53 protein-coding genes and 1 pseudogene (2 of these 54 only partly in view) are annotated in these 57,671 nt (G+C 58.2%); 12 read left to right on the top strand and 42 right to left on the bottom strand.

All coding sequences use genetic code 11. The annotated features are described in order from the left end of the window. The 3 genes from BLL42_RS15755 to BLL42_RS15745 all read right to left on the bottom strand — a co-directional run. Nucleotides 1-936 carry the 5' portion of a putative 2-aminoethylphosphonate ABC transporter ATP-binding protein gene (locus BLL42_RS15755; protein ID WP_071552928.1) on the bottom strand. The gene continues 141 nt to the left of window position 1, outside the view, so 936 of the gene's 1,077 nt are visible here — the first part of the coding sequence; it begins with the start codon at nt 934-936; its stop codon lies off the left edge, out of view. 202 nt (nt 937-1,138) lie between these two features. Continuing rightward, nucleotides 1,139-2,002 carry a LysR family transcriptional regulator gene (locus tag BLL42_RS15750; protein WP_071552927.1) on the bottom strand — a complete coding sequence of 288 codons (864 nt, stop codon included), beginning with the start codon at nt 2,000-2,002 and terminating at the stop codon, nt 1,139-1,141. A gap of 16 nt (nt 2,003-2,018) precedes the next feature. After that, entirely contained in the window at nt 2,019-4,289 is a 2,271-nt protein-coding gene (locus tag BLL42_RS15745; RefSeq protein WP_071552926.1) for a heavy metal translocating P-type ATPase, read from the bottom strand. An 85-nt stretch (nt 4,290-4,374) separates the two neighbouring features. Between BLL42_RS15745 and cadR the strand changes: the two genes are divergently transcribed. After that, nucleotides 4,375-4,824 carry a Cd(II)/Pb(II)-responsive transcriptional regulator gene (cadR, locus tag BLL42_RS15740; RefSeq protein ID WP_071552925.1) on the top strand — a complete coding sequence of 150 codons (450 nt, stop codon included), beginning with the start codon at nt 4,375-4,377 and terminating at the stop codon, nt 4,822-4,824. Here cadR and BLL42_RS15735 read toward each other — a convergent pair. From BLL42_RS15735 to BLL42_RS15710, 6 genes are all read right to left on the bottom strand, one after another. Beyond that, on the bottom strand, nt 4,821-6,002 hold the full coding sequence (locus tag BLL42_RS15735) for an MFS transporter (protein ID WP_071552924.1): 1,182 nt from the start codon (nt 6,000-6,002) through the stop codon (nt 4,821-4,823). The two genes, cadR and BLL42_RS15735, sit on opposite strands and share 4 nt — an antisense overlap. A gap of 59 nt (nt 6,003-6,061) precedes the next feature. Continuing rightward, a complete protein-coding gene (locus BLL42_RS15730; protein ID WP_071552923.1) occupies nt 6,062-6,649 on the bottom strand; it encodes an undecaprenyl-diphosphatase in 588 nt (195 codons plus the stop codon). Between the two features lie 188 nt (nt 6,650-6,837). Then, on the bottom strand, nt 6,838-7,041 hold the full coding sequence (locus BLL42_RS15725) for a co-regulatory protein PtrA N-terminal domain-containing protein (RefSeq protein ID WP_019694124.1): 204 nt from the start codon (nt 7,039-7,041) through the stop codon (nt 6,838-6,840). Between the two features lie 231 nt (nt 7,042-7,272). Then, nucleotides 7,273-8,244, bottom strand: coding sequence for a thymidylate synthase (locus BLL42_RS15720; protein WP_071552922.1), 972 nt, complete (start codon nt 8,242-8,244; stop codon nt 7,273-7,275). 63 nt (nt 8,245-8,307) lie between these two features. Further along, complete coding sequence (lgt, locus tag BLL42_RS15715) at nt 8,308-9,123, bottom strand: prolipoprotein diacylglyceryl transferase (protein ID WP_071552921.1); 816 nt, start codon at nt 9,121-9,123, stop codon at nt 8,308-8,310. Nucleotides 9,124-9,221: 98 nt separating this feature from the next. Continuing rightward, the gene (locus BLL42_RS15710; protein ID WP_071552920.1) at nt 9,222-10,004 is read right to left on the bottom strand and encodes a sulfite exporter TauE/SafE family protein; all 783 of its coding nucleotides are present in this window, start codon (nt 10,002-10,004) and stop codon (nt 9,222-9,224) included. A gap of 124 nt (nt 10,005-10,128) precedes the next feature. Between BLL42_RS15710 and BLL42_RS15705 the strand changes: the two genes are divergently transcribed. After that, nucleotides 10,129-10,875 (top strand): NRDE family protein, encoded by a 747-nt coding sequence (locus tag BLL42_RS15705; RefSeq protein WP_071552919.1) that lies wholly within the window; start codon nt 10,129-10,131, stop codon nt 10,873-10,875. Nucleotides 10,876-10,948: 73 nt separating this feature from the next. Here BLL42_RS15705 and ptsP read toward each other — a convergent pair whose 3' ends face one another. Continuing rightward, nucleotides 10,949-13,228 carry a phosphoenolpyruvate--protein phosphotransferase gene (ptsP, locus tag BLL42_RS15700; protein ID WP_071552918.1) on the bottom strand — a complete coding sequence of 760 codons (2,280 nt, stop codon included), beginning with the start codon at nt 13,226-13,228 and terminating at the stop codon, nt 10,949-10,951. A gap of 22 nt (nt 13,229-13,250) precedes the next feature. After that, the gene (locus tag BLL42_RS15695; RefSeq protein WP_008064982.1) at nt 13,251-13,730 is read right to left on the bottom strand and encodes an RNA pyrophosphohydrolase; all 480 of its coding nucleotides are present in this window, start codon (nt 13,728-13,730) and stop codon (nt 13,251-13,253) included. Between the two features lie 143 nt (nt 13,731-13,873). Between BLL42_RS15695 and BLL42_RS15690 the strand changes: the two genes are divergently transcribed. Continuing rightward, nucleotides 13,874-14,530, top strand: a complete 657-nt coding sequence (locus tag BLL42_RS15690) for a histidinol-phosphatase (RefSeq protein WP_071552917.1) — start codon at nt 13,874-13,876, stop codon at nt 14,528-14,530. A 79-nt stretch (nt 14,531-14,609) separates the two neighbouring features. On the opposite strand, the gene BLL42_RS15685 is transcribed toward BLL42_RS15690, so the two are convergent. Further along, nucleotides 14,610-15,035 (bottom strand): DUF2269 family protein, encoded by a 426-nt coding sequence (locus BLL42_RS15685; RefSeq protein ID WP_071552916.1) that lies wholly within the window; start codon nt 15,033-15,035, stop codon nt 14,610-14,612. Between the two features lie 39 nt (nt 15,036-15,074). Continuing rightward, nucleotides 15,075-16,589, bottom strand: a complete 1,515-nt coding sequence (ilvA, locus tag BLL42_RS15680; protein ID WP_071552915.1) for a threonine ammonia-lyase, biosynthetic — start codon at nt 16,587-16,589, stop codon at nt 15,075-15,077. 227 nt (nt 16,590-16,816) lie between these two features. Between ilvA and rpiA the strand changes: the two genes are divergently transcribed. Further along, a complete protein-coding gene (gene rpiA, locus BLL42_RS15675) occupies nt 16,817-17,488 on the top strand; it encodes a ribose-5-phosphate isomerase RpiA (RefSeq protein ID WP_071552914.1) in 672 nt (223 codons plus the stop codon). A 54-nt stretch (nt 17,489-17,542) separates the two neighbouring features. Here rpiA and BLL42_RS15670 read toward each other — a convergent pair whose 3' ends face one another. Then, on the bottom strand, nt 17,543-18,208 hold the full coding sequence (locus BLL42_RS15670) for a fumarylacetoacetate hydrolase family protein (RefSeq protein ID WP_071552913.1): 666 nt from the start codon (nt 18,206-18,208) through the stop codon (nt 17,543-17,545). A gap of 37 nt (nt 18,209-18,245) precedes the next feature. Then, nucleotides 18,246-19,640, bottom strand: a complete 1,395-nt coding sequence (locus BLL42_RS15665) for a D-2-hydroxyglutarate dehydrogenase (RefSeq protein WP_071552912.1) — start codon at nt 19,638-19,640, stop codon at nt 18,246-18,248. Between the two features lie 203 nt (nt 19,641-19,843). Between BLL42_RS15665 and serA the strand changes: the two genes are divergently transcribed. Then, entirely contained in the window at nt 19,844-21,073 is a 1,230-nt protein-coding gene (gene serA, locus BLL42_RS15655) for a phosphoglycerate dehydrogenase (protein WP_071552911.1), read from the top strand. Nucleotides 21,074-21,133: 60 nt separating this feature from the next. On the opposite strand, the gene BLL42_RS15650 is transcribed toward serA, so the two are convergent. Then, nucleotides 21,134-21,571: a DUF4399 domain-containing protein gene (locus BLL42_RS15650; RefSeq protein ID WP_071552910.1), complete on the bottom strand. Its 438-nt coding sequence runs from the start codon at nt 21,569-21,571 to the stop codon at nt 21,134-21,136. A gap of 132 nt (nt 21,572-21,703) precedes the next feature. Between BLL42_RS15650 and BLL42_RS15645 the strand changes: the two genes are divergently transcribed. Further along, entirely contained in the window at nt 21,704-22,477 is a 774-nt protein-coding gene (locus tag BLL42_RS15645) for a transporter substrate-binding domain-containing protein (RefSeq protein WP_071552909.1), read from the top strand. A 92-nt stretch (nt 22,478-22,569) separates the two neighbouring features. On the opposite strand, the gene BLL42_RS15640 is transcribed toward BLL42_RS15645, so the two are convergent. Both BLL42_RS15640 and BLL42_RS15635 read right to left on the bottom strand, forming a co-directional pair. Next, nucleotides 22,570-23,064 carry a 2-thiouracil desulfurase family protein gene (locus BLL42_RS15640; protein ID WP_071552908.1) on the bottom strand — a complete coding sequence of 165 codons (495 nt, stop codon included), beginning with the start codon at nt 23,062-23,064 and terminating at the stop codon, nt 22,570-22,572. Nucleotides 23,065-23,066: 2 nt separating this feature from the next. Then, nucleotides 23,067-23,699 (bottom strand): 2OG-Fe(II) oxygenase, encoded by a 633-nt coding sequence (locus BLL42_RS15635; RefSeq protein ID WP_071552907.1) that lies wholly within the window; start codon nt 23,697-23,699, stop codon nt 23,067-23,069. Nucleotides 23,700-23,831: 132 nt separating this feature from the next. Here BLL42_RS15635 and BLL42_RS15630 point away from each other — a divergent pair, with 132 nt between their 5' ends. Then, a complete protein-coding gene (locus tag BLL42_RS15630) occupies nt 23,832-24,584 on the top strand; it encodes a DUF2059 domain-containing protein (RefSeq protein WP_071552906.1) in 753 nt (250 codons plus the stop codon). 72 nt (nt 24,585-24,656) lie between these two features. Here BLL42_RS15630 and bipL read toward each other — a convergent pair whose 3' ends face one another. Beyond that, nucleotides 24,657-25,610: a phospholipase BipL gene (gene bipL / locus BLL42_RS15625; RefSeq protein WP_071552905.1), complete on the bottom strand. Its 954-nt coding sequence runs from the start codon at nt 25,608-25,610 to the stop codon at nt 24,657-24,659. Between the two features lie 109 nt (nt 25,611-25,719). On the opposite strand from bipL, the gene BLL42_RS15620 reads away from it, so the two are divergent. Further along, on the top strand, nt 25,720-26,298 hold the full coding sequence (locus BLL42_RS15620) for a DUF6436 domain-containing protein (protein ID WP_071552904.1): 579 nt from the start codon (nt 25,720-25,722) through the stop codon (nt 26,296-26,298). Between the two features lie 161 nt (nt 26,299-26,459). On the opposite strand, the gene BLL42_RS15615 is transcribed toward BLL42_RS15620, so the two are convergent. The 5 genes from BLL42_RS15615 to BLL42_RS15595 form a co-directional block, all read right to left on the bottom strand. Then, the gene (locus BLL42_RS15615) at nt 26,460-27,662 is read right to left on the bottom strand and encodes an MFS transporter (protein ID WP_071552903.1); all 1,203 of its coding nucleotides are present in this window, start codon (nt 27,660-27,662) and stop codon (nt 26,460-26,462) included. After that, nucleotides 27,662-29,008, bottom strand: coding sequence for a preATP grasp domain-containing protein (locus tag BLL42_RS15610; protein WP_071552902.1), 1,347 nt, complete (start codon nt 29,006-29,008; stop codon nt 27,662-27,664). Before BLL42_RS15610 ends, BLL42_RS15615 begins: the two co-directional genes overlap by 1 nt. Nucleotides 29,009-29,241: 233 nt before the next feature. After that, the gene (locus BLL42_RS15605) at nt 29,242-29,652 is read right to left on the bottom strand and encodes a thioesterase family protein (RefSeq protein WP_071552901.1); all 411 of its coding nucleotides are present in this window, start codon (nt 29,650-29,652) and stop codon (nt 29,242-29,244) included. Continuing rightward, nucleotides 29,636-30,964 carry an aminotransferase family protein gene (locus BLL42_RS15600; protein WP_071552900.1) on the bottom strand — a complete coding sequence of 443 codons (1,329 nt, stop codon included), beginning with the start codon at nt 30,962-30,964 and terminating at the stop codon, nt 29,636-29,638. The genes BLL42_RS15605 and BLL42_RS15600 overlap by 17 nt, the downstream gene beginning before the upstream one ends. 324 nt (nt 30,965-31,288) lie before the next feature. Then, entirely contained in the window at nt 31,289-32,419 is a 1,131-nt protein-coding gene (locus BLL42_RS15595; protein ID WP_071552899.1) for an acyl-CoA dehydrogenase family protein, read from the bottom strand. Nucleotides 32,420-32,815: 396 nt separating this feature from the next. Between BLL42_RS15595 and BLL42_RS15590 the strand changes: the two genes are divergently transcribed. After that, the gene (locus BLL42_RS15590) at nt 32,816-35,227 is read left to right on the top strand and encodes a penicillin acylase family protein (protein WP_071552898.1); all 2,412 of its coding nucleotides are present in this window, start codon (nt 32,816-32,818) and stop codon (nt 35,225-35,227) included. 101 nt (nt 35,228-35,328) lie between these two features. Here the strand turns inward: BLL42_RS15590 and BLL42_RS15585 are convergent, their stop codons facing one another. The 8 genes and pseudogenes from BLL42_RS15585 to BLL42_RS15550 all read right to left on the bottom strand — a co-directional run. Further along, nucleotides 35,329-36,219 carry an ABC transporter permease subunit gene (locus BLL42_RS15585; protein WP_071552897.1) on the bottom strand — a complete coding sequence of 297 codons (891 nt, stop codon included), beginning with the start codon at nt 36,217-36,219 and terminating at the stop codon, nt 35,329-35,331. Beyond that, nucleotides 36,216-37,097 carry an ABC transporter permease subunit gene (locus BLL42_RS15580; protein WP_174553360.1) on the bottom strand — a complete coding sequence of 294 codons (882 nt, stop codon included), beginning with the start codon at nt 37,095-37,097 and terminating at the stop codon, nt 36,216-36,218. Before BLL42_RS15580 ends, BLL42_RS15585 begins: the two co-directional genes overlap by 4 nt. Before the next feature lie 35 nt (nt 37,098-37,132). Beyond that, nucleotides 37,133-38,275: an ABC transporter ATP-binding protein gene (locus BLL42_RS15575; RefSeq protein ID WP_071552895.1), complete on the bottom strand. Its 1,143-nt coding sequence runs from the start codon at nt 38,273-38,275 to the stop codon at nt 37,133-37,135. Between the two features lie 71 nt (nt 38,276-38,346). Beyond that, nucleotides 38,347-39,441, bottom strand: a complete 1,095-nt coding sequence (locus BLL42_RS15570) for a polyamine ABC transporter substrate-binding protein (RefSeq protein WP_071552894.1) — start codon at nt 39,439-39,441, stop codon at nt 38,347-38,349. A 187-nt stretch (nt 39,442-39,628) separates the two neighbouring features. Then, on the bottom strand, nt 39,629-40,723 hold the full coding sequence (locus BLL42_RS15565; RefSeq protein WP_071555771.1) for a polyamine ABC transporter substrate-binding protein: 1,095 nt from the start codon (nt 40,721-40,723) through the stop codon (nt 39,629-39,631). A 199-nt stretch (nt 40,724-40,922) separates the two neighbouring features. Further along, complete coding sequence (locus BLL42_RS15560; RefSeq protein WP_071552893.1) at nt 40,923-42,287, bottom strand: aspartate aminotransferase family protein; 1,365 nt, start codon at nt 42,285-42,287, stop codon at nt 40,923-40,925. Between the two features lie 53 nt (nt 42,288-42,340). After that, nucleotides 42,341-43,699, bottom strand: a complete 1,359-nt coding sequence (locus tag BLL42_RS15555) for a glutamine synthetase family protein (RefSeq protein WP_071552892.1) — start codon at nt 43,697-43,699, stop codon at nt 42,341-42,343. A 74-nt stretch (nt 43,700-43,773) separates the two neighbouring features. After that, nucleotides 43,774-44,088, bottom strand: a pseudogene (locus tag BLL42_RS15550) (gamma-glutamyl-gamma-aminobutyrate hydrolase family protein); the annotation flags it as partial. A gap of 278 nt (nt 44,089-44,366) precedes the next feature. Here BLL42_RS15550 and BLL42_RS15545 point away from each other — a divergent pair. Both BLL42_RS15545 and BLL42_RS15540 read left to right on the top strand, forming a co-directional pair. Further along, nucleotides 44,367-45,743, top strand: a complete 1,377-nt coding sequence (locus BLL42_RS15545; protein ID WP_071552890.1) for a glutamine synthetase family protein — start codon at nt 44,367-44,369, stop codon at nt 45,741-45,743. 223 nt (nt 45,744-45,966) lie between these two features. Then, the gene (locus tag BLL42_RS15540; RefSeq protein ID WP_071552889.1) at nt 45,967-46,635 is read left to right on the top strand and encodes a TetR/AcrR family transcriptional regulator; all 669 of its coding nucleotides are present in this window, start codon (nt 45,967-45,969) and stop codon (nt 46,633-46,635) included. Between the two features lie 56 nt (nt 46,636-46,691). Here the strand turns inward: BLL42_RS15540 and BLL42_RS15535 are convergent, their stop codons facing one another. The 10 genes from BLL42_RS15535 to argE all read right to left on the bottom strand — a co-directional run bounded on the left by BLL42_RS15535 (nt 46,692) and on the right by argE (nt 57,061). Then, nucleotides 46,692-46,907, bottom strand: coding sequence for a TOBE domain-containing protein (locus tag BLL42_RS15535; protein ID WP_003213899.1), 216 nt, complete (start codon nt 46,905-46,907; stop codon nt 46,692-46,694). A 33-nt stretch (nt 46,908-46,940) separates the two neighbouring features. Beyond that, a complete protein-coding gene (gene ssuB, locus BLL42_RS15530; protein ID WP_071552888.1) occupies nt 46,941-47,747 on the bottom strand; it encodes an aliphatic sulfonates ABC transporter ATP-binding protein in 807 nt (268 codons plus the stop codon). Then, entirely contained in the window at nt 47,744-48,532 is a 789-nt protein-coding gene (gene ssuC / locus BLL42_RS15525; protein WP_071552887.1) for an aliphatic sulfonate ABC transporter permease SsuC, read from the bottom strand. The genes ssuB and ssuC overlap by 4 nt, the downstream gene beginning before the upstream one ends. A gap of 8 nt (nt 48,533-48,540) precedes the next feature. Beyond that, entirely contained in the window at nt 48,541-49,689 is a 1,149-nt protein-coding gene (gene ssuD / locus BLL42_RS15520; protein WP_025112025.1) for an FMNH2-dependent alkanesulfonate monooxygenase, read from the bottom strand. 25 nt (nt 49,690-49,714) lie between these two features. Continuing rightward, entirely contained in the window at nt 49,715-50,683 is a 969-nt protein-coding gene (locus BLL42_RS15515) for a sulfonate ABC transporter substrate-binding protein (protein WP_071552886.1), read from the bottom strand. 78 nt (nt 50,684-50,761) lie between these two features. Beyond that, complete coding sequence (gene ssuE / locus BLL42_RS15510; protein ID WP_071552885.1) at nt 50,762-51,355, bottom strand: NADPH-dependent FMN reductase; 594 nt, start codon at nt 51,353-51,355, stop codon at nt 50,762-50,764. Between the two features lie 246 nt (nt 51,356-51,601). After that, nucleotides 51,602-52,240: a peroxiredoxin gene (locus BLL42_RS15505; RefSeq protein ID WP_071552884.1), complete on the bottom strand. Its 639-nt coding sequence runs from the start codon at nt 52,238-52,240 to the stop codon at nt 51,602-51,604. A 290-nt stretch (nt 52,241-52,530) separates the two neighbouring features. After that, nucleotides 52,531-53,919: an OprD family porin gene (locus BLL42_RS15500; protein ID WP_071552883.1), complete on the bottom strand. Its 1,389-nt coding sequence runs from the start codon at nt 53,917-53,919 to the stop codon at nt 52,531-52,533. Between the two features lie 555 nt (nt 53,920-54,474). Further along, entirely contained in the window at nt 54,475-55,773 is a 1,299-nt protein-coding gene (gene argA, locus BLL42_RS15495) for an amino-acid N-acetyltransferase (protein ID WP_071552882.1), read from the bottom strand. Between the two features lie 139 nt (nt 55,774-55,912). Continuing rightward, entirely contained in the window at nt 55,913-57,061 is a 1,149-nt protein-coding gene (gene argE, locus BLL42_RS15490; RefSeq protein ID WP_071552881.1) for an acetylornithine deacetylase, read from the bottom strand. A gap of 158 nt (nt 57,062-57,219) precedes the next feature. On the opposite strand from argE, the gene BLL42_RS15485 reads away from it, so the two are divergent. Then, on the top strand, nt 57,220-57,671 hold the 5' end (the start) of the coding sequence (locus BLL42_RS15485) for a CYTH domain-containing protein (protein ID WP_071552880.1). It continues 916 nt past the right edge of the window; 452 of the gene's 1,368 nt are visible here — the first part of the coding sequence; its start codon is at nt 57,220-57,222; its stop codon lies off the right edge, out of view.

Here is a 57,671-nt window from a genome sequence, read left to right as displayed (position 1 = left end):
ATTGCCGAGGAAGGTGATTTCGCGGACCTTGGCCGCAAACAGGTTTTCCTCATGCACCGGCGGGTTGATGCTGATCGCTTCCGGGCGGCAGAACAGTCGACCCGACGCGGCTTTGCCGCAGTTGTCGGCCAGGCGCACATTCATTCCGCCGACCTGCGCGTGGCTGTCACTGTTGCGCTGGAACGGCAGCCAGTTGCCCTGCCCGACGAACTCGGCGACAAACGGCGTGGCTGGACGGTTATAGATTTCCTGCGGCGTGGCGTACTGCTCGACCTTGCCGTTGTTCATCACGGCGATACGGTCGGCCATCAGCATGGCCTCGTCCTGGTTGTGGGTGACCATCAACGTGGTGATGCCGAGGTTGCGCTGCAATTGGCGCAGCTCGGTGCACAGATGCTCGCGAACCCGGGCGTCGAGGGCCGACATCGGCTCGTCCAGCAGCAGCAACGACGGTGCCGGCGCCAAGGCACGGGCCAACGCGACGCGCTGTTGCTGACCGCCGGACAATTGGCCGGGGTATTTCTTTTCGCTACCGATCAGACCCACCAGTTCGAGCATCTGCGCCACGCGCTTACGCACTTCCTCGCGGCCACCGCCGGCCAGGCCGTAGGCAATGTTGGCTTCGACGGTGAGGTTGGGGAACAGTGCGTAGGACTGGAACAGAATGCCGTAGTCCCGAGCCTGCGGTGCCAGCAGGGATACGTTCCGATCACCAAGGTACAACTCGCCACGATCCTGGCGTTCCAGACCCGCGATGCAGCGCAGCAACGTGGTTTTGCCGCAACCGGAAGGCCCGAGCAGGCACACCAGTTCACCCGCGGCGACCTCCAGCGAAACGTTATCCAGCGCAGTGAAGGCGCCAAAGCGTTTCTCGATACCGCGCACCTTCATCGGCGCACCGGGGAAGACCTGGGCAGTTGCGTTCGGGTGGTTCATGGACGGACCTCATCAAGCAGATGAAGGCCATCCTAGGTTTGTAATGCGTCGGTCATGTGGCAGTGAGGCAAAAACGGCCGATAGTGGTATTCGGGGATTTTGGTTGGGCCTTAAAAGATCGCAGCCTGCGGCAGCTCCTACGACGGACGCATTTCCCAAGGAGCTGCCGCAGGTTCGGGCCGCGTTCGGACGATCTTTTGATCTAGGCCGGGGCCATTTCCTGCGCCAAGCCGAGAAACGCTGCCGGCAGGCGGGCGCCTTTGCGCTCTTTGAGGCAGTACAGGTATTCGGGGATCTGCGGGGCGTTTTCGAGGGTCAGCACCCGCAGTTGCGGATCATGGGGCACTTCCTGGCGGGCGATGATGCTGATGCCGATGTTGCGCAGCACCGCTTCACGAATCGACTCACGGCTGCCGATCTCCAGCAACGGGCCAAAACTCACTCCGGCAGTCGCCAGCAACTCTTCAGTCAGGCGACGGGTGGTTGAGCCAGTTTCACGCATCAGCAAGGTATGCCCGACCAACGCACTCAGCGGCACATGATCATGCACCGCCAGCGGATGGTTGCGGTGCACCGCCAACACCAGCGGATCGCTGCCCAGCACGCGGCGGATCAACCGTGGGTCTTCGAGTAATTGCGAGGAAGCGGCGATGTCGACCCGGTATTCCTCAAGGGCTTCGAGCACCTGCTGGGAGTTGCCGATTTCCACCGAGACTTCCACCTGCGGCAGGCGCTCGCGGAAGGTTTTCACCAGGTCGAGGATGTAATACGGCGCAGTGGCGGCAATACGCAACGCGCCCTGGACCTGGCCGCTGTTACGCAGGAAAAACTCGATATCGGCTTCCTGTTGCAACAGCGCTTTGACCATCGGCAGCAACCGCGCACCGTCCTCGCTGACCGTCAGCCGACGACCGCCGCGATAGAACAGTTCAACCGAGTACTGGCTTTCCAGATGACGAATCTGGGTGGTCACCGTGGGTTGGCTCAGGCCGAGCTTTTTCGCCGCGAGGGTAATGCTCCCCAAACGCGCGACCCTGTAAAAAGCCTTCAGCTCGGCACTCAGCACTTAACCCTCGCATCGATTATTTGCGCAACAGGCGCAGACCGTTGAACACCACCAGCAGGGCCACGCCCATGTCGGCGAACACCGCCATCCACATGGTGGCGAGACCCACGAAGGTTACCCCAAGAAAGACCGCTTTGATGACCAACGCCAAGGCGATATTTTGCGTGAGGATATTCGATGTCTGCCGCGACAACCGAATAAACGCCGGTATTTTTCGCAGATCATCGTCCATCAGGGCGACATCGGCGGTTTCAATCGCTGTGTCGGTGCCAGCAGCGGCCATGGCAAAACCGATCTGTGCACGAGCCAGCGCCGGGGCATCGTTGATGCCGTCGCCGACCATCCCGACCCGATGCCCTTGAGCGTACAAGGTTTCGATGGCCTTGAGTTTGTCGGTCGGCAGCAGGTCGCCCCGGGCCTGATCGATACCCACCTGGGCGGCAATCGCCCGAGCGGTGTGCGGGTTGTCGCCGGTCAGCATCAAGGTCTTGATACCCAGTTCATGCAGCTGCCGGATAGCTTCGCGGCTGGATGCCTTGACCGTATCGGCCACGGCGAACAGCGCCATCGGGCCAGAGGTATCGAGCAACAGCACCACGGTCTTGCCCTGTTCTTCGAGGGCAAACAGTTTCTCTTCCAGCGCTGGCGAGCACAGGCCCAGTTCTTCCACCAAGCGGTGATTGCCCAAGTGGTAAACCTGACCATTGATCTCACCGCGCACGCCACGGCCGGTCAGCGCTTCGAAGTTATCCACAGCGAGCAGCGTCAGCTGTTTATCCACAGCCGCGTTGGCGATGGCCAGCGATACCGGGTGATCCGAACGCCCGGCGAGGCTGGCGGCCAGAACCTGCGCGGTGTGTTCGACCGTGGGGGCCAGGGACAGGTAATCGGTCTGCACCGGTTTGCCGTGGGTGATCGTGCCGGTCTTGTCCAACGCCAGGTAATCGAGCTTGTGACCGCCCTCCAGGTACACGCCGCCCTTGATCAGGATGCCTTTGCGCGCCGCCGCCGCGAGACCGCTGACGATGGTCACCGGGGTGGAAATCACCAGTGCGCAAGGGCACGCGACCACCAGCAGCACCAGTGCGCGGTAGATCCAGTCGAACCACGCCGCGCCCATGAACAGCGGCGGAATGAGCGCCACGGCCAAGGCAAAGATGAACACCACCGGCGTGTAGATTGTCGAGAAGCGATCGACGAACCGCTGGGTCGGCGCCCGCGCGCCTTGGGCAGCTTCCACGGCATGAATGATCCGCGCCAGGGTCGAGTTGTTGGCGGCGGCGGTCACTTTGAATTCCAGCGAACCGGCCTGGTTGATGGTCCCGGCGAAGACTTTGTCGCCGACGGCTTTCTCGACCGGCAGGCTTTCACCGGTGATTGGTGCCTGGTCGATGGTCGAGCTGCCGGACAGCACTTCGCCATCCAGACCAATACGCTCGCCGGGACGAACCCGCACTCGCGCACCGAGATCGATACTTTTCGCTTCACGTTCGATCCAGCTACCGTCTCCCTGCTGCACGGTGACCTTTTCCGGGGTCATCTGCATCAGCCCGCTGATTGCATTGCGCGCGCGGTCCAGGGATTTGGCTTCGATCAGCTCGGCCACGGTGAACAGGAACATCACCATCGCCGCTTCCGGCCATTGGCCGATCAACACCGCACCGGTCACCGCGATGCTCATCAGCGCGTTGATGTTCAGGTTGAGGTTCTTCAGGGCGATCCAGCCCTTTTTGTAGGTGCCCAAACCACCGCTGAGGATCGAAATCAGCGCAACGATGGCCACCACCCAGGTCGGCGCGGCGCTGGTGAAGTGAATCACCTCGGCAGCCAAAGCCCCGACGCCCGACACCGCCAACGGCCACCAGGGCTTTTTCACCGGAGCCGGACGACTGTCATCCGCCTCGGTGCCCTCCCCGATCGGCTCGGCCAGCATGCCGATGGACTTGATGGCGTCGATGATCGGCGCAGTGCTCGGTAGGTCGTGGGTCACGCCCAGCACGCGATTGATCAGGTTGAATTCCAGTTGCTGCACACCCGCCAGCTTGCCGAGCTTGTTCTGAATCAGCGTCTGCTCGGTCGGGCAGTCCATGGCGTCGATGCGAAAACGGCTCAGGCGTGCGCCATCGGTCGGTGTTTCACTGAGTTTGATCAATGAAGGCGCCGCCGTGCTGGAGCAGCAAGAACCGCCGTGACTGGCGTGATCGTGTTTCTGAACCGGCTGAAGCTTTGGCCCGTGGCTGTGATCGTGATCAGCGTGGGGTTTGAGGGTGTGCTGGGAATCGCTCATAAGGTCGCGTCCAAAAAGGTGCCTGTTGCCAAGTGAACACCCTGTAGCCACTATAGGGTCAAGCAGCCAATCGGAGAGGATTGAAATGAAGATCGGTGAATTGGCGAAACTGACCGACTGCCAGGTCGAAACCATCCGTTATTACGAGCGCGAAGGCTTGTTGCCGGAACCGGCCCGCAGTGAGGGCAATTACCGCTTGTACACCCAGGCCCACACCGAGCGCCTGACCTTCATCCGCAACTGCCGCACCCTCGACATGACCCTTGAAGAAATCCGCAGCCTGCTCAGCCTGCGTGACAGCCCACAGGATCAATGCGAAAACGTCAACGCGCTGATCGACGAGCACATCCACCACGTCAAGGCGCGGATCGACGGCTTGCTGGCGTTGCAGACACAGCTATTGGAACTGCGCCAAAGCTGCAGCGAACGGCCGGATATCGAACAGTGCGGAATTTTGCAGCAATTGGAAGTCAGCGGCGGCGTGGTGGCGAGCGAAACCGAGCATTCCCATGTCGGCCGAAGCCACGGGCATTAAGCCGTCCGGCGTAGCAGCAGCAGAAGCATGGCTAAAGCGGCCAGCACCGCGCCTGTGATGAACGTACTGTGCGCGCCTACGGTTTGCCACAGCCAGCCTGCAAGAACGCTGGCGAGCAACAGGAAGACGCCGCTGATCAGATTGAATATGCCGAACGCCGTGCCCTTCAGCTCGTTGGGGGCGGTGTCGGCGATCAGTGTGGCAAGGATGCCTTGGCTGAAACCCATGTGCAGCCCCCACAGGGCTACGCCCAGCATCATCGTCAGGGTCGAATGGCTTTGAGCGAGCACCAGATCCGCCAGCACCAACAGCCCCATACCGAGGCCAAGCAATTTCGTGCGGCTGATGCGATCGGACAACCAGCCGGCCGGGTAGGCGGACACCGCGTAGAACCCCGACATGACCACCATCACCAGCGGCACCCAGGTGGCTGACAAACCGGTCTGCTGCGCCCGCAACACCAGAAACGCTTCGCTGAAACGCGCCAGCGTAAACACCCCTCCGACGACAACCACCCACCAATACCCGGACGAGAAGTCGTGAAGGACTCGCCAATGAATGGGTGATCGGAAGGTGTGTTTGCCGGCAGCGTGCCCGGGCTCTTTTACGCCGGTGAAAATCAGCGCCACCGCGATGATCGCCGGGATGACGGCGAACCAGAGCACTGCCTGGATATCGGCGAACCAAAGCATCAGCGCGATGGCCAGCGCAGGGCCGACAAGGGCGCCAACGGTGTCCATCGATTGGCGCAAGCCGAAACACGCACCGCGAATTTCCACGGGCGAGATGTCCGCCACCAGAGCATCGCGCGGCGCGCCACGAATGCCTTTGCCGATACGATCGAGAAAGCGCGCGGTGAACACCACTTCCACCGAGTGAGCCAGCGGGAATAACGGCTTGGACAGCGCAGCCATACCGTACCCTAATAACAACAAGCCTTTGCGCCGACCGATAAAGTCGCTGATCGCACCCGAGAAGACTTTGACCAGCATCGCCGTCGCCTCGGCGATGCCTTCGATCACCCCGACCGTCAGCGCGCTCGCGCCCAGGGTCGTGACCAGAAATACCGGCAGAAGGCTGTGCACCAGCTCGGACGAAACATCCATGAACAGGCTGACAAAGCCCAAGGCCCAAATCGTCCGCGGAATACGCAGAGGGTGCGGTCTGGCCTGATTCACCTGTTCACCCTGTCGTGCTCCAAGGCCTTATCGGCGGCTATGAAACAGATACCAGAGCCCTAGACCCTACGGCTGGGTTTTGGAAAGACTCGCTGGTACACGCGTTCAAGAACGTCGAGCAGATGCTCGCCAAGTTGCCTGAAGCCCAACACTTCCCGCACCAGCCAGGCGCTTGCCAGCGAAACCAGCAACGACCCGGCAATATCGAATGGAAAGTGCACGCCCAGGTAGACACGCGCCCAGCCAACCAACGCACCCAGCAGCAGGACCAGCAGGCCCAACTTGCGCAGCGCTGCCAGCATCAATGCAAAGGCTAGCGTGAACATCACTGTAGCGTGGTCGCTGGGGAAGGATGACTCAGCGGCATGCGCCAGGAAGTTTTGCCCCAGCCCCAGCATGAAGGGACGCGGGTGGAACCAAAAGCTGCTGATCAGCAGATTGCAGCCCAGTGCGACGACAATACTCAGCGTCGCAGTGACCGCCACCGCCCGCTGCTGGCGTGTCCCGCGCAACCACAATCCGATCAGCAAAAGCGGTACGCAGAAGATCAGCCACTGCGCCAGAAACATTGCCAAAGACCGCATGGGCGCCGAGGCATCCGCGCTGGCGTTGATCGCCATAAACAGGCTGCGATTGAGTTCTTCCACAAATAGACGCCATTCAGATCATCAGAAAACCCCGCGCCGCGATAACGCGGTGAGCGGTACTTATCATAGTAGTTGCAATCGCCCGGACAGTCGGAGCACTCCGCCATCCGGGCTTCAGGCGTTTGACGCCTGTTGTGCCACACGTCCTGCTGCCATACGGCAAGTCAGCGACCGGGTAAAACTCGTCGTCAATTCGAGCGTTCGACAGTGTCGGACTGCGCTTTCTGACTGCTCGCTACAGCCTGCGCATGTTCAGACTGCTGATAGTGAACCATCGCCACATCGCGTGCGGCGTCCATTCGGGCCTGAACCTTGTCGCCGCCGCCTTCAGCCATCGCAGCCACAGAAGCGCACATCAGGGAAACGACCAAAAATGCTTTCAGGGATTTCATCGGGAACTCTCCAGTAGTTGGGCTCTGCCAGACCGTTTATTGGCTGACTGGAGCTCATCCTATAGGGCGCTATTTATCGGCCCTTTCCCCGGGAGATGAATTTTCTGACAGGTAGGTTTTCAGATTCGCCCCACTCGCGTAGGAGCTGCCGCAGGCTGCGATCTTTTGATTTGGCGGATGCCGTTTAAAAGATCGCAGCCTGCGGCAGCTCCTACGAGGGCAGCGGGGGATTTAGACTGCCATTGGCGCGGTCATGGGGGCGTGGTGTTCGTAACCTTCCAGCGAGAAGTCGCCAGGTTCGATCTGTTCCAGCCACTCCGGCTGATACACACCCGTCTTCGCAAATTCCGGCACGCGCTCGGAAATCATCAGTTTTGGCATCGGGAACGGCTCGCGTTTGAGCTGTTCGTTGAGCATGTCCAGGTGGTTTTCGTAGACGTGGGCGTCACCGATGAAATAGGTGAACCAGCGCGGCGTGTAACCGGTCAGACGACCGATCAGGCTCAGCAGCGCGGCGCCTTCGGTGAGGTTGAACGGCGTGCCCAGACCCAGGTCGTTGGAGCGAATGTAAAGCGTCAGGGAAATCTCCTTGGTCTCGACATTCGGGTGGAACTGATACAGCAGATGGCATGGTGGCAACGCCATTTCATCAAGCTGGGCGCAGTTCCAGCCGTGGAACAGGATACGGCGGCTGCCCGGGTCCTTGATGATGGTGTCGACACACTGGCGAATCTGGTCGATCGCCTTGTACAGCACCACATAGGCCTGGCCGTCTTCTTCACCTTCAGCGATCTGCCGATAACCCTGGCTCAGCGTCTGCTCGATAGCGGCCTGATTGCTGACCGGGATCTGCTTGTACGCCGGCCATTTACGCCATTGCACGCCGTAGATCTCGCCCAGGTCGTCTTCGCCCTGACGGAACGGGTTGGCCAACCACTGAGCGTTTTCATTGGCATTCTGGTCCCAGACCTTGCAGCCCAACGCACGGAACTCAGCCGCATTGTTCACGCCGCGCAGGAAGCCGCACATCTCGCCGATCGCCGATTTGAAGGCCATCTTGCGGGTGGTGATCGCCGGGAAACCTTCTTTCAGGTCATAACGCAGCATCGCGCCAGGAAAGCTGATGGTGTTCACGCCGGTACGGTTGGCTTGCTTGGTGCCGTTCTTGATGACGTGGGCGACCAGATCGAGATATTGCTTCATGAATTACCTGTGTCCTTGAACGCAGGGCCTGAGCCCTGCGATCCGAATGTAGAGCGCGGCGCCTTAAGACGCCGGAGTAGCGGGAGCTGCCGGGGCGCGGTTGTACGCCAACCAGATCAGGAACAGCCCGCCGATGATCATCGGGATGCACAGAATCTGCCCCATGGTCACCCAGCCGAACGCCAGGTAGCCGAGTTGCGCATCTGGCACTCGCACCAGCTCGACGACAAACCGGAAGATCCCGTAGAACAGCGCAAACATCCCGGAGACCGCCATGGTCGGCCGCGGCTTGCGCGAGAACAGCCAAAGAATGACGAACAGTGCCACGCCTTCCAGGGCGAATTGATACAGCTGCGACGGGTGACGCGGCAGCTGCGCCGGGTCGCTGAACGGCGGAAAGATCATTGCCCACGGCAGGTCAGTCGGCTTGCCCCACAACTCGGCGTTGATGAAGTTACCGATACGCCCGGCACCCAGGCCGATCGGCACCATTGGCGCGACGAAGTCCATCAGCTGGAAGAACGACTTGCCATTCTTTTTACCAAACCACAGAGCCGCCAGCATCACGCCGATAAACCCGCCGTGGAACGACATGCCACCTTTCCACACTTCAAAAATCAGCGTCGGGTTGGCCAGGTAAGCGCTCAGATCGTAAAACAGCACATACCCGAGCCTGCCGCCGACAATCACGCCCATCGACATCCAGAAGATCATGTCGGAGAGTTTCTCTTTGGTCCAGGTCGGGTCGAAGCGGTTCAACCGACGCGACGCCAGCATCCAGGCGCCGCCAATACCAATCAGGTACATCAGACCGTACCAGTGGATTTTCAGCGGGCCGATGGCCAGGGCCACCGGGTCAATCTGCGGGTAAGGCAGCATTGCGACTCCTCGTTAGAGTTGAAACGTAATATTCCTGGCGCGACCGTGCCACGCCGGGATTAAGCCAGGATTGCGTCGCCGTTCCAGGCAAAAAGAGCTCAAAGCAAAAAGCTCAAACCCACGCAAAACAGCAACGCGGCAAACAGTCTTTTCAGCAAACGCGGTGACAGCCTGTGGGCCAGTCGCGCACCGATGCGGGCAAAGACCATGCTGGTCAGGGCAATGCCCAACAGCGCCGGTAAATAAATAAACCCGAGACTATGGGCTGGCAGGCGTGGATCGTGCCAGCCCAGAATCATGAAACTTAATGCACTTGCCAAGGCGATCGGCAGGCCGCAGGCCGATGAGGTAGCCACCGCTTGCGGCATCGGCACACTGCGCCAGGTCAGGAACGGCACGGTCAACGAACCGCCGCCAATCCCGAAAATCGCCGAGGCCCAACCGATTACACTGCCGGCCAGGGTCAGACCGAGTTTGCCGGGAACCGTTCGGCTGGCCTTGGGTTTGACCTCCAGCGCCAGCTGCACGGCAATGATCAACGCGAACACGCCGATGATCTTCTGCAAGTTCGGTCCCGAAATGGCTTCAGCCGTCAGCGCGCCAAAACCCGCGCCGATCAGAATCCCGAGAGCCATCCAGACAAAGATCGGCCAGCGCACCGCGCCTTTGCGCTGATGTTCGCGCACTGCATTGACCGACGTGAAGATGATTGTCGCCAACGACGTGCCGACTGCCAGATGAGTCAGCACCGACGCATCAAACCCCTGCAAGGTGAAACTGAACACCAGCACCGGAACGATGATGATCCCGCCACCCACCCCAAACAACCCGGCCAGCACGCCTGCGCAGGCGCCCAGCAGCAGATAGAGCAGAAATTCCATGACTGCATCCCAAAATAAGTGCCGCATGGTAACGGATGCATGGCCTCAAGCTCCACTGGATGGCGATGGATACCCGCCGGTTCTGTGCGTAGAGTGGGCAAAAAAAGCAACGAGGGATCATCCCATGTGCTTGATTGTCTTCGCTTGGCGGCCGGGTCACGCAACGCCGCTGATCGTTGCGGCTAACCGCGACGAGTTCTATGCGCGCCCCAGCCTGCCGCTGGCGCAATGGCCCGAAGCGCCGCAGGTGTACGCCGGGCGCGACCTGGAGGCGGGTGGCACTTGGCTGGGCATTGGCGCCGATGGGCGCTTCGCTGCATTGACCAACATCCGCAACCCGCACCAGCCGCCGGCGCGTAAATCACGAGGCGAGCTGGTGGCGCGGTTTCTCACGGGTGAATGGCCGATTTCAGAGTATTTGGCCGACGTTGTCGACAGATTACCGGAATATGCCGGGTTTAATCTGCTGATCGGCAACCCTCATGAGCTGTGGCATTACAACGCGCGCGAGCCTGGGCCAGTAGCACTGCAATCCGGGATCTATGGGTTATCGAATGCCGGACTTGATACGCCGTGGCCGAAGGTGCTCAAGGCCAAGGCGGCGTTGAGTGAAGTACTGGCCGACCCGCAGCCACAGGCCTTGCTGGCCCTGTTAGGCGACTCGCAAACGGCGGCGTTCGCCGATTTGCCGGATACCGGGGTTGGGCTGGCGACCGAGAGTTTGTTGTCGAGCGTGTTTATTGCCAGCCCCATGTATGGCACGCGAGCGAGTACCGCGTTGATAGTACAGGCGGACGGGACACGGCATATGGTCGAAAGGAGTTTCGGGCCGTATGGCGGACATTTAGGGGAGGTTGAGGTGAATGTTTAAAGATCGCTGCCTGCGGCAGCTCCTACGTGCGGACGCAAATCCTGTAGGAGCTGCCGAAGGCTGCGATCTTTGATCAGAGGGGCTTGATCGCCGCCGGGTTAATCATCCGTGCCAACCCAAGGTTCTTCAGCGCCAGTTGCAGCGAGCTGTGGATCACCTGCGGGTTGTCGATGGTCATCAGCTCGGCGAGCAGATCCTTGGCCCAGCTCAGGTTGACCTGGCGCAGCATCCACTTCACTTTCGGCAAGTTGGTGGCGTTCATCGACAAGCTGTCGAAACCCATCGCCATCAACAGCACCGCCGCCGCCGGATCACCGGCCATCTCGCCGCAGATACTCACGGGCTTGCCTTCGGCATGGGCATCGCGCACCACGTTTTGCAGGGCTTGCAGCACCGCCGGGTGCAGGTAATCGTAAAGGTCGGCCACCCGCGGGTTGTTACGGTCGACGGCCAGCAGATATTGGGTCAGGTCGTTGGAGCCAACCGACAGGAAGTCCACCTGCCGCGCCAGCTCCTTGGTCTGGTACACCGCCGCCGGAACCTCGATCATCACGCCAACCGGCGGCATCGGCACGTCGCAGCCTTCATCGCGAACTTCACCCCAGGCGCGGTGAATAAGATGCTGTGCTTCTTCCACTTCATGAGTGCCGGAGATCATCGGCAACAGAATCCGCAGGTTGTTCAGGCCTTCGCTGGCCTTGAGCATGGCGCGGGTCTGTACCAGGAAGATTTCCGGGTGATCGAGGGTCACGCGAATCCCGCGCCAGCCGAGGAACGGGTTGTCTTCCTTGATCGGGAAGTACGACAGTGACTTGTCGCCACCGATGTCCAGGCTGCGCATGGTCACCGGTTGCGGATGGAAGGCCGCCAGTTGCTCGCGATAAATCGCCAGCTGCTCCTTTTCGCTCGGAAAGCGCTGGTTGATCATGAACGGCACTTCGGTGCGGTACAGACCCACGCCTTCGGCACCGCGCTTCTGCGCCCGCGCCACATCCGCCAGCAGGCCGGTGTTGACCCACAGCGGCATACGGTGACCATCGATCGTCACGCATGGCAGATCGCGCAGTGCGTCCAGCCCCAGCGCCAGCTGCTTCTCTTCTTCGACCACCTCGGCGAACTGCTTGCGCAGTACGTCACTCGGGTTGGTGTAGACCTCGCCGTGGTAGCCGTCGACGATCATCTGAATGCCGTCGACCTTGGAATACGGCAGGTCGACCAGGCCCATCACCGTCGGAATGCCCATGGCTCGTGCCAGGATGGCGACGTGGGAGTTACCGGAACCGAGTACCGACACCAGACCCACCAGCTTGCCTTCCGGCACCTCGCCGAGCATTGCCGGCGTCAGTTCTTCGCTGATCAGAATGGTGTTGTCGGGGTAGACCAGCGTCTGCTGACGCTCTTCCTGTAAATAGGCGAGCAGGCGGCGACCAAGGTCTTTGACGTCCGAGGCGCGCTCGCGCAGGTAGGCGTCGTCCATCAATTCGAAACGGTTGACGTGATCGGTGACCACCTGACGCAATGCGCCCTGGGCCCATTGGCCGGTCTTGATCACGGCGGTCACTTCGCTACCCAGCGAAGCGTCGTCGAGCATCATCAGGTAAACGTCGAACAGCGCCCGCTCTTCCGGCCGCAATTGCGTAGCCAACTTGGCGGACAGCGCACGCATGTCGGCGCGCACGCCTTCGATGGCGGTCTTGAACAGCCCAAGCTCAGCGTCGATGTCAACGATGGTTTTGTCAGGCACCACATCCAGATCGGCCGGCGGCAGCATGACCACCGCAGTACCGACCGCCGCACCGGGCGAACCGGGCACGCCGACAAACTTTGCTTCCTGAATGCCTTTGCCCTGACGCCCCAGACCCCGGATCGAACCGGTGGCCTCGGCATGGGCGATAACGCCCGCGAGCTGGGCGCTCATGGTCACCAGGAAGGCTTCTTCACCTTCGTCGAACTGACGACGTTCTTTTTGCTGGATGACCAGCACGCCGACGACGCGGCGGTGGTGAATGATCGGAGCACCGAGGAACGAGGCATACCGCTCTTCACCGGTTTCGGCGAAGTAGCGATAGCGCGGGTGATCCGCGGCGTTTTCGAGGTTAAGGGGTTCTTCACGCGTGCCGACCAGGCCAACCAGACCTTCGTTGGGTGCCATGCTGACTTTGCCGATCGAGCGCTTGTTCAAGCCCTCGGTGGCCATCAGCACGAAGCGGTTGGTTTCGGGGTCGAGCAGGTAGACCGAGCAGACCTGGCTGCCCATGGCCTCTTTGACGCGCAACACAATAATCCCCAACGCCGCCTTGAGATCCTTGGCGGAGTTAACTTCCTGGACGATCTTGCGCAGCGTATTGAGCATGGCTCGGGGTCGAACTCCGTCGTCAGTCGCGCGCTAAAAGGCGCGGGGCAAGCTCTTTGAGAGCGCGGCGATAAACCTCGCGCTTGAATGTCACCACCTGGCCCAACGGATACCAATAACTGACCCAGCGCCAGCCATCGAATTCCGGTTTACCGGTCAAATCCATCCGCACCCGCTGCTCGTTGGAGACCAGGCGCAGGAGAAACCATTTCTGTTTCTGGCCGATGCACAGCGGTTGGCTATGCGTTCTGACCAAGCGTTGCGGCAAACGATAGCGCAACCAGCCCCGGGTGCAGGCGAGAATTTCAACATCTTCGCGCTCCAGACCCACTTCTTCGTTCAACTCGCGGTACAAGGCGTCTTCCGGCGTCTCCTGAGGATTGATACCACCTTGAGGAAACTGCCAGGCATCTTGATTGATACGGCGAGCCCATAGCACCTGGCCAGCATCATTCGTGAGAATGATCCCGACATTGGGGCGGAAACCATCGGGGTCGATCACGGCAACAACCTCGCAAACGCATGTCGTCGCATTGTTCCACAAAGGTCGTGAAGGCGGCAACGAAGCTTCCTACGTTATGTGCACTCTTGTGAAAAGACCGTATTCTGGACACCTTTTTACAGACTTTTCAGCGAGTAACTGCAATGCGTCTGGCTTTATTCGACTTGGACAACACACTTTTGGGCGGCGACAGCGATCACGCGTGGGGCGACTACCTCTGTGAACGGGGATTTCTCGACGCCGTCGCCTACAAAACGCGCAACGATGAGTTCTATCAGGACTACCTGGCCGGCAAGCTGGACAACGCCGCGTACCTGAACTTTTGCCTGGAAGTACTCGGGCGTACCGAGACGGCCGTGCTGGACGAGTGGCACCGCGACTACATGCGCGACTGCATCGAACCGATCGTGCTGCCCAAGGGCCTCGAGTTGCTGGCCAAACACCGGGCGGCTGGCGACAAACTGGTGATCATCACCGCCACCAACCGCTTCGTCACAGGTCCCATTGCCCAGCGTCTGGGTGTCGAAACGCTGATTGCCACCGAATGCGAAATGATCGACGGCCGCTACACCGGACGCAGCACCGACGTACCGTGCTTTCGTGAAGGCAAGGTGACGCGCTTGAATCGCTGGCTGGAAGAGACCGGCTTGTCACTCGAAGACAGCTATTTCTATAGCGATTCGATGAACGATCTGGCGCTGCTGGAGGAAGTGACAAACCCGGTGGCCGTGGACCCGGACCCGAATCTGCGCGCTGAAGCTGAAAAGCGTGGCTGGCCGGTGATGTCGTTGCGCGACTGAACATCAAAAGATCGCAGCCTGCGGCAGCTCCTACAGACATGCCACGCAGGAGCTGCCGCAGGCTGTGATCTTTTACCGGTTAAACCGGCTTGGCGCCCATCAACCCGGCAATCGCGATAAAACAGACAAAGCTGAACAACGCCAAGGCAAACGTAAACTTGCCGCTGCCCCCCGGTGCAGTGCGTAGCGTGTTAAGCCGCACCAGCAGCCAGAACACCGCCAGCGCGCCGACGGTGTAGATCATGCTGGAAACCAGAATCCAGGTCTGCCCCAGCGGCCAGCCCACCAGATGCACCATCCACCATCCCGTGAATGGCATGCTCAGCAACGCCAGGCCCATCACCAGCCAGACAAACACCCACGGCCGTTGCAAGGTGCGCGCGGGCGCCGTCGCGTCACCATTGCGGCGAGTGCGCCAGACCCAGATCGCCAGACCCAGTGCACCGGCCAGCAACAGCACCGTTGCCAGGACATGGGCCACTTTCAGGGCGGTTAACGTTTCCATGGTTCAATTTCCTTATGGACTGCCCATCAGCGTAGACGCTCAGCCAAGGAACAGCTGATACGCCGGGTTGTCGCTCTCATCCCAATACGGGTAACCGATTTCTGCCAGCGCCGCCGGCACCAGATGACGCTCTTCGTGCGGCACTTGCAGGCCCGCGACCACCCGACCATCGGCCGCGCCGTGGTTGCGGTAGTGGAACATCGAGATGTTCCAGCGCCCGCCAAGCTTGTTGAGGAAGTTGAACAACGCCCCCGGACGCTCCGGGAATTCGAAGCGCAGCACCACTTCATCGACAACATGCGCCGCACGGCCACCCACCATGTGGCGAATGTGCAACTTGGCCAGTTCGTTGTCGGTCAGGTCGAGCACCGGGAAGCCCTGCTCGGTCAGACTGGCGACCAGCGCGCTGCGTGGATCGTTTTCCGGGTGCGTTTGCACGCCAACAAAGATGTGCGCTTCGCTGCCGGTGTTGTAGCGGTAGTTGAACTCGGTGATCTGGCGTTTGCCGATGGCTTCGCAGAACGCCTTGAAGCTGCCCGGTTTCTCCGGGATGGTCACGGCGATGATCGCTTCACGGCCTTCACCCAGCTCGGCGCGTTCGGCGACATGGCGCAAGCGGTCGAAGTTGACGTTGGCGCCGGAGTCGATGGCCACCAGGGTCTGCCCGGTCACGCCATACAGTTCGACATACTTCTTGATCCCGGCCACGCCCAAGGCGCCGGCAGGCTCAGTGATCGAGCGGGTATCGTCGTAAATATCCTTGATCGCCGCACAGATCTCGTCAGTGCTGACGGTGATGACTTCATCAACGTAGTCTTTGCAGATTTCAAAGGTGTGCTGGCCGATCTGCGCCACCGCCACGCCATCGGCAAAGATCCCCACGGTCGGCAGCACCACACGCTCGCCCGCCGCCATGGCCGCTTGCAGGCAGTTGGAGTCGTCCGGCTCGACGCCAATGATCTTGATCTCGGGCCGCAGGTACTTCACGTACGCCGCGATCCCGGCAATCAGGCCGCCTCCGCCCACCGGAACGAAAATCGCATCAAGCGGACCCGGGTGCTGGCGCAGAATCTCCATCGCCACGGTGCCCTGCCCGGCAATGGTGTGCGGATCATCATAAGGGTGGATGTAGACGTAACCCTTTTCGTCGACCAGTTTCAGCGAGTAGGCCAAGGCTTCCGGGAAGGAATCCCCGTGCAGCACCACTTTGCCGCCGCGTGAACGCACGCCTTCGACCTTGATCTCCGGGGTGGTCTTGGGCATGACGATGGTCGCTTTCACGCCCAACACCTTGGCCGCCAGCGCCAGGCCCTGTGCGTGGTTACCCGCCGAGGCGGTGACCACTCCACGGGCGCGCTCTTCATCGCTCAATTGGGTCAGCTTGTTGTAAGCGCCGCGAATCTTGAACGAGAACACCGGCTGCAAGTCTTCGCGCTTGAGCCAAATAGTATTGCCCAGCCGCTCGGAGAGCTGGCGAGCAGTCTGCAATGGGGTTTCTACGGCAACGTCATAAACGCGCGAGGTGAGGATCTTCTTGACGTACTGTTCGAGCATCGGAAAGCATCACTGAGCGGGTTGGGCAGGGCCAAGGAGTCTAACCCGGCTTTCGGCCAGGCGACCACACTAAACAGATGGTGTTAAGGACGCCGGAAAAGATCGCAGCCTTCGGCAGCTCCTACAGGCTGCGATCTTTTGACCCGCCAATCGGACAATGACCTTCCCTGCCCCGGCGCTTATAATGCCGGCCTTTCCGTTCTCCCTTGCCCGCTTTCGGAGCCCGCATGACCCAGGATCAACTCAAACAGGCAGTAGCCCAGGCCGCCGTCGACTTTATCCTTCCCAAACTTGACGATAAAAGCATCGTTGGCGTGGGCACCGGCTCCACCGCCAACTGCTTCATCGATGCGCTGGCCCTGCACAAGGGCGCGTTCGACGGCGCGGTTGCCAGCTCCGAAGCCACCGCCGCGCGCCTCAAGGGCCACGGGATTCCGGTGTATGAGCTCAACACTGTCAGCGACCTGGAGTTCTACGTCGACGGCGCCGATGAAAGCGACGAGCACCTGAACCTGATCAAGGGCGGCGGCGCAGCCCTGACCCGCGAGAAAATCGTTGCGGCCGTGGCCAAGACCTTCATCTGCATCGCCGACGCCAGCAAACTGGTGCCGGTCCTGGGGGCTTTCCCACTGCCAGTCGAAGTGATCCCGATGGCCCGCAGCCACGTGGCCCGCGAGCTGGTGAAACTGGGCGGCGACCCGGTTTACCGCGAAGGCGTGTTGACCGACAACGGCAACATCATCCTCGACGTCTTCAATATGCAGATCACCAACCCGGTTGAACTTGAGACGCAGATCAACGCCATCGTCGGCGTGGTCACCAACGGCCTGTTCGCCGCCCGTCCGGCAGACGTGCTGCTGCTGGGCACGAGCGAAGGCGTGAAAACCCTGCGCGCATAAACGCAAAAAGCCGCAGGACATTACGCCTGCGGCTACGGGTGTCTCCCCAGATCCCTAGCGAACACTACTGCTGAAGCTGCCGGCGCCCGGCAGTTCCAGCACCAGCTCATCGCCAACGTTCAACGGACCCACGCCGACCGGGGTGCCGGTCATGATCACGTCACCGGCCTGCAGCGAGAAACAGCCGGCCATGTGCTGGATCATCGGCACAATCGGGTTGAGCATCGCGCTGCTGCTGCCGTCCTGACGAACTTCACCATTGATGGTCAGGCGGATACCAATGTCGGTCAGGTCCGGGAAGGTGCTGCTGACCACGAACGGTGCCAGTACGCAGGCGCCGTCGAATGACTTGGCGATTTCCCACGGCAGACCTTTGGATTTCAACTCGGCCTGCTTGTCGCGCAAGGTCAGGTCCAGCCCCGGGGCAAATCCGGAGATCGCATCCAGCACTTCTTCGCGGCTCGGTTTGGTCGACAAGGGCTTGCCGATCAACACGGCGATTTCTGCCTCGTAGTGCACCGAGCCACGCTCGGTCGGAATCGCAAAACCACCGTCCAGCGGCACCACGCAACTGCCCGGCTTGATGAACAACAGCGGCTCGGTCGGCACCGGGTTATCCAGTTCCTTGGCGTGTTCGGCGTAGTTACGCCCGATGCACACCACTTTCCCGATCGGAAAATGGATACGCGTACCGTCGACATACTGGTGCTGATAGCTCATTACCGACTCCCTCATTGATTCATCAGGTACAGCGGGTTCAAACAGCGAAAATTTTGCCCGGGTTCATGATGCCGTTCGGGTCGAACACCGCTTTGACGGCTTTCATGTATTCGATTTCAACCGGCGAGCGACTGTACGTCAGGTAGTCACGCTTGGTCATGCCCACGCCGTGCTCGGCGGAGATCGAGCCGTTGTACTTCTCGACGGTTTCGAACACCCACTTGTTGACGGTCGCGCACTTGGCGAAGAACTCATCCTTACTGAGGTTTTCCGGTTTGAGGATGTTCAAGTGCAGGTTGCCGTCGCCGATGTGGCCGAACCAGACGATTTCGAAATCCGGGTAGTGCTCACCGACGATCGCGTCGATTTCCTTCAGGAATGCCGGGACTTTCGAGACTGTGACCGAAATGTCGTTCTTGTACGGCGTCCAGTGGGAAATGGTCTCGGAGATGTATTCGCGCAGCTTCCAGAGGTTTTGCAGCTGCGATTCGCTCTGGCTCATCACGCCATCGAGCACCCAGCCTTCTTCAACGCAGTGCTCGAAAGTTTCCAGCGCATGGTTGGCCACTTCTTCAGTGGTCGCTTCGAATTCCAGCAGCGCGTAGAACGGGCAATCGGATTCGAACGGCGCCGGCACGTCGCCGCGCGCGAGGACTTTGGCCAGCGCCTTATCGGAGAAGAACTCGAACGCGGTCAAGTCGAGCTTGCTCTGGAACGCGTGCAACACCGGCATGATCGAGTCGAAGTCGGCAGTGCCGAGAACCATCGCGGTAAGGTTTTTCGGAGCGCGATCAAGGCGCATGGTCGCTTCAACCACGAAACCCAGGGTGCCTTCAGCGCCAATGAACAGCTGACGCATGTCGTAGCCGGTGGCGTTCTTGATCAGGTCGCGGTTCAGTTCCAGCAGGTCACCCTTGCCGGTCACGACTTTCATGCCAGCGACCCAGTTACGGGTCATGCCGTAGCGAATAACCTTGATCCCGCCGGCATTGGTGCCGATATTGCCGCCAATCTGGCTGGAACCGGCGGAAGCGAAGTCCACCGGGTAGTACAGGCCTTTTTCTTCGGCCACGTTCTGCAAGTGCTCGGTGACCACGCCCGGCTGGCAGACCACAGTGCGGTCGGTCAGGTTCACGTCGAGAATCTGGTTCATATAGTCGAAGGACACGACCACTTCGCCATTGGCCGCCACGGCAGCAGCCGACAGTCCGGTGCGTCCGCCAGACGGCACCAGCGCAATCTTGTGCTCATTCGCCCAGCGGACGATGGCCTGGACCTGCTCGGTGGTCTTGGGGAACACGATAGCCGTCGGGGCCGGGGCGAAATGCTTGGTCCAATCCTTACCGTAAGCATTCAGGGAGTCGGCATCGGTCAGTACCTTGCCAGGCTCAACCAGGGTCTTCAGCTCTTCAATCAGGGCGGGATTGGTCATCGACAGAACTCTCGAACATTTCATGGTCATCCTGAGTACGCTTCACGTCGTAGGAATGAGTGTTTACGGGGTGCATATGCTAGCATACCGACCCCGCAGGGTAGTGCCCAAAGGCTATTCTGCGGTAACGGCATTCTTGCCGTTCGGGTCAGCCTCTGTTGACCATTTCCTGCCATTTTTCTCCGGGACACAGGTTTACGCAGATGAGCAAGACTTCTCTCGATAAGAGCAAGATCAAGTTCCTTCTTCTCGAAGGCGTCCACCAATCGGCTGTCGACGTCCTCAAGGCGGCGGGCTACACCAGCATCGAGTACCTGACGGGTTCTCTGCCGGAAGCCCAGCTGAAGGAAAAGATCGCTGATGCTCACTTCATCGGCATTCGCTCCCGCACTCAACTGACCGAAGAGATCTTCGATCACGCGAAGAAACTGGTGGCTGTTGGCTGTTTCTGCATCGGCACCAACCAGGTCGACCTCAACGCTGCTCGCGAACGCGGCATCGCTGTCTTCAACGCACCGTACTCCAACACCCGTTCGGTGGCCGAACTGGTGCTGGCTGAAGCGATCCTGTTGCTGCGCGGCATCCCTGAGAAAAACGCTTCCTGCCACCGTGGTGGCTGGATCAAAAGCGCGGCCAACTCCTTTGAAATCCGCGGCAAGAAGCTGGGTATCGTCGGTTACGGCTCGATCGGCACACAACTGTCGGTCCTGGCTGAAGGCCTCGGCATGCAGGTTTACTTCTACGACACCGTGACCAAGCTGCCACTGGGTAACGCCACCCAGGTCGGCAACCTGCACGAGCTGCTGGGCATGTCCGACATCGTGACCCTGCACGTACCGGAAACCGCTGCCACCCAGTGGATGATGGGCGAGAAAGAAATCCGCGCCATCAAGAAGGGCGGGATCCTGATCAACGCCGCTCGCGGCACCGTGGTCGAGCTGGACGCCCTGGCGGACGCGATCAAGGACAAGCACCTGATCGGCGCGGCCATCGACGTATTCCCGGTGGAGCCACGCTCCAACGACGAAGAGTTCGAAAGCCCGCTGCGTGGCCTGGACAACGTGATCCTGACCCCGCACATCGGCGGCTCCACCGCTGAAGCGCAAGCCAACATCGGCCTGGAAGTGGCTGAAAAGCTGGTCAAGTACAGCGACAACGGTACGTCGGTGTCCTCGGTCAACTTCCCGGAAGTGGCCCTGCCGGCTCACCCTGGCAAGCACCGTTTGCTGCACATCCACCAGAACATCCCGGGTGTGATGAGCGAGATCAACAAGGTTTTCGCCGAAAACGGTATCAACATTTCCGGTCAGTTCCTGCAGACCAACGAGAAAGTCGGCTACGTCGTGATCGACGTCGACGCCGAATACTCGGACCTGGCGCAAGAGAAGCTGCAGCACATCAACGGCACCATTCGTTGCCGCGTGCTGTTCTAACGCTCAAGCGTCAATGAAAAGGGAGACCCTCGGGTCTCCCTTTTTCATGCCTGGAAAAACTTACTTCACGGTCACGGTGATCTTTTTCGAGATGATCGGCGGATCGAACGGCACGTGATTTTTGTCGCCCAGTTCCAGTTGCAAGGTGTGTTTGCCCGGCGTCAGGGTCACGTCGGTTTCGGTCTGGGCTTTGCCGAAATGCAGGTGGTTGGCGTCCGCCGGGATCGGCATGTTCTCGGCCGGCAATTGGGCGACGTCGATCAGCAGGTGGTGGTGGCCGGTATGTGCGGTCTGATCGCCGGCCGGCGCCAGGGCAATGTTTTCAACCGCGAATCTGACCTTGAAGGTTTTATCCACGGTCGCACCGTCCGCCGGGGAAACGATATACACCTTCGCACCCTCAGGGGCCTTGGTGCGGGGGACATCCGCGGCGCTCGCCAGCATCGAAGCGCTGAGCATCAGACCGGCGAGAACTGCACGTGACATAAAGGTTTTCATTCTTTTCTCCAGTTTTGAACTTAATCTCTACGGTTGTGACAACTTCGTAGCAATTCGTTGTCGAAGCACCTCAACACCATAGCAAAGCGCACCGAAACAGCGCGTCGCACATAATGAATTCAAGGAGTGACCATGCGCTTTCTGCCTGGCCTGATACTGTTGCTGCCCCTTGTGAGCCCTTTTGCTCATGCTGAACTGATCGACGATATAAACGACCGTGGCGAGTTGCGCATTGCGCTTGAAGCCAACACACCACCGTTCAATTTCAAGGAAGACGGCAAGCTCAGCGGCTTCGAAGTCGAACTGGGCCAACTGCTGGCCAACGAACTGGATGTGCGCGCCGACTTCGTTGTCACCGATTCAAGCGATCTGCTGCCGGGGGTCGAGAGCGGCAAGTACGACGTCGCCATCAACCACATAGCACTGACTCCGGAACTCAAGGATCGTTTCGACTTCAGCGAGCCTTATAGTTATTCAAGCGCACAATTGATCGTGCGCCAGGAAGAACAACGCCCGCTCGGCACTTTGCTGGAGCTCAAGGGCCAGTCCCTGGGGGTGGCGCAAGGCAGCCAGTTCGTCGAACAGGCGCGAGGCGTTGAAGGCATTGACCTGCGCAGCTATCCCGACGCGCAGCAGCCGCTCAAAGACGTGGCAGACAAACAGATCGACGCAGCCATCAGCGATCGCTTGCTGATCCCCTACGCCATCCGCGACAGTCGTCTACCGGTGAAAGAAGGTGCCAAGGTCGGTCCGACCCTGAGCCTGGCGATTCCGTTTCAGAAGGGTAACCCGGCATTCCAGGCCAGCCTCGACCGAGCCCTGCAACGGATCAAGGCAGACGGCCGATTGATGGCGCTGTCGGAGAAATGGTTTGGCATGGACGCGAGTCAGCCGCCGATACCTTAAGGCCTGCCGTACCGTAGGAGCTGCCGCAGGCCGCGATCTTTCCTGCCGACAACGCATGGCAAAGATCAAAAGATCGCAGCCTTCGGCAGCTCCTACGGACTGACGTTTAACGCAGCCAGTGCGATAGCAGCCTCAGCCAACTCCAACTCGCTGAACACCTGCACCCCATTGCGGATCAGCAAGGCAGCGGTGACGCCCTCGCCGCTGACTTTGACCCCGCTGAAGGTCCCGTCATAGGTCAGCAGGTTGCCGCAGGACGGGCTGTTGGCCTTGAGCACGGCGATACGGATCGCGTGTTTTTGCACCCGTTCCAGTGCCTGATGGGCGCCCGAAAGAAACTCGGCGCTGACATCCTCGCCCTCGGCCGTGATCACCCGCGCTGTACCGTCGAGCACCTGAACCCCTTGCCCGCCAGGAATCTCGGCCGCCGCCCGTGGCGTTGGCAAACCGCCCGCGACTTCCGGACACAAAGGGATCACCCGACCTTCGGCGATCCACTGTTCCAGCTGATTGAACGGCCCACTGGCCCCGCCGTCGTAACGCACACGGTGGCCCAACAGACAACGACTCACCAGAATTTTCTGCATGATCAGAACGGCTCGTTGCCGCGCCGGCGAAACCAGCCCGTCAAGGACAGGCGCTCGCGGGTCGCGGGCAGGACTTCATGGGGCACTTCGCCCGACAGGAACACCACCAGACAACCGCCGGTAGGCACCACATCGTGCTCAATGCCCTCCTCCAGATACATCCGCAACTGGCCGCCATGCTCCGGCAGCCAGGCGTCATTGAGGTAGATTACTGCCGAAACCATCCGCCGGTCGTCATCGCGAAAGCGGTCGACGTGCTTGAGGTAGAAAGCGCCCGGCGGGTATAGCGCGAAATGGCTTTCGAAATCCTCAAGACCGAGAAACAAACCACGGTTCATCGCCTCGCGCAGGCTGTCCATCAATCCCAGATAGCTGTCGCAGGCGGCGTCTTGCCCGGGCTCAAGCCACTGAATATGGTCACCACGAATGCCTTCGCGAATCTCCGAGAAAGGCCCGCGCCCGACTGCCGCTGGCGCCAGCTCGCCCTCGGCTGCACGTTTACGGCACTCAGCCGCCAGCTCCCGGGTCAGACTCAGGGGCAGGAAAATATTCTGCTGCGACCAGCCGTGTGTAGCCAGGTCGTCGACGATACGTAACAGCAGCGGATGATCAGAGGGTATTTGCATGGCGCGCATAGTATTCCTGCGCCAGAAAATCCGACAGAGCCGTGTAGCGGAGGATCGTCGAATAAGGTGACGAACCTGATACGAATTCTCGACAACCTGTGTCCGGCCCCGGAGAATAGTCGCCTGCTGACAGGAGTCCTTATGCGCCGTTTGCTTTTTTCACTGTTGATGCTCTGCACTTTGCCCGCTTGGGCAGACGGCCACGACCAGTTGTACAAGGTCGCCGGTTGGCCAGACCAACGCGCGCATTTTAACGATGCCCTCACTGCCGCCCAGCAACGCTACCAAAGCAGCCTGCCGCCCGCGGTGTTTCAGGCTCTGGTCAATAACAGCAATCAGCGCTTTGCCCCGCAGGCCATGGACCGTCGGGCCGAAGCGCAACTGCGTAAAAACCTCGCCAACCCTGCGCCTGCGCTGGCGTTTTTCCAGTCGCCATTGGGCCGCAAGATCATCGCCGCCGAACTGCTGGCGACCCGCCGCGACCAGTTGGCGAAGAACGCCAAAGGCCTGCCGAAAGTCGACGCCAGCGATACCCGCCAGTTGATCATTGGTCATTTGGCCCAGGCACTGCCGGCGCGCGAAGCCGGGGCTGAAGTCAGCCTGGCGATTGCCGGCGTGGCGGCCGACAGCCTGAGCCAGATGATCCCCGGCCTGCTCGGCGGCGGTCAGGCCCAAGGCATGCTGAACGGCCAGCGTCAGCGCTTGATGGAACAGATCGGCTCCGACCTGAACAACACGTTGCTCTACGTGTATCGCGACTTGTCGGATAACGAATTGGAAGAGTTCGCCACGTTTGCCGAGTCGACTGAAGGCAAGGCTTACTATCAGGCGGCGTTGGCGGCGATTCGGGCGGGCTTGGCGGTGGGGCAAAGTACGTCGAGCCTGGCTCAATGACATAGCGTTGCGTCGGAAAAGATCGCGTACCCCCGTAGGAGCTGCCGCAGGCTGCGATCTTTTGATCTTGCTTTACCTGTTCTGACGACTCATCCGCTTGGTCAAAAACCCGAAATACTCCTGGCGCAACGCCGGGGTTTCATTCGCCAGATGATGGCGGGCCTCGGGCAGCTTCAACACCTGCGGCCGATCGAACTTGCCCCCCAGGACTTCAAGGTTGTGCTCCCAATCCACCGTCATGTCCGCTTGCCCCTGGACGATCAGTGGCCGACGACTGCTGCGCGGAGCCGCTTCGATACGCTTGATCCACCGAGCCAGTGCCCCGACCCAGGCGGTTGGCAAACGCAGCGGCTGTAGCGGATCGGCTTGCAGGAATGGCAAGAACGCCGGGTCGTTGGTGTTCTCGCTGAATCGCCGGGCAATGCCTTTGACGAAAGGCTTCATCAGGCAGTAGCTGAAGTGCGACCAGCCCCAGGAGCGCGGCCGAACCAGCGGCGAAAGCAGCACCACCTGCCCTTGCGCCGGGCTGTCTGCGCCTGCGTTCAGCACATGGTCGATGACAATCGCGCCGCCCGTACTCTGCCCGCACAGGTGCCACGGCTGCGGCAGGTCCAGAGAGTGCGCCTCATCGAACAAGCCTTGCAGCGCCGCCTGATACTCGGCGAAATCCTCGATGCTCGCGCGCTCGCCGCTGGACAACCCGTGCCCCGGCAAATCACAGGCAATCACCACGAACCCCTGATCCAGCGCCCATTCGATCACATGCCGATAAAGGCCCATGTGATCGTAGAAACCGTGGAACACGAACATCGTTGCCACCGCCCGCTGCGGCCACCAGACCTGGCTGACCAACTGATAGCCACCGACCTTGAAACTGCCAAGCCCGCGTTTGACCGGCACACTGCGCTGCGGGAAATCCAGCCCATAAAAGTGCTGATAGGCCTGCGCTTCCTCCGACAACGGCTGCGCCTCGGCCAAGGGCCGCAGGCTGGCACGCAGATGATCGGGGTTGAAGGTGGCAGGCATGACGGGTTTCCAGGCAAAGCGCGGAGCGCAAAACAGACTTTATGGGCCTGCGATATTCATCTGTCGCGGCAAGCATGGCAAGCTACGCGACCTTCGAGGATGGTTCCGTATGCGCCCGCACTACCGCACGACACTGCTTGCCAGCCTGCTCGCCCTTGTGTGCGCCGGCGTGCTGTGGGCCGCCTATGACTGGTTTCAGGGACGCTACCTGCGGGCGTTCAGCTCACACACGGCGGTGTTTTCCGGAGATCCGCTTAGCCTTCCCGCCAATCTGGCCGGCCCCGGCGCGATTCGGGTCGTGCATTTCTGGGACCCGGCCTGCCCGTGCAACGTCGGCAATCAACAGCACCTGGCCGAACTGCTTGAGCACTTTGCGCCACAAGGCGTTGAGTTTTACGCGGTCCAGAAGCCCGGCAGTCAGGGTCAGTTACCCAGCACCTTGAGCGGCCTGAAAATCCTCGACACCCTGCCAGGTTCTGAGCAAATCCCCGTAAGCCCGGCGGTCGCGATCTGGGACCGTAGCGGCAAACTGGCGTATTTCGGGCCGTACAGCGAAGGGCTGACCTGCAACTCCAGCAACAGCTTTATCGAACCGATCCTGCAAGCCCTGAGCGAAGGGCGAGCGGTGAATGCCACGCATACCCTCGCGGTGGGCTGCTACTGTTCATGGACTTCGCACCAACCGTAGCAGAGCCACAGCTATAAACTAATGATCAAACTGTTGCTCTTCTTGGTATGGTCGTGCATCTCAATCCCTACCTCCAAAGCCGAAAATTGATACCCGAAGCTGTGCTCCCGATATCTTTCTGCTCGCCAGAAACACCACTGCCCGGCATATCGATGTAATGACTAAGCCAATCGTCGGCCAGCTACGTCAATTGCCTGATTGGTTTTCAACCATGCCAAAAAGAATAGTGACATCAAGGCACCACTAACAGCCAGCGCACTCATGAATATCCAAGGTATCATTCCATCTACAACTTCGAACAGTTTTCCACCTATCATATTTCCCGCGGACGCCCCGACAATCCACGGAATATTAGCGATACCAAAATAATTCGCTTCTCGGCCAACAGGAGCAATCTTTGCAACGAAACTATCCATCGCTGGCATAATGAGTGTCTCCCCAATTGAAAACACCACTACCATTAACAGGAAAATGCTTGCCGAATTGTTTATTAGTGGAATCAAATAAGCGCATGCGAGAATTGAATGACCTACAATCATGAGCTTTAGCGGCGAAGCGAAGCTCATCCTTCTAAGCAGAAGCAGTGTCAATGAAATTCCTACAACGCCATTAATGACGTAGATTATAAGCTCATTCCCGCCAGAAGTTATTTTCTTACTAAATGCAAGAGGCAACAGAACATATAGCTGACTAAATAAAAACCACCATGGAATGCTGATAATATTAAACAACAAGAAAATTTTATCTTTGTAAAAGTCAGTTGCCAAGTCTTTGAACGACGGCCGCAAATTCGACCTTCCAACCTGATCATCATTAGGAAACACGAATATAGAGACTATCGCCAAGCCCAGGAATGCGAAAGCGCTCGCGATAAAGAACATCCCATATCCGTCGTGAGGTACAAAAAACGCTAATATGGGCCCTGCTATGACACCTAGATTAAGGGCCTGGTTGTTTAGATAAAAAACGTTGGAGCGGAACTTATTGACATGCGCCAGATAACCATAAGTCCCAGACTCATATAAACTTCCGCCGAGACCGATAAGCGCAACGCCGACAAAAATCACTGCTTCGGACTGGACACCTACTAAAGCAAACCCGATAAATCTCACACAAAGCCCAGCCAGAACAAAGCGCTTATAACCCCAACGATCCGCTAAAGCGCCGGTGAACAGCGGAGATAACCGTGTGAACACGAGCAACGTAGTTAAAACAGCTCCCATAACGTATGCGCTATACCCAAGATCCTTTAGCAGGTAAAGCGCAAGCAACGGGATGGAAATAAATGAAGCTGCATTAACTAACGCTTGAACTGCCAACACAAAGTATAGAAGCCCCGAACGCCTACCGATTGAAGCGGTCATTAATATGGCACTCTGATAGACTCAGCCAACATTCGAGCTATACTCTCAATTTTTGAGACATCGTCCAAGTCGACTCCAACGAACATCAACTCTAACGCTACTATCTCTCCGCGCTGGTCAGATGAGAGAACTACGACGCCTCGTCCTGTTTGCCTTGAAAAATGTAACGCGTGCTCGGTTAAAAGATCCAGATAATCCGGCAATGAGCGCACGAAGGCTTTATTAAACGTAGAAATCTGATGCGTATTAAGATAATTGCAACCTATTAGATGCTGAGCCACAACATGGACATGAGTACACCCGCCAGTCCTGCCGTTTATTTCAGTAAAAACAACCTCTCCAGAGTCCGTCACAATAGCGTCAATATTCAAATGACCACAATACCCAAGCTCATTCGCAAGCATAGCCAGCTTGGTAGATTGATGGATAAAGTCCGATTGGGCTTTGGCAGGTATGCTGCCAGGTATCTCAAAGCCTGACCATAACGGCCACATCCTCATGACACCATGATTTAGATAATCAACAGATCGGTTCTCGTCGAGGTGATATTCACTATAGACCACAGCTTGTGTACCGTAATAGACCTCAACAGTGAGTGCTTCATTACCTTTTGTAGCCAATTCATTGATGACCACTCTTGAGGCTTCAGCAGTGCTAAAATTTAAAATCTGTAGAACTTTGCTCACCCCTTTGAACTGACAATATTCAGTTGAAGTAATTGCGTAGTTACCCTCACCACCACCACTTTTATCCTGCTTAATTATAACCGTCCCGGTATAACCCAAAAGGAGTTCGACAGCGGACAAAAGCTCATCAAAACCGTTCACAACTATGCCCACCGCAAACGGCACGCCAATTCCTGCCGCAATTTTACGAAACACTGTCTTTTGATTTAAAAGCTCCGCGCCACCCTCTGAGTTGAATGGCGGTTGTGTGAGAGAAAAATCTTGCGCAATTTCACGCCCAAATCGACCTACAGCGGGCGTAAAGTAATAGGGAAGTAAATGCCACTTAGTGGCATCAGTAGTCGCCAATGCCTCCCTAACTTGTGCCAATACAGCAGACGATAAAAGAATCTCCCCAGTTATCGAGGCTCTTGAGTTTGAAATTTGCTCCGGAACTACAAACCTAACCGCTGAGAAGTCAATGCCGGATAATTTTTTTATGTATTCGATAAACTCAGGAGATGGCGCACGCGGCAAAATCACTACATCACCTACTTTAGCAAGCCAAAGCAGTCTAAATGAGATAATGGCCGTAGATTCGAATACCGCCCGCGGGACAGACCCAATGTCGCCCAGCATACACTCGTTATCGACATTGCATATTATTATCTTGCTGGGCATAAATCACCTGAAATGTTAGTAGACGTTATTATTTTAGTACTTTTCGAGACTGATCAACGGATGCAGCATTTACAACATCAATAAGTTGCGACAACAGGTCGTCAGCGGCAAAGCATAACTCTTCCCCATGGACATACACTGCCAATACACCTTCCTATTGCAGCACTTCGTAATTTTTGACTGGAATGACACCACCAGCGACATCTGTAGTGCTACCGACCATGTTACCTCCTTCAAATAGGTTGTTTATTCGTAATTGCCTTTTTCTCTACCCTAGCCAAGAAACGATCACGGTCAATGACGGCGCGCTCATGAGTACCTACTAAAACTAGTTCATTGCCGTCATGCGCTGTTATATTGAAAGTAACCAGCCGCCCTGTTATTACTGTTACTTTTGCCTCGATCATCACCTTGAATTCCATTGGTGTTGGCGCGAGGTGTTTCATAGTATGAGACACACCCACCGTCATAGCTCCGTCAGGGACAGTACCTTCTATCGCCTTCATTGCCGCGAGCTCCGCCAGCCACAGTAGAGTCGGCGTAGCTAAAACAGGGACATTATTCTTCCAGGCGGTAGCGAGATCCTTTGCGCAAACAATATGCTCTATGGTTCCGCATGTTCCTATTTTATCTTGGAGTGTCATTGTTTTCCGGCCTATAGTCTTTTATTGTTTTTGAAAGTATTTCAATCATCTGTGCAAAGTCGCTAGGGGATATATTCAGAGGTGGTGCAAAAATAATAGCGTCACCATGATGTTGTGCTGCGAATCCGGCTGAGGGGTAAAGCAGTAAACCCTTTTCTAGGGCATCATTTACGAAGCGACCACTAGCGTTCACGGTCGGCGTAAATGTTTCTCGAGTGTCTCTATCCCTTACCAACTCCAAGCCCCAAAAATGGCCTGAGCCTCGCACCTCACCTATGAAAGGATTGTCTTTAGTCAGGTCGGTAAGTTGGTCTCGAATTATCTTTCCGCTTTGAAGTGTCCGCTCAACTAGACATTCGCCTTCTAATAGATCTAGAACCGCATTGGCCACAGCCGCGCCTACTGGGTGGCCCGAATGAGTATGACCATAGTTATAGCCCCCAGGCACATCAGAGATTACCGAGGTAATCTCTGCGTTCAGTAAAATTCCTGAAATAGGCCAGTAGCCGGCATTGAGGCCTTTGCCGACGCAAACAATATCAGCTTTGACATTTCCTAATTCCTGAGCCAGCCAATACCCGGCCCGACCTAAGCCCGTCAGCACCTCATCAACTATCAGCAATACATCGTTTCTATTACATATGGCTGCCACTTCTTCCAGATACCCGGGCGGAGGGACTATGGCGGCACCCGATGCGCCAGTGATGGGCTCCAAGAGGAAAGCAGCAACATTTGAGGCGCCTAGTTCTCCTATCTCAGTCTCAAGTGCTTTCGCACAGCGGTAACCGTAGTCCTGTGGCGACTCTGGAAACGCAGAACGGTAGCAGTAAGGCGTTGGCAGCGTCGGGCGCGTGGGCAACCCAATGACCGACCTCCTTCTGGTCCAATGGCCAGAAAGCGCGAGTGACGCACCAGTACTACCGTGATAACTCAATTTCCGGCTTAAGATTAGGAGTTTTGCGGACTCCCCTTTAGCTTGCCAATACTGTTGTGCTGTACGAACAGCGGCCTCCACTGCTTCCGAACCGCTATTAACAAAAAACGCGGATGCATATCCAAGTCGCATAGTCAGCCTAGCCGCCAATTTTTCACAGGGCGAATTTCTGAATTGTGTCCGGTAGGAGAAGCTCAGTGCAGCGGTTTGTTTGGCCATTTCGGATGCAACATACTCATTCCCATGGCCGATTGAGCATGCGATTGCACCAGAGCAGCCGTCCAGGATTTTGTGCCCATCAGTCGTCCAGATAGTGCTGCCTTTCGCTTCCGACGCTTCTTTCATTTTCAATAAATGGTGAGGGTAGAGCATAGACATACGGAGCCTCTACTTTAGTCAAAATATTGAATTTTTTTGATTATCAACATAAAGCGATTTTTCGCAAAATGACGTTAGTCAATGCTGATATGGATCTCCTTCGTACGTTTGTATTTGCGTACGAAACTGGCAGCCTTACTAAGGCGAATACTTAGAGCCAACCTGCTATAAGTCTAAAGACCAAGAAACTGGAAGAGCTCATTGGCCAGTAACTACTACTCCGACACCCTACGCGTGTCGAGCTAACTTCAGCAGGAAAAATTGCCTATGCATAGGCGGCAAAGATGCTCCAATTGAACGACGAATTCCTCTGCAGCCGAGCAGTTAGCGTTGCGCGTACTGCCTAGCAAGTTGGTTGAATATATTTACCCTCTGAATATCGCTCGTACCTCCTGCTATACGCAACCCAGCCGCATCACGGAGGTACTTACTTATCAAATTATTCATAAATCCTACATGCCCATATATCTGAACCATATCTTCAGCGGCCCGAAAAAACAATTCTCCAGCGTGATACTTTGTCACTGAGCATGCGATAGAAGCGTCTGGAGAGTTATCCTCAAGTAAAGATAGCGCTTGATAGGTCAGGCTTCGGCAAACTACCGAGGACATCTTCATGTCCGTGATGCGCCGCTGTATATATTGATAATCTGCCAAATTCTTGCCAAACGCTTGCCTCGACATTGCGCGCCCCAGAGTAAGCGAAAGCATTCCATCGGTTAGTCCGGCGGCAATAATGCCATACAGCGCACGTTCAAATGAAATGATCTGATAAAGTATAGACATTCCATCGCCAGGCTCTCCAATAATATTTATATCGCCAATTAGTACTTCTTTAAAATCGATATCGGCAGTTGGACTTGTCCGAATACCTAAGTTATTCTCTGTTTCGCCTATCGCCAATCCTTCCTCATCAAAATCAACAAAAAATAGTGTTATGTCCTTTTTAGGATTTAACCCAGCGAAACGCCCAGCAATCATTCCCATAGCGGCAACTGGCGCGTTGGTAATATGAGTCTTAGTACCATTCAAACTGAGCCCTTTTAAAGTCTTGCTGGCGGTTACTTTCATCTTCGAAAGGTCGGACCCACCTGACTTTTCAGTCATTGCTGTCACTGCGATTTCACCGGCCAATAAACGAGGAAGCCATTTATCCTTTTGTGCAGCAGATCCGTGGTCAGCCAGTAATTTTATTGAGCCAACGTGTCCCAGCATGGTTATCAAAAAACCAGCGTCTTGGCATGTTTTCGCTACGGCATCTATGCATTCGATGCATTCCCTCCAGTTTCCGCCAAAGCCACCATATTCGGCGTTTACCGGTATACGCCAGATGTTTAAACCTGCGAGCGCCCGCCAAGCTTCACTATCTAGCGTAGCGTCCCTATCATTAGCCATGGCGCGTTCTGCGATTGCATTTCCGATAAGGCATAGCTGTTCTTTTGAAGGTATTTTCACAAAGTTCGCTCCTTAAACTGATGCCGACAAGGTTTGGCGTATATCCGATACAACTACAGCCGAGCTTTAAATCGCAGAAATTTATTAATAATCCACGCACCTCTTATATAGGCCGACCACCGAAAACAGCGATTAACCCCATACTGGAGCAAGCAACTTATTAAGTTTAACACTCAGCCTTATATATAATCAGCACACACCGACATAACTAGTTATAACCCCACCAACACAATTGATCAACACACTTATTCGTAGTACCAGGACCATATAAGCGAAGGATTGATCCTACAAACCATGAATTAATACCAATAACGCCATGCACAAAGCACTTTATCCCCTATGTATTAGCCAATAGACTCACAAAACAAAAAATCAGTAGCATCTCAAGGAGTCACCATGAAACGCGTCCTGACCCTATTGGCCCTGCTACTTGTCGTCCTCGCGGCAGGCGCTGGCTGGTACGTCTACAGCAAGCAACCGACGCGTCAGGGCCAGGTGGAACTGCAACGCCTGCAAGGCTCGGTGACGGTGCGCTACGACGAACGCGGTGTGCCGCATATTCGCGCCGAGAACGAAACCGACCTCTATCGCGCCCTCGGTTATGTGCACGCCCAGGACCGGCTGTTCCAGATGGAAATGATGCGACGCCTGTCCCGTGGTGAGCTAGCCGAAGTCCTCGGGCCAAAACTGATCGACACCGACAAACTGTTCCGCAGCCTGCGCATCCGCGAGCGCGCCGAAAGCTACGTGGCCGCACTCGACCGCCAGTCCCCAGCGTGGAAGGCACTGCAAGCCTATCTGGACGGGATCAACCAGTATCAGGACAGCCACGCCGCGCCGATGGAGTTCGACGTACTGGGCATCCATAAGCGGGCGTTCACCGCTGAAGACAGCGTCAGCGTCGCCGGCTACATGGCCTACAGCTTTGCCGCGGCGTTTCGCACCGAACCGTTGCTGACCTATGTGCGCGACCAACTGGGCAGCGACTACCTGAATATCTTCGACCTCGATTGGCAGCCCAAAGGCGTGCTGGCCAAGCGTCAGTCCAGCAAAGCCCCAGTGCTCTCCGCCACTGACTGGAAAGACCTCAACGCCATTGCTCGCCTGAGTGAGCAAGCGTTGGCCGACAACGGCCTGCCACAGTTCGAGGGCAGTAATGCCTGGGTGATTTCCGGTACGCGCACCCAAAGTGGCAAACCGCTGCTGGCCGGTGATCCGCACATTCGTTTTTCGACGCCGTCAGTGTGGTACGAAGCGCAACTGTCGGCGCCGGGTTTCGAGCTCTACGGGCACCATCAGGCCTTGGTGCCTTTTGCCTTCCTCGGCCACAACCTGGACTTCGGCTGGAGCCTGACCATGTTCCAGAACGACGACCTCGACCTGATCGCCGAGAAGGTCAACCCGGACAACGCCAACCAGGTCTGGTATCACGGCAAGTGGGTCGACCTGGTCAATACCGAACAGCAGATTGCCGTGAAGGGCCAGGCGTCGGTCACGTTGATGCTGCGTCAATCGCCCCACGGTCCGATCATCAACGATGTACTCGGTGCCAGTGTCGGCAAGACGCCGATCGCCATGTGGTGGGCGTTTCTCGAAACCCAGAACCCGATCCTCGAAGGCTTCTACCAGCTCAATCGTGCCGACACTCTGGCCAAGGCCCGCGCGGCGGCGGCCAAGGTTCATGCACCGGGGCTGAACATCGTCTGGGCGAATGCCAAGGGTGACATTGGCTGGTGGGCGGCGGCACAACTGCCCAAGCGTCCGGCCGGGGTCAAACCGGAGTTCATACTCGACGGCAGCACCAATCAGGCTGACAAGGAAGGTTTTTATCCGTTCAGCGCCAACCCGCAGGAAGAAAATCCGGCACGCGGCTACATCGTCTCGGCGAACTTCCAGCCGGTTTCGCCAACAGGCATGGAGATCCCTGGCTACTACAACCTGCCGGATCGCGGTCAGCAGCTCAACCGCCAGCTCAGCGACAAGAGCGTGAAGTGGGACATCGACGCCAGCCAAAAACTGCAACTGGGCACCACCACCGGCTACGGCCCTCGCCTGCTGGCCCCCCTGTTACCGGTACTGCGTGAAGTGGTCGGCGACCCGCAAGAGTTGATGCTGGTGGAGCAACTGGCCAAGTGGAAAGGCGATTACCCGCTGAACTCCACCAGCGCCACACTGTTCAACCAGTTCGTGTTCAACCTCACTGATGGGGCGTTTCACGACAAGCTCGGCGACAGCTTTTTCGAGACACTGCTCTTGACCCGCGTGATCGATGCCGCGTTACCGCGGTTGGCCGCCTCACCGGATTCTCCGTGGTGGGACAACCACCATACGCTCGGCAAGGAAACCCGCGCCGACATCGTCAAAGCCGCGTGGCAGGCAGCTATCGCCCACCTGAAAACCACCCTCGGCCCTGACCCGTCGCAATGGCTATGGGGCGAGGCCCACACCCTGACCCATGGCCATCCGCTGGGCATGCAAAAGCCGCTGGACCGAATCTTCAACGTCGGCCCGTTCGAGGCCCCCGGCAGCCACGAAGTGCCGAACAACCTCTCGGCCAAAATCGGCCCCGCGCCGTGGCCAGTGACCTACGGCCCATCGACCCGACGGATCATCGACTTCGCCGACCCGGCGCACGGCCTGACCATCAACCCGGTCGGCCAAAGCGGCGTACCGTTCGATTCACACTACGATGACCAGGCCGAAGCCTATATCGAAGGCGTCTACCAAGAGGCGCATTTCAACGAGGAAGAGGTAACGGCCAACACCCGCAGCACCTTGAAGCTGTTGCCGGCGCGGGTGGCGCAATAAAGATCAAAAGACCGCAGCCTACGGCGGCTCCTACAATGACCGAGTGTTAACCCGATTCCGTAGGAGCTGCCGCAGGCTGCGATCTTTTTTGGCTACCGGGCTTAAACCGCTTCCGGCGCCTGTGCGCGGCGTACGTCCGGTTGCTTCCAGGAGTCCGCAGCGCCCTCTTCGATGGCTTGCTGGATCGCACGTTTGCGACTTTCTTCAGCACGGCGGCTGAAGAACCAGACCATGAAGGTCACGATCGACACCGCCAGCAGAATCAGGCTCGCCACGGCGTTGATCTCAGGTTTCACGCCCAGACGCACGGCCGAGAACACTTCCATCGGCAACGTCGTGGAACCCGGTCCGGAGACGAAGCTCGCCAGCACCAGATCGTCCAGCGACAGGGCGAACGACATCATGCCGCCCGCCGCCAGCGAGGGCGCGATCATCGGGATGGTGATCAGGAAGAACACCTTCCACGGCCGTGCACCGAGGTCCATGGCCGCCTCTTCGATGGACAGGTCCAGCTCACGCAAGCGCGCCGACACCACCACCGCCACATAGGCCGCGCAGAACGTGGTGTGGGCGATCCAGATGGTGACGATGCCCCGTTCCTGCGGCCAGCCGATCATCTGCGCCATCGCCACGAACAGCAGCAACAGCGACAGACCGGTGATCACTTCCGGCATCACCAGCGGCGCGGTGACCAGGCCACCGAACAGTGTACGGCCCTTGAAGCGGGTGACGCGGGTCAGCACGAAGGCGGCCAGGGTGCCCAGCGCTACCGCCGCAATCGCGGTGTAGCAGGCGATTTCCAGCGAACGCACCACCGAGCCCATCAGTTGGCTGTTGTCCAGCAGACCGACGTACCACTTAATCGACCAGCCGCCCCAGACCGTCACCAGTTTCGAGGCGTTGAACGAGTAGATCACCAGGATCAGCATCGGCAGGTAGATGAACAACAGGCCAAGCACCAGCATCAGGCTGGAGAAACGGACGCGCTTCATTCTTTACCCTCCATTTCCTTGGCCTGACTGCGGTTGAACAGAATGATCGGCACAATCAGGATCGCCAGCATCACCACCGCCAGGGCAGACGCCACCGGCCAGTCACGGTTGTTGAAGAACTCTTGCCAGAGCACTTTACCGATCATCAAGGTTTCCGGACCACCCAGCAGTTCCGGGATCACGAACTCACCCACTACAGGGATGAACACCAGCATGCAGCCTGCGATGATGCCGTTTTTCGACAATGGAACGGTGATCTTCCAGAAGCTGTTGAAGGTACTCGAACCCAAGTCCGATGCGGCTTCCAGCAGGCTGGTGTCGTGCTTCACGAGGTTGGCATAGAGCGGCAGGATCATGAACGGCAGGTACGAGTAGACCACACCGATATAGACCGCCAGGTTGGTGTTGAGGATCTGCAGCGGCTCGTTGATCCAGCCCATCGACATCAGAAAGCCGTTGAGCAGACCGTTGTTGCTGAGAATGCCCATCCACGCATACACGCGGATCAGGATTGCGGTCCAGGTCGGCATCATGATCAGCAGCACCAGCACGGTCTGCATCTCTTTGCGCGCACTGGCGATGGCGTAGGCCATCGGGTAGCCGATCAGCAAACAGAGAAGGGTGCTGAAGAACGCCATTTTCAACGAGCCGAGGTAGGCGGCGATGTACAACTCGTCGTCGCCCAGCATCGTGTAGTTGCCCAGATTCAGCAGCAACTGGATCTTCTGATCGACGAAGCTGTAGATCTGGGTGTACGGCGGAATGGCCACGTCGGCTTCAGCGAAGCTGATCTTCAGGACGATGAAGAACGGCAGCATGAAGAACATGAACAGCCAGATGAACGGAACCCCGATGACCAGATGACGGCCACCGGGAATTATTCGACTGAGTTGGCGCTTGAGCTTTTGCAGGTTCATGAGCGCAGGACCACGCCGCTGTCGTTTTCCCACCAGACGTAGACCTGATCACCCCATGTCGGGCGCTGGCCACGACGCTCGGCGTTGGCCACAAACGACTGCACGATCTTGCCGCTCGGCAACTCCACGTAGAACACCGAATGCCCGCCCAAGTAGGCGATGTCGTGCACCTTGCCGCTCGACCAGTTGTGTTCACAGGTCGGCATGTCTGCCGTCACCAGCAGTTTTTCCGGACGAATCGCGTAGGTCACCGACTTGTCTTGCACCGAGGTGCTGATGCCGTGGCCAACGTAGATGTTACGGTCCAGGTCCTTGCAAGTGATCAGCGCATGGCCCTCGGCGTCGTCCACCACTTCACCGTCGAAGATGTTGACGTTGCCGATGAACTCGCACACCAGGCGACTGGTCGGGGTTTCGTAGATGTCGATCGGGCTGCCGATCTGGGCGATCCAGCCCAGGTGCATGATCGCGATACGCTCGGCCATGGTCATGGCCTCTTCCTGGTCGTGAGTCACCATGACGCACGTCACACCGACACGCTCGATGATCTCGACCAGTTCGAGTTGCATCTGCGAACGCAGTTTTTTATCCAGCGCGCCCATCGGTTCGTCGAGCAGCAGCAGCTTCGGTCGCTTGGCCAGCGAACGGGCCAGCGCAACACGCTGACGCTGACCGCCAGAGAGCTGGTGCGGCTTGCGCTTGGCGTACTGGCTCATCTGTACCAGCTTGAGCATTTCGGTCACACGGGCGTCGACTTCAGCCGACGGGATCTTGTCCTGCTTCAGGCCAAAGGCAATGTTTTGCGCCACGGTCATGTGCGGGAACAAGGCGTAGGACTGGAACATCATGTTGATCGGCCGCTCGTACGGCGGCATCTCGGTGATGTCCACGCCGTCGAGGAAAATGCGCCCCTCCGTGGGCCGTTCGAAACCTGCGAGCATGCGCAGCAAGGTCGATTTGCCCGATCCCGAACCGCCGAGCAAGGCGAAGATCTCGCCTTTCTTGATTTCCAGGGACACATCGTCCACGGCAATCGTCTCGTCGAACTTCTTCGTGACCCGGTCGATTTTGACCAGCACCTGTTTAGGTGTCTGGTCGCCCTCGAGGGCTTTCTTATAGGCGCCGGAGGCAACTGCCATTTACGAAACTCCCAACAAAATTTGCAGTTCACCCAATACAGGCGAACCTTGGATAGTCTGAGCCTTTGTCACTATTTACCCGACTTGACCTTGGTCCAGCTGCGGGTCATCAAACGTTGAATCTTCGGCGGCAACTCGACCGACACGTAAGTCTTGTCCAGGACCGCTTGCGGTGGATACACCGATTCGTCGGTGCGAATCGACTGCTCCATCAGCTTGTCCGAGCCCGGGTTCGGGTTGGCGTAGCCGACGACGTCACTGACCTGAGCAATCACTTCAGGTTTGAGCACGTAATTGATGAAGGCGTGGGCTTCCTTGACGTTGGTGGAGTCCTTGGGGATCGCCAACATGTCGAACCACAACGCGCCGCCCTCTTTGGGAATCGCGTAGGCAACCTTCACGCCTTTGCCGGCTTCGACAGCACGGGCCTTGGCCTGGAAGATGTCCCCGGAGAACCCGACCGCGACGCAGATATTGCCGTTGGCCAGATCCGAGATGTACTTGGATGAGTGGAAGTAGGTCACGTAAGGCCGTACCGCCAGCAACTTGGCTTCAGCTTTTTTGTAGTCGTCCGGGTTGGTGCTGTTGGCGTTCAGGCCCATGTAGTTGAGGACGGTCGGCAGCATTTCGTCGGCCGAGTCGAGGAAGGCCACGCCACAGCTGTTGAGCTTCTTGATGTTTTCGGGCTCGAACAGCACGGCCCAGGAATCGATCTTGTCGACGCCGAGCACAGCCTTGACCTTGTCGACGTTGTAACCGATGCCGTTAGTGCCCCACAGGTAAGGCACGGCATATTGGTTGCCAGGGTCGTTCATTTCAAGGCGCTTGAGCAGCACCGGATCGAGGTTGGAATAGTTCGGCAGTTGCGACTTGTCGAGCTTCTGGAACGCCCCGGCCTTGATCTGCTTGCCCAGGAAGTGGTTGGACGGCACGACCACGTCATAGCCGGTGCGCCCGGCCAGCAACTTGCCTTCCAGGGTTTCATTGGAGTCGAACACGTCATACACCGGCTTGACGCCAGTGGCTTTTTCGAAATCTGCGAGGGTGGTCTGCCCGATGTAATCCGACCAGTTATAAATATGCACGGTGGACGCGGCTTGAACACTGACGGCAAGCGTCAGGCCGGCGCCGACCAACATGGCGTTGCGAAACAAAGAAACAGGCAAGTGAAGGTCCTCTAAAATAGTTGGGCCCAAGTTGCCCAGCGTTACGTGACAGCCATGGCTGCCTGGCAACAAAACCGGCGCGCAACTTACCCTCGATAAACCTTTCCAGCAAAACTTTCTGTCATTTAATTATTCCTGCAACCGCCGCCAGAGCGGCGACGGCTACAGGTTATTGCCTCAAACCGGCTTATTTACCGGATTTGATCTTGGTCCAGCTGCGGGTCAGCTCACGCTGAGTGGCGGCCGGCAAGTCGGCGATTGCGTAGAGCTTGGCCTGCACATCGGCTGGCGGATAGATACCCGGATCCGAGGTGATGTCCTTGTTCACGTACTGAGTGGCTTCGGCATTCCCGTTAGGGAAGCGCACGGCGTCGGTGATTTCAGCCATCACTTTCGGCTGCAACAGGTAGTTCATGAACTTGTAGGCACCCTCGACGTTTTCCGCATCTTTAGGGATAGCGACCATGTCGTAGAAGCTGCCGGCGCCTTCTTTTGGAATCGCGTAGCTGACTTTCACCTTGTCACCGGCTTCGGCGGCACGGGTTTTGGCCTGCTGGACGTCACCCGAGTAGCCGACAGCTACGCAGATGTTGCCGTTGGCCAGGTCCGAGATGTACTTGGACGAATGGAAGTACGTGACCGAAGGACGAATCTTCAGGAACAGCTCTTCAGCTTTCTTCAGATCTTCCTTTTTCTGGCTATCGGATGGCAGACCCAGGTAATGCAGGGCGACCGGCAGCATTTCGGTCGGCGAATCGAGGAAGCTCACGCCGCAGCTCTTGAGCTTGGCGATGTTCTCTGGCTTGAGCACGACATCCCAGGAGTCGATCTTGTCGATGCCCAGCGCGGCCTTGACCTTCTCGGCGTTGTAACCGATACCGATCGAGCCCCACATGTAAGGGAAGGCATGCTTGTTGTCCGGGTCGCTGACAGAAACCGCTTTGAGCAGCGACTTGTTCAGGTTGCCGTAGTTGGACAGCTTGGACTTGTCCAGCTCCTGGTAAACGCCCGCCTTGATCTGCTTGGCCAGGAAGTTGTTGGACGGCACAACCACGTCATAACCGGACTTGCCAGCCAGCAACTTGGCCTCAAGGGTTTCGTTACTGTCGAACACGTCGTAGACGACCTTGATCCCGGACTCTTTTTCAAAGTTCGCGATGGTGTCCGGTGCAATGTAGTCGGACCAGTTGTAAACGTGCAGGACTTTATCGTCGGCCTGGGCTGCCCCAGCCATCACGCCCATCAGGGACAAGGCGAGCAGGGTCTTGCCAGTGTTCTTCAAACCTAATGCCTTCATGCGTAATGCTCCAATTATTCTTTTTAACCACATTTTTTTGTTAACCAAGATCCTGCGGCCGATTCCTTGGCAACTCAAACAGCGGACAGTCTGGCAAGTTACAAGGCAGGCTTTCAAGGAAAGACCCATCCTTGGTGCGCCCTGAGCGAAGTGCCAGCCACGGACCTCGCTCAGAGCCTAGCACTTAGCTTTGCAGCGCACTCAGGGTCAGGTCCAGGCACTTGCGCGCCTTGGTGACCAGTTCGTCGATCTCGGCCTCGGTGATCACCAGTGGCGGAGCAATGATCATGGTGTCGCCGACGGCGCGCATGATCAGCCCATTGTCGAAGCAAAACTGCCGGCAGATCATGCCAACACCCTTGCCGACGTACCGCGCCCGGGTCGCCTTATCCTGAACCAGCTCGATGGCTCCCAATAGACCTACCCCACGAACTTCACCCACCAGCGGGTGATCGTTCAGTTCCCGTAGACGCTTTTGCAAATAAGGTGCCGTTTCTGCACGAACGCGCTCGACAATTTTTTCGTCGCGCAGAATGCGGATGTTTTCCAGTGCCACCGCAGCGGCAACCGGGTGTCCGGAATACGTGAAACCGTGGTTGAAATCGCCACCTTCGTTCAGCACGTCGACCACTTCGTCACGCACGATCAGGCCACCCATCGGGATGTAGCCGGACGTCAGGCCTTTGGCGATAGTCATCATGTCGGGCTTGAGGCCGTAGAAATCACTGCCGAACCACTCGCCGGTTCGGCCGAAACCACAGATCACCTCGTCCGCGACGAACAGGATGTCGTACTTGGCGAGGATTTCCTTGATCCGCGGCCAGTAGCTGTCTGGCGGAATGATCACGCCGCCGGCGCCCTGGATCGGCTCGGCAATAAAGGCACCGACCGTGTCGACGCCGAGTTCGAGAATCTTTTCTTCCAACTGGTTGGCGGCCCAGATACCAAACTCTTCAGGGCTCATGTCGCCACCTTCACCGAACCAGTACGGTTGCGGGATGTGAACGATGCCTGGAATCGGCAAGTCGCCCTGTTCGTGCATGTAGGTCATGCCGCCCAGGCTGGCGCCAGCCACGGTCGAGCCGTGGTAGCCGTTTTTGCGGCTGATGATGACTTTCTTCTTCGGCTGGCCCTTGATCGCCCAGTAGTGACGAACCATACGCAGCATGGTGTCGTTGCCTTCGGAGCCGGAACCGGTGAAGAACACATGGTTCATGCCTTCAGGCGCGATATCGGAGATGGCCTTGGCCAGCTCCAGTACCGGCGGGTGGGCGGTCTGGAAGAACAGGTTGTAATAAGGCAGTTCGCGCATCTGTTTGCTGGCGGCATCGGCCAGTTCATCGCGACCGTAACCGATGGCCACGCACCACAGACCGGCCATGCCGTCGAGGATCTTGTTGCCTTCGCTGTCCCAGAGGTAAACGCCCTTGGCATTGGTGATGATCCGCGGGCCCTTCTCTTTCAGCTGTTTGAAGTCGCTGAAAGGCGCCAGGTGGTGTTCGCTGCTCAATGTTTGCCATTCACGGGTTTGCGGGTTCTTGCTGGTCATAAAGCTCTCCTGGTTGGGTGAGAGTGCGGTTTTTCAGGGCCGCACCCGGCGCATCAGACGGCGAACAACAGGAACTCCCGCTCCCACGAACTGATCACGCGCTTGAAGTTTTCATGCTCGGCCCGCTTGACCGCGACGTAGCCAGTGATGAATTTTTTGCCCAGATACTTCTCGATGGTCGCGCTGTGTTCCATGCGTTCCAGTGCGTCTTCGATGGTCAGCGGCAGACGCAGGTTGCGTCGCTCGTAACCCCGTCCAACCACGGGTGCGCTTGGGGTGATGCCTTCCACCATGCCGATGTAACCGCAGAGCAGGCTCGCGGCAATCGCCAGGTAGGGGTTGGCATCGGCGCCCGGCAGGCGGTTTTCCACCCGACGGTTTTGCGGGCCTGCGTCGGGTACTCGCAGGCCGACAGTGCGGTTCTCTTCGCCCCACTCCACGTTCACCGGCGCCGAGGTATCCGGCAGGAAGCGGCGGAACGAGTTGACGTTGGGTGCGAACAGCGGCAACAGCTCGGGGATGAACTTCTGCAAGCCACCGATGTGGTGCAGAAACAGCTCGCTCATGGTCCCGTCTTCATTAGAGAAGACGTTCTTGCCTGTTTCGATGTCGATGATGCTCTGGTGCAAGTGCATCGCACTGCCCGGCTCGCCGGTCATCGGCTTGGCCATGAAGGTTGCGGCCACATTGTGCTTGAGCGCCGCTTCGCGCATGGTGCGTTTGAACACCAGAATCTGGTCGGCCAGGGACAGCGCGTCGCCGTGACGGAAGTTGATTTCCATCTGCGCCGTGCCGTCTTCGTGGATCAGCGTGTCCAGATCCAGCTCTTGCAGTTCGCACCAGTCGTAGACGTCTTCAAACAGCGGGTCGAATTCGTTGGCCGCTTCAATAGAGAACGACTGACGGCCGGTTTCCGGGCGACCGGAGCGGCCAATCGGCGGCTGCAACGGGAAGTCCGGGTCTTCGCAACGCTTGGTCAGGTAGAACTCCATCTCCGGCGCCACGATCGGCTGCCAGCCCTTGTCGGAATAGAGTTTCAGAACCTTCTTGAGCACGTTGCGCGGCGACAGCTCGATCGGGTTGCCCTGCTTGTCGTAGGTGTCGTGAATCACCTGCGCGGTGGGCTCGATGGCCCACGGCACCAGGAACACAGCGTTCGAGTCCGGGCGGCAGATCATGTCGATGTCGGCCGGGTCGAGCAGTTCGTAATAGATGTCGTCTTCGACGTAGTCGCCCGTCACTGTCTGCAACAGCACACTCTCGGGCAGGCGCATGCCTTTTTCGGCAATGAACTTGTTGGTTGGCGAGATCTTGCCGCGGGTGATCCCGGTCAGGTCGCCAATCATGCATTCGACTTCTGTGATCTTGTGGTCTTTCAACCAATCGGTGAGCTGGTCGAGGTTGTTACTCATAAATGCCTCTGGGCTGAGTGTCCTGACGCCTTTAAAAGTCAGGCGTTGTTTGACGCATCCGCGTCGCGTTGTGCAGCACGCTTGCCGGCGCGAATCAACGAAAGCGTGGTGGCGTCACGTGCAGGATCATGAGCAGTTCCCGGCGCGCAGGCAGGACCGCTATAGTGAAAAGGTTCTACAGTGGAAGGAGAGCCGGTAAACAGAATGCCATCCAGACCGTCAATAATATCGGTCGGACCGAGCCGTTCCGCCAGGGACGGAAGTATCAACGGCAGGCCCTTGGCAGCGGTGGCCACTGCGTGGACGCACTTATCGCCGGTGATGTGATAAGCATGCAAACCGATCTGCCTTGAGCAGTCGGTGATGCCGATTAACGGCAGGCGAGACATGAAGCACCCCGGTATTATTGCTGTTATGGGTTTGATTTGAGCTTAGCGTTGTTCATTTTTTTACACAACACCCCCGTAAAAAATACAACACGCCCCGCTCAAGCCTGCGGCCGCCAAGGACCCCGAAGGCAAAAAAACGCCCCAAAGCGCCTCAAAAATGCCCTTTGAGCGCTTTTTTAGGGCAAAAAAGGCCTCGCTTGACTTCGGCAAGCCGTTCGGGTTGACTGGAATCTGAAAAGATCAATGATTGATATTTTTAACAACAAAGGTGTTGCATCATGTCGGTACCCCCGCGTGCCGTTCAGCTTAACGAAGCGAACGCGTTCCTTAAGGAACATCCTGAGGTTCTGTACGTTGACCTTCTGATTGCGGATATGAATGGTGTGGTGCGCGGCAAGCGCATCGAACGCACCAGCCTCCACAAGGTTTACGAGAAAGGCATCAACCTGCCAGCCTCTTTATTTGCTCTGGATATCAATGGCTCGACGGTGGAAAGCACCGGTCTGGGTCTGGACATCGGTGATGCTGACCGAATCTGCTATCCAATCCCCGATACCCTGTGCAATGAACCCTGGCAGAAGCGCCCAACCGCGCAACTGTTGATGACCATGCATGAACTTGAAGGTGAACCCTTCTTCGCCGACCCCCGCGAAGTCCTGCGTCAAGTCGTGACCAAGTTCGATGAACTGGGTCTGACCATCTGCGCCGCATTCGAGCTTGAGTTCTACCTGATCGACCAGGAGAACGTGAATGGCCGGCCACAACCTCCACGCTCGCCGATTTCCGGCAAACGCCCGCACTCGACACAGGTGTACCTGATCGACGACCTCGACGAATACGTCGACTGCCTCCAGGACATTCTGGAAGGTGCGAAAGAGCAAGGCATTCCTGCCGATGCGATCGTCAAGGAAAGTGCTCCGGCGCAGTTCGAAGTGAACCTGCACCACGTTGCCGACCCGATCAAGGCCTGCGATTACGCGGTACTGCTCAAGCGTCTGATCAAAAACATTGCCTACGACCATGAGATGGACACCACCTTCATGGCCAAGCCTTACCCAGGCCAGGCGGGTAACGGTCTGCACGTCCACATCTCGATCCTTGATAAAGACGGCAAAAACATTTTTGCCAGTGAGGATCCCGAGCAGAACGCCGCACTGCGTCACGCGATCGGCGGTGTGCTCGAGACCCTACCGGCGCAGATGGCCTTCCTCTGCCCGAACGTCAACTCGTACCGTCGTTTCGGCGCACAGTTCTATGTGCCGAACTCGCCGTGCTGGGGCCTGGACAACCGTACCGTAGCGATCCGCGTACCCACCGGTTCCTCCGATGCCGTGCGCATCGAGCATCGTGTAGCCGGCGCCGACGCCAACCCGTATCTGCTGATGGCTTCGGTACTGGCGGGCGTGCACCACGGTCTGGTCAACAAGATCGAACCTGGCGCGCCGGTCGAAGGCAACAGCTATGAGCAGAACGAGCAGAGCCTGCCGAACAACCTGCGTGATGCACTGCGCGAGCTGGACGACAGCGAAGTCATGGCCAAGTACATCGATCCGAAATACATCGACATTTTTGTCGCCTGTAAAGAGAGCGAGCTGGAAGAGTTCGAACACTCCATCTCCGACCTTGAGTACAACTGGTACCTGCACACCGTGTAAGCGGCTGTAGTAAAAAACAACGCCGTGGGCCCTCAGCCCGCGGCGTTTTTTTATGGATTATCGATCGTTCCCACGCGCCGCAAAGGAATGCAGCCCGTGACGTTCCGCGTCCCTAGAGGCGTTACCACGCAGAGCGTGGGAACGATCAGTCCAACAATCAGTTCGGGGGATGGATCATCTTCACGCTCTGCGTACAATGCCCGCTGCCCTGCAGGAGACTTCAATGACGCGCCCCGCCCCCCTTCGCAAACCCCGCGCACGCAGCCAGGCCCGGATCGACTCGATACTCGATGCCGCCCGCACGCTGCTGGCCGCCGAGGGCGTGGCCAGTCTGTCGATCTATAGCGTGGCCGAACGCGCCGAGATCCCGCCGTCATCGGTCTACCACTTCTTCGCCAGCGTCCCGGCGTTGCTCGAAGCCCTGACCGCCGACGTCCACAGCGCCTTCCGCGCGTGCCTGCAAGAGCCGATCGAAGTCGACTCGCTGAATGGCTGGCGTGATCTGTCACGACTGGTCGAGCAACGCATGCTCGCCATCTACAGCGAAGACGCCGCCGCTCGGCAACTGATCCTCGCTCAGCACGGCCTGACCGAAGTCACCCAGGCCGACCGCCAGCACGACATCGAACTCGGCGACCTGATGCACAAACTCTTCGATCAACATTTCGAATTGCCGGCGCTGCCCAAAGACGTCGATGTGTTTGCCTTGGCCATGGAACTGGGCGATCGCGTCTATGCCCGCTCAGTGCAACAGCACGGGCAGATCACCCCGCGCATGGCCGAGGAAGGCATGCGGGTATTCGACGCTTATCTGGGACTGTATCTGCCGCCATACTTGCCCAAAAGATCGCAGCCTCCGGCAGCTCCTACAGAGGATCGCGTACTCCTGTAGGAGCTGCCGAAGGCTGCGATCTTTCACACCCTTCTGGGTTGTACGCTGCACACGACTTACAACTTGGCGATCGACACCTCGGTGGATTTCACGAAGGCGATCACTTCGCTGCCGATCACCAGTTCCAGCTCTTTGACCGAGCGCGTGGTGATGACCGAGGTGACGATGCCGGACGCTGTCTGAACATCGATTTCCGAGAGCACGTCACCTTCGACGATTTCCTTGATGGTGCCTTTGAACTGGTTGCGAACGTTGATGGCTTTGATTGTCATGATGTTGATTCCTGTCGTTGGGAGAGCGTTGAGTCAGTGAGCCCAGCGCAATTGCGTGGGCAAGGGTGAAACAGGTTCCGGTTCCGGCGGCGAGCCCGGCAGTGACAGCACGCGGTTGAGCACTTCGGTTTCCAGCGCCGCCAGACGATGCGAACCACGGACCCGAGGTCGCGGCAGTTCGACGTGCAGGTCGAGGCCGATTTCGCCCTCTTCGATCAGCAGCACCCGGTCGGCAATCGCCACCGCTTCGCTGACGTCGTGGGTCACCAGCAACACGGTAAAACCGTGCTGTTGCCATAGGCGTTCGATCAGTTGCTGCATTTCAATTCGAGTCAGTGCATCCAGCGCGCCCAGCGGCTCGTCGAGTAACAGCAAGCGCGGCTGGTGGATCAGCGCCCGCGCCAATGCCACCCGCTGCTTCTGCCCGCCGGACAACGCCGCCGGCCACTCATCGGCGCGATCCGCCAGGCCCACGGCGTCCAGTGCATCCAAAGCCTGCTGGCGCCAATGGCCCTTGAGCCCGAGGCCGACGTTGTCGATGACCTTTTTCCATGGCAGCAGACGCGCTTCCTGAAACATCAGCCGGGTGTCTTCACGCGCCTCGTGAAGCGGCGCGGAACCCGCCAACAGTTCACCGCCCGTGGGTTGATCAAGGCCCGCCAGCAAGCGCAGCAAGGTACTTTTGCCGCAGCCGCTGCGACCGACCACGGCCACGAACTGACCGGCCGGAATGTGCAGGTCGATCTCGCGCAGCACCTGCCGCGCGCCAAAGGTTTTTTGCAGTTTGCGCACCACCAGCGGGATCCCGCGCAGCAGGCGTGGAGGTTGTTGCGCTGTCATGCTGCACCGCCCTTGGCCACTTGATAGGCCGGATGCCAGCGCAACCAGACCCGCTCCAGACCACGGGCTGCGAGGTCGGCCAATTTGCCGAGCACCGCGTACAAAACAATCGCCAGCACCACCACGTCGGTCTGCAAGAACTCCCGGGCATTCATCGCCAGATAGCCGATGCCGGAGCTTGCGGAGATGGTTTCAGCGACGATCAGAGTCAGCCACATGAAGCCCAGAGCGAAGCGCACGCCCACCAGAATCGAAGGCAGCGCGCCCGGCAGAATCACCTGACGGAACAGGCTGAAACCGGACAACCCGTAACTGCGCGCCATTTCCACCAAGGCTGGGTCGACGTTGCGAATGCCGTGGTAGGTGTTGAGGTAGATCGGGAACAATGTGCCCAGCGCCACCAGAAAAATCTTCGCCGACTCATCGATACCGAACCACAGGATCACCAGCGGAATCAGCGCCAGATGCGGCACATTGCGGATCATCTGCACCGAACTGTCGAGCAGGCGTTCGCCCCATTTCGACAGACCGGTGATGAAGCCCAGCGCCAGACCGATACCGCCGCCAATCACAAAACCGATGCCGGCGCGCCAGCCGCTGATGGCCAGGTGTTTCCAGATTTCGCCACTGCGCACCAGGCTCACGCCCGCCTCGATCACCGCGCTCGGTGCCGGCAGAATCCGCGTCGACAACCAGCCCGCCGACACCGACAACTGCCACACCGTCAGTAGCAGCACCGGCAATGCCCACGGCGCAAGGCTGTGGATAACCTTTTCGCTCTTCATGGCGCGCCTCAGCTCTGGGACGCGGCTTTGGGAAGAATATCGTTGGCGACCATTTCGCCGAACGGGCTGACGTAACCGGCGCTTTTAGGCAACTCGGGACGCTCGACGTCGAGGTGCGGGAACAGCAGCTCCGCGACCCGATACGACTCTTCCAGGTGCGGGTAGCCCGAGAAGATAAACGTGTCGATGCCCAGGTCGGCGTATTCTTTGACCCGCGCTGCCACGGTCGGACCGTCGCCAACCAGCGCCGTACCGGCACCGCCACGCACCAGACCGACGCCGGCCCAGAGGTTCGGGCTGACTTCGAGGTTGTCGCGGCTACCGCCGTGCAGCGCGGCCATGCGCTGCTGGCCGACCGAGTCGAAGCGCGCCAACGAGGCCTGAGCGCGGGCAATGGTGTCGTCGTCCAGATGGGAGATCAATCGATCCGCCGCTTGCCAGGCTTCAGCGTTGGTTTCTCGCACAATCACATGCAGACGAATGCCAAAGCGCACAGTGCGCCCAAGCTTCGCGGCCTTGGCTCGCACTTGTTCGATTTTCTCGGCGACGGCGGCCGGTGGCTCGCCCCAGGTCAGGACCATTTCGACCTGTTCGGCGGCCAGATCCTGAGCGGCTTCCGAGGAGCCACCGAAGTACAGCGGCGGACGCGGTTGCTGAATCGGCGGATAAAGCAATTTCGCACCCTTCACGCTGATGTGCTGACCGTCGTAATCGACCGTCTCGCCTTCGAGCACCCGCCGCCAGATCCGGGTGAACTCCACCGAGGCCTGATAGCGCTCTTCGTGACTGAGGAACAATCCATCGCCGGCCAGTTCTTCAGGATCGCCACCGGTTACCAGGTTGAACAGCGCACGCCCACCGGACAACCGATCCAGGGTCGCCGCCTGACGCGCGGCCACGGTCGGGGAAATGATCCCGGGGCGCAACGCGACCAGAAACTTCAAGCGCTGGGTCACCGGGATCAGTGACGCCGCCACCAGCCACGAGTCTTCGCAGGAGCGCCCGGTGGGAATCAGCACCCCGCCGAACCCCAGGCGATCCGCCGCTTGCGCGACTTGCTGCAAATAACCGTGATCCACGGCGCGAGCGCCTTCGGCGGTGCCAAGGTAATGGCCGTCGCCATGGGTAGGCAGGAACCAGAAAATGTTGAGGCTCATGGAGTGGTCTCCTAAGGAAATCGAATTACGGCGCAGTGGCAACGGCTGCCGGTGGCGTCCAGATCACGTCTTTGATGCTCAAGGGTTTCGGAATCAATTTGAGCTGGTAGAAGCTGTCGGCGATTTTCTGTTGAGCCGCGATCACTTGCGGCGTGAGGAAATTCGCGCCGTAGCCCTGGCGTTTCACCGCGGTCAGGGTGATGTCTGCCGGCAAGCCGAGCAGCGGCGAGACTTGTTGGGTGACCTCTTCAGGATTGGCTTTGGACCATTCGCCGATGGTGCGGACTTCTTCCACCAGGGCCTTGATCACAGCCGGATGTTTTTCGGCGTAAGGCTTGGTCGCCAGATAGAACTGATGGTTGTCGACGATGCCGCTGCCATCACGCAGGGTGCGTGCGTGCAGTTGCTGTTCGGCGGCGGCCTGGTACGGGTCCCAGATCACCCAGGCATCAACGCTGCCACGCTCGAACGCGGCGCGGGCATCGGCCGGCGGCAGGAATACGGTTTGAATGTCGGTGTACTTGAGGCCGGCGTCTTCCAGTGCACGCACCAGCAGGTAGTGCACGTTGGAGCCTTTGTTGAGGACGACTTTCTTGCCCTTGAGGTCCTGCACCGATTTGATCGCCGAGTCTTTCGGCACCAGGATCGCTTCGCTGGTTGGCGCAGGTGGCTCGTAAGCGACGTAGAGCAGATCGGCACCGGCCGCCTGAGCGAATACCGGTGGAGTTTCGCCAGTCACGCCGAAATCGATCGAGCCGACGTTCAGCCCTTCGAGCAGCTGCGGGCCACCGGAAAACTCGGTCCATTGCACGTCGATGCCTTGGGCGGCGAGGCGTTTTTCCAGCGAGCCGCGGGCTTTGAGCAGCACCAGGGTGCCGTACTTTTGATAGCCGATTCGCAAGGTCTCGGCCGCTTGAGCTTGAGTAATAACGCCGAAGGACACAGCCGCAGCAAACAGAGCGACCAGACCACGACGCAAAATGACAGTGCGCATAGCGCTCTCCTTTTTGCAGTTGGGTTTTGGCTGCACCTGCTCGCCCGTTAGCGGACCAGTAAGGTGGGAACTACTTGATTAAATGCTCCAGCGAGCACTCAGCAAACGATCATTCAACAGATTCGGGTCCAGCGGTTTGGGCCGGCGGGCCATGGCGCTGAAGAACTGCTCCAGTGCCTCAAACAAACGTTGTTCCAGCTGCGGCGCCAACTGCGCCTGGGCACTGCCTTCGCCGTAAGCGATCTGGCTGTCTTCAGCGAAAATCCCATGGAGCATTTCCTGAGCTTTCAACGCTGACAGCACCGGCTTGAGTGCGTAATCCACGGCCAGCATGTGGGCGATGCTGCCGCCAGTGGCCATGGGCAATACCACCTTGTGACTCAGGGCACGTTCGGGCAGCAGGTCCAACACGGTTTTCAGTGCACCGGAAAACGACGCCTTGTAGACCGGCGTGGCAATCAACAAGCCATCGGCGTTTTCAATCTGTTGCAGCAGATCAATCACCTTCGGGCTGTCGAAGCGCGCGTGCAGCAAGTCTTCGGCCGGGAAGTCCCGTACCTGGTAACTCACCACTTCTACGCCTTGTTGCTGTAACCAGCGTTGGGAGCGATCCAGCAGCACCCCGGAGCGGGAGCGTTGGCTGGGACTTCCTCCGAGTGAGACAACCAGCATGCGGCTATTCCTTAAGCATTTCTGGCGATTCGCAGTGTGCGATCTCGCGACGATGGACAGACCTTACCAGCTGATTTATATATCTATAAATCATATTTATTCATTTGTTTATTCTTTAAATGAATATACAAAAAAGGCGCTTCCCACGCGAAAAAAAAGGCCGTCGAAACGGCCTGAAATCCCCTGCTTTGTGGATACCTGAAAAGATCGGCGTAGGAGCTGCCGCAGGCTGCGATCCTTTGATCTTTAACGATTGGGCTGTGGTGTCAGGCGCAGGTACGGTTTCACCGCGCGGTAGCCTTTAGGAAAGCGCTTCTTGATTTCGTCTTCATCCTTGAGCGACGGCACGATCACCACTTCATCACCGTCCTGCCAGTTAGCCGGGGTGGCCACCTTGTAGTTGTCGGTGAGTTGCAGCGAGTCGATTACCCGCAAGATCTCGTGGAAGTTGCGTCCGGTGCTGGCCGGGTATGTGATGGTCAGGCGCACCTTCTTGGTCGGATCGATCACGAACAGCGAACGCACGGTCAGGGTGTCGTTGGCATTCGGGTGGATCAGATCATAGAGGTCAGAGACCTTGCGGTCGGCGTCGGCGAGGATCGGGAAGTTGACGAGGGTATTCTGGGTTTCGTTGATGTCTTCGATCCACTTGTGATGGGAGTCCACCGGGTCGACCGAGAGTGCAATGGCCTTGACGCCACGCTGGGCGAATTCATCCTTGAGCCTGGCGGTAAACCCCAGCTCCGTGGTGCACACCGGCGTGAAGTCCGCCGGATGGGAAAACAGCACGCCCCAGCTATCGCCCAGCCATTCGTGAAAACGGAGGGTGCCGGCGCTGGAATCCTGTTCGAAATCGGGGGCAATGTCGCCCAGTCTGAGGCTCATGGTGCTGCTCCTGGTGAGTGCGTGATGAGCCTACTGTGCCTAGTGTTGCGGCTTATTAAAAAGAATAAATATCGATTTATTTAGATCATAAATGAATATTAAACATCTGTTCACTGGACGCATACGTCAACGAAGACCAGTCTTGGAACCAAGGTTCGAGAAGGCCTTGAGTTGCTGCAAAGAGGGAAGTGAAGGCGGGCCTGCGGGGGTGGGCCCGACTTGAAACACAAAAGCCCCGCCAGGCTTACGCCGGGCGGGGCTTTTTAGACAGGCTTACAAACGCCTGGGTATTACAACAGCGGGATCGAGTAGCTGACGATCACACGGTTTTCATCCTGGTCGCGCTGACCTGGGATGTCGTTGCGCCACATAGCGTTTTTCCACGCCACGCCCAGGTTCTTCAGCGGGCCTTGTGGAACCACGTAAGCCAGAGTCAGGTCACGTTCCCACTCGCTGCTGCCGTAGCCGCCAGTCAGTGTCTGAGCGCTGCCGACTTTGCCAGCGGTGTCGATGTTGCTGCCACGCAGGTAGATGATGCCAGCGGTCAGGCCTGGAACACCGACTTTAGCAAAGTCGTAGGCATAGCGTGCTTGCCAGGTACGTTCGCCGGCACGGGCGAACTTCTGGATCTGCATGTCGGTGATGGTGCTGTTGGACGAACCGTCACCCTGGTTCAGCCAAGGGAAATCGCTTTCGCCGTTGCTGTACTGGTAACCAGCACCGAAGGTGTGACCTTCAACCGAGTACAGAGCCAGGTAGCTGTACAGGTTGTTGTCGACCTTGCCCTTGGTAGTGGCAGATAGAGGAGCGTTGTCCGGGTAGTAGCCGGTGGTGAAGTAGCTCTTGTCGCTGCCGTTGGAACCGTTGTCGCGGCTACGGTAGTAGCGCAGGTCACTTTTCAGCACGCCAGGACCGATAGACCAGTTGTGCACCAGGCCCAGGAAGTTCTGCGAGTAGAAGTCCTTCAGCTCACCGTAGTAGTACGAAGCGGTCAGGTCCTTGGTGATTTTGTAGTCAGCACCACCGTAGTAGAACTTGTTGCTGAACTTGCCTGCGTCGTAGTTGGAGCCTGCGTTGGCACCGGCAATCGACAGACCTTCGTCGTTGCTGGAGTTACGGCCTTTGGCCTCATTGATCTGGCCAGCAGTCAGGGTCAGGTCCTTGATCTCGTTCGAGACCAGCTCGCCGCCGGTGAAGGTTTGCGCCAGCATACGACCATCGTTGTACTTGATGACCGGGTTATTAGGCTGCAGGGTGCCGATTTTCAGCACGGTCTGCGAAACCTTGACCTTGCCGGTCAGGCCCAGGCTGGCGAAATCGTTGACGGCTTCGTTACCCTGGCTTGGGAACACGGTGCCACCGGAAGCGGTACCGGTAGGGTTACCGTGCTTTTCAGGGCTGGAATCCAGTTTCACGCCGTACTGGCCAATGGCATCAATACCGAAGCCGACAGTACCTTGGGTGAAGCCCGAGGCGAAGTTGAGCTGGAAGCCCTGACCAGTCTCTTCAATCTTGCTAGGGGCTTTTGCGGCTTTGGTGTCCGCATCGCGGTTATCGGTGTTGATGTAGAAAGTACGCGTACTCAGGGTCGCTTTACTGTCTTCGATGAAACCGGCGGCGCTTGCCTGCTGCGCCAAAACCCCTACGGCCACAGCCAGGGCCAAGGTGGACTTATTCATGTTTCGCTCCTCTCGTTTCTAATTTTTTGTGCATCTTGGTCCAGGGTCTAGCGCCCCGGTTCCCGCAGATGCGCGATTAGCGCAAGACCGTGACTGATAAGTCAATCGTCAGTAGTCGCGCCTACGACCTTCGTCTAATCGCAGTGTTTGGTCCGTTCAGGTTAGTGAATTTCTCATAAACCCAAAAAGAATTATTTATTCGTTTTTCATACGATTCTGGAATATAGCTCAACACGCCTCGACCGAACCGGATGCAGAGGTATCGGCCCATGAGCTAATTCCTAAATAGTATTTACAGACGCTTCTTTAGTCCCATTCGTGCTCACGTATTCTTCATACGTCAATCACGATCAAATAAGCGACGCCATCATGGCCAAACGTGCATCTTCCCGTCAAATTGTTACAGTTTGTATACCGTTATAATTTTTTTACCGCCCGTCCGGTGAGTACCGTAACGGACGGCAAAAACGGCAGAACTGATCGACGCGGTCCCCTGCAAACACCAGCGTAGCCTACGATCTGCCTGAGCCGAAGGCGAAGTCTAAGCTCATCACATTACAGAGTCTTTTCGAAGATCTTCGAATTACGCTGATAGTTGTACAGCGAGGCCCGGGCCGACGGCAGGCGCTCGACACTGCTGGGCACAAAGCCGCGCTCACGAAACCAGTGCGCCGTGCGGGTGGTGAGGACGAACAGGGTGTTGAGCCCTTGAGCACGCGCCCGCGTTTCGATCCGCTCCAGCAACTCGTCACCACGGCCGCCATGACGGTACTCCGGGTTCACCGCCAGACAGGCCAGTTCCCCGGCATCCGAATCGGCAATCTGATACAGCGCGGCACAGGCGATGATCATGCCTTCACGCTCAACCACGCTGAACTGCTCGATTTCGCGCTCCAGCACTTCGCGCGAACGACGCACCAGAATCCCCTGCTCTTCCAGCGGGCTGATCAGATCCAGCAAACCACCGACGTCTTCGATAGCCGCTTCGCGCACCACTTCGAATTGCTCCTGAGCGACCAGCGTACCGCCACCGTCACGGGTGAAGAGCTCGGTCAGCAGCGCGCCGTCTTCGGCATAACTGACAATATGGCTACGGCCCACGCCGCCTCGGCACGCTTGCGCCGCCGCATCCAGCAACTCGGCCTGATAGTTCGCACCCAGACGCTGCAAGTGCGCGGGCACCTGTTGCGGACGCAGCTCGCGGACCAGACGGCCGTTCTCGTCGATCAGCCCAAGATCCGCGCCGAACAGCAACAGCTTGTCGGCCCCCAGATCGATGGCCGCGCGGGTGGCGACGTCTTCGCACGCCAGGTTGAAGATCTCCCCGGTCGGCGAGTAGCCCAGCGGTGACAGCAATACGATAGAGCGCTCGTCCAGCAAACGGTTGATGCCCTTGCGGTCGACCCGACGCACTTCGCCGGTGTGGTGATAGTCGATACCTTCGAGCACACCGATCGGCCGTGCGGTCACCAGGTTGCCGCCGGCCACCCGCAGACGCGAGCCCTGCATCGGCGAAGACGCCATGTCCATCGACAAGCGCGCTTCGATGGCAATGCGCAGTTGACCCACCGCATCGATCACGCACTCCAGGGTCGCCGCATCGGTGATGCGCATTCCGTGGTGGTAATGCGGAGTCAGGCCACGTGCGGCGAGACGGGTTTCAATTTGCGGGCGCGAACCGTGCACCAATACCAGCCGCACACCCAGGCTGTGCAGCAGCACCAGGTCATGGACGATATTGCCGAAGTTCGGGTGCTCGACGCCGTCACCGGGCAGCATGACGACGAAGGTGCAATCGCGGTGAGCGTTGATGTAAGGGGAAGCGTGACGAAGCCAGTTAACGTATTCGGGCATAACACCTGCGCCTGTAACAAATAGCAGCCGATAAAAAGGACGAAGCAAAACGCACAGCGGGCTGATGGTTATCGTCGGAACAGGCTTGGCGACACGCGCGTTCTCCTCATGAATAGGGGTTGGGTGCCCCGGGATTTAATTAAGCCGGGGTCAGGCAGTAGTGTTCGATCAGTTGACGTAATAGATGCACGGTAGGCTGCAAACGTGACATTTCAAGGTATTCCCCCGGTTGGTGGGCGCAGGCGATATCGCCTGGGCCAAGCACCAACGTCTCGCAGCCAAGACGCTGAAGATAAGGCGCTTCAGTGCCGAACGCTACTGCTTCGGCGAGGTGGCCGGTGAGTCTTTCGGCGACCCGCACCAGTTCCGAGTCCGCCGCCTGCTCGAACGGCGGCACTTCCGGGAACAAGGGAGCGTAGTCGATCTTCACGTGATGGAGCTCGGCAACCGGTTCGAGTTTCTGCCGGATCGCCGCGCGCAGCGCGTTCGGGTCCATCCCCGGCAAGGGTCGCAAGTCGAATTCCAGCGAGCACTGGCCGCAGATCCGGTTCGGGTTGTCGCCACCGTGGATGCAGCCGAAATTCAGTGTCGGTTGCGGCACGCTGAACTGCGGATTGCGAAACTCGCGCTGCCATTGCAGGCGCAAGCCACGTAACTCGCCCATCGCATCGTGCATGGCTTCCAGAGCGCTGTGGCCCAGGCTCGGATCGGACGAATGGCCGCTCTGACCGAGAATATCGATGCGCTCCATCATCACGCCTTTGTGCAGACGGATGGGCTTGAGGCCCGTCGGCTCGCCAATCACCGCCGCCCGGCCCAATGGCCGGCCAGCCGCCGCCAACGCACGGGCACCGGACATCGAGCTTTCTTCGTCACAGGTGGCGAGGATCATCAGCGGTTGCTTGAACGGTTTATCCAACAGCGGCAGCACGGCTTCGATAGCCAGCGCGAAAAAACCCTTCATGTCGCAACTGCCGAGGCCGACCCAGCGGCCGTCGACTTCGGTCAATTTCAGCGGATCGGTCTGCCACAGCGCGCCGTCGAACGGCACCGTGTCGCTGTGCCCGGCCAGTACCAACCCGCCGGGTCCGCTGCCAAAACTGGCGAGCAGGTTGAATTTGCCAGGGCTGACCTGCTGGATATCACAGGAGAACCCCAGATCGCCGAGCCAGGTCGCCAGCAGATCAATGACCGCGCGATTGGATTGATCCAGATTGGGTTGGGTACAGCTGACGGACGGTGCGGCGATCAGCGCAGCGAACTGGTCTTTCATGGACGGTAAAGGCATCGCTGACTCCCAACTCCCAAGATTAACCCTCATCATAGAGCCATCCTGCGGCAGGAATAAACCGTCGCGGCGCGTAGGTTTAGTGAGTGCTGTACACTGCACGGCCTTGGCAGCCACACATTCCCCCGGCTGCGCTCCCGATCCTGGATTTTCCGGCCATGCAGAAAGAAACCGAAATCAAACTCCGCGTCAGCCGCGAAACCCTCGCTGCCCTGCGCGAGCACCCGTTACTGAAAAAACGCAACAAAAGTGGCTGGGAACGCCGTGAGTTGATGAACCAGTACTTCGACACGCCAGAGCGTGACCTGGCCCGCGCCAAGGTCGCCCTGCGCCTGCGCCGCGATGGCGAAGAAGTGATTCAAACGCTCAAGACCCGCGGCCACAGTATCGCCGGCCTGTCCGAGCGTAACGAATACGACTGGAACCTGCCCAAAGCCAAGCTCGACGTAAAGAAACTCGACGGCGAATGCTGGCCCGAAGCGCTGGCCGATCTGGACAAAAAGACCCTCAAGCCGATCTTCACCACCGATTTCGTGCGTGAACGTGCAGAAATCGCCTGGGGCCGTGGCAAGACCAAAGTGGTCATTGAAGCCGCGCTGGACCTGGGCCA

It is taken from the genome of Pseudomonas frederiksbergensis, assembly GCF_001874645.1.
Lineage (GTDB): Bacteria > Pseudomonadota > Gammaproteobacteria > Pseudomonadales > Pseudomonadaceae > Aquipseudomonas > Aquipseudomonas frederiksbergensis_B.
Note: the sequence above shows the minus strand (reverse complement) of the source record. Positions and strands in the feature narration are given on the sequence as shown.

Excerpts from the sequence above, each read along its gene's own strand:
- serA (WP_071552911.1), top strand. The coding sequence starts at position 19,844 with ATGAGCAAGACTTCTCTCGATAAGAGCAAGATCAAGTTCCTTCTTCTC.
- BLL42_RS15610 (WP_071552902.1), bottom strand. The coding sequence starts at position 29,008 with ATGCCCAGCAAGATAATAATATGCAATGTCGATAACGAGTGTATGCTG.
- argE (WP_071552881.1), bottom strand. The coding sequence starts at position 57,061 with ATGCCTTTACCGTCCATGAAAGACCAGTTCGCTGCGCTGATCGCCGCA.
- BLL42_RS15670 (WP_071552913.1), bottom strand. The coding sequence starts at position 18,208 with ATGAGCTATCAGCACCAGTATGTCGACGGTACGCGTATCCATTTTCCG.
- BLL42_RS15505 (WP_071552884.1), bottom strand. The coding sequence starts at position 52,240 with ATGAGCCTCAGACTGGGCGACATTGCCCCCGATTTCGAACAGGATTCC.
- lgt (WP_071552921.1), bottom strand. The coding sequence starts at position 9,123 with ATGCTGCCTTACCCGCAGATTGACCCGGTGGCCCTGGCCATCGGCCCG.
- BLL42_RS15705 (WP_071552919.1), top strand. The coding sequence starts at position 10,129 with ATGTGCTTGATTGTCTTCGCTTGGCGGCCGGGTCACGCAACGCCGCTG.
- ilvA (WP_071552915.1), bottom strand. The coding sequence starts at position 16,589 with ATGCTCGAACAGTACGTCAAGAAGATCCTCACCTCGCGCGTTTATGAC.
- BLL42_RS15535 (WP_003213899.1), bottom strand. The coding sequence starts at position 46,907 with ATGACAATCAAAGCCATCAACGTTCGCAACCAGTTCAAAGGCACCATC.
- BLL42_RS15585 (WP_071552897.1), bottom strand. The coding sequence starts at position 36,219 with ATGAAGCGCGTCCGTTTCTCCAGCCTGATGCTGGTGCTTGGCCTGTTG.
- ssuC (WP_071552887.1), bottom strand. The coding sequence starts at position 48,532 with ATGAAGAGCGAAAAGGTTATCCACAGCCTTGCGCCGTGGGCATTGCCG.
- BLL42_RS15650 (WP_071552910.1), bottom strand. The coding sequence starts at position 21,571 with ATGAAAACCTTTATGTCACGTGCAGTTCTCGCCGGTCTGATGCTCAGC.
- BLL42_RS15690 (WP_071552917.1), top strand. The coding sequence starts at position 13,874 with ATGCGTCTGGCTTTATTCGACTTGGACAACACACTTTTGGGCGGCGAC.
- rpiA (WP_071552914.1), top strand. The coding sequence starts at position 16,817 with ATGACCCAGGATCAACTCAAACAGGCAGTAGCCCAGGCCGCCGTCGAC.
- BLL42_RS15745 (WP_071552926.1), bottom strand. The coding sequence starts at position 4,289 with ATGAGCGATTCCCAGCACACCCTCAAACCCCACGCTGATCACGATCAC.
- BLL42_RS15710 (WP_071552920.1), bottom strand. The coding sequence starts at position 10,004 with ATGGAATTTCTGCTCTATCTGCTGCTGGGCGCCTGCGCAGGCGTGCTG.
- BLL42_RS15725 (WP_019694124.1), bottom strand. The coding sequence starts at position 7,041 with ATGAAATCCCTGAAAGCATTTTTGGTCGTTTCCCTGATGTGCGCTTCT.
- BLL42_RS15560 (WP_071552893.1), bottom strand. The coding sequence starts at position 42,287 with ATGACCAGCAAGAACCCGCAAACCCGTGAATGGCAAACATTGAGCAGC.
- BLL42_RS15500 (WP_071552883.1), bottom strand. The coding sequence starts at position 53,919 with ATGAATAAGTCCACCTTGGCCCTGGCTGTGGCCGTAGGGGTTTTGGCG.
- BLL42_RS15615 (WP_071552903.1), bottom strand. The coding sequence starts at position 27,662 with ATGACCGCTTCAATCGGTAGGCGTTCGGGGCTTCTATACTTTGTGTTG.
- BLL42_RS15665 (WP_071552912.1), bottom strand. The coding sequence starts at position 19,640 with ATGACCAATCCCGCCCTGATTGAAGAGCTGAAGACCCTGGTTGAGCCT.
- BLL42_RS15545 (WP_071552890.1), top strand. The coding sequence starts at position 44,367 with ATGTCGGTACCCCCGCGTGCCGTTCAGCTTAACGAAGCGAACGCGTTC.
- BLL42_RS15605 (WP_071552901.1), bottom strand. The coding sequence starts at position 29,652 with ATGACACTCCAAGATAAAATAGGAACATGCGGAACCATAGAGCATATT.
- BLL42_RS15720 (WP_071552922.1), bottom strand. The coding sequence starts at position 8,244 with ATGAAGCAATATCTCGATCTGGTCGCCCACGTCATCAAGAACGGCACC.
- BLL42_RS15635 (WP_071552907.1), bottom strand. The coding sequence starts at position 23,699 with ATGCGCGCCATGCAAATACCCTCTGATCATCCGCTGCTGTTACGTATC.
- ssuD (WP_025112025.1), bottom strand. The coding sequence starts at position 49,689 with ATGAGCCTCAACATTTTCTGGTTCCTGCCTACCCATGGCGACGGCCAT.
- cadR (WP_071552925.1), top strand. The coding sequence starts at position 4,375 with ATGAAGATCGGTGAATTGGCGAAACTGACCGACTGCCAGGTCGAAACC.
- BLL42_RS15575 (WP_071552895.1), bottom strand. The coding sequence starts at position 38,275 with ATGGCAGTTGCCTCCGGCGCCTATAAGAAAGCCCTCGAGGGCGACCAG.
- bipL (WP_071552905.1), bottom strand. The coding sequence starts at position 25,610 with ATGCCTGCCACCTTCAACCCCGATCATCTGCGTGCCAGCCTGCGGCCC.
- BLL42_RS15640 (WP_071552908.1), bottom strand. The coding sequence starts at position 23,064 with ATGCAGAAAATTCTGGTGAGTCGTTGTCTGTTGGGCCACCGTGTGCGT.
- BLL42_RS15600 (WP_071552900.1), bottom strand. The coding sequence starts at position 30,964 with ATGTCTATGCTCTACCCTCACCATTTATTGAAAATGAAAGAAGCGTCG.
- BLL42_RS15630 (WP_071552906.1), top strand. The coding sequence starts at position 23,832 with ATGCGCCGTTTGCTTTTTTCACTGTTGATGCTCTGCACTTTGCCCGCT.
- BLL42_RS15620 (WP_071552904.1), top strand. The coding sequence starts at position 25,720 with ATGCGCCCGCACTACCGCACGACACTGCTTGCCAGCCTGCTCGCCCTT.
- ssuB (WP_071552888.1), bottom strand. The coding sequence starts at position 47,747 with ATGACAGCGCAACAACCTCCACGCCTGCTGCGCGGGATCCCGCTGGTG.
- BLL42_RS15540 (WP_071552889.1), top strand. The coding sequence starts at position 45,967 with ATGACGCGCCCCGCCCCCCTTCGCAAACCCCGCGCACGCAGCCAGGCC.
- argA (WP_071552882.1), bottom strand. The coding sequence starts at position 55,773 with ATGCCCGAATACGTTAACTGGCTTCGTCACGCTTCCCCTTACATCAAC.
- BLL42_RS15590 (WP_071552898.1), top strand. The coding sequence starts at position 32,816 with ATGAAACGCGTCCTGACCCTATTGGCCCTGCTACTTGTCGTCCTCGCG.
- BLL42_RS15685 (WP_071552916.1), bottom strand. The coding sequence starts at position 15,035 with ATGGAAACGTTAACCGCCCTGAAAGTGGCCCATGTCCTGGCAACGGTG.
- BLL42_RS15515 (WP_071552886.1), bottom strand. The coding sequence starts at position 50,683 with ATGCGCACTGTCATTTTGCGTCGTGGTCTGGTCGCTCTGTTTGCTGCG.
- ssuE (WP_071552885.1), bottom strand. The coding sequence starts at position 51,355 with ATGCTGGTTGTCTCACTCGGAGGAAGTCCCAGCCAACGCTCCCGCTCC.
- BLL42_RS15555 (WP_071552892.1), bottom strand. The coding sequence starts at position 43,699 with ATGAGTAACAACCTCGACCAGCTCACCGATTGGTTGAAAGACCACAAG.
- BLL42_RS15645 (WP_071552909.1), top strand. The coding sequence starts at position 21,704 with ATGCGCTTTCTGCCTGGCCTGATACTGTTGCTGCCCCTTGTGAGCCCT.
- ptsP (WP_071552918.1), bottom strand. The coding sequence starts at position 13,228 with ATGCTCAATACGCTGCGCAAGATCGTCCAGGAAGTTAACTCCGCCAAG.